The sequence below is a fragment of the Streptococcus sobrinus DSM 20742 = ATCC 33478 genome, assembly GCF_000686605.1.
Taxonomy (GTDB): domain Bacteria; phylum Bacillota; class Bacilli; order Lactobacillales; family Streptococcaceae; genus Streptococcus; species Streptococcus sobrinus.
Window position 1 is genome coordinate 57,672 of sequence record NZ_JMLC01000004.1, and the last position, 57,671, is coordinate 115,342.

46 protein-coding genes and 2 pseudogenes (2 of these 48 cut by a window edge) are annotated in these 57,671 nt (G+C 42.5%); 36 read left to right on the forward strand and 12 right to left on the reverse strand.

Annotation, left to right across the window (positions count from 1 at the left end; all coding sequences use genetic code 11):
• From pulA to nox, 11 genes are all read left to right on the forward strand, one after another.
• Nucleotides 1-256: the end of a type I pullulanase gene (gene pulA / locus BS63_RS0102960; RefSeq protein ID WP_080566238.1), read on the forward strand. Its footprint begins 1,943 nt before the window's first position; 256 of the gene's 2,199 nt are visible here — the last part of the coding sequence; its start codon lies off the left edge, out of view; it ends in the stop codon at nt 254-256.
• Between the two features lie 150 nt (nt 257-406).
• Nucleotides 407-2,290, forward strand: coding sequence for a 1,4-alpha-glucan branching protein GlgB (gene glgB, locus BS63_RS0102965; RefSeq protein ID WP_002960328.1), 1,884 nt, complete (start codon nt 407-409; stop codon nt 2,288-2,290).
• A gap of 58 nt (nt 2,291-2,348) precedes the next feature.
• Nucleotides 2,349-3,488 (forward strand): glucose-1-phosphate adenylyltransferase, encoded by a 1,140-nt coding sequence (locus tag BS63_RS0102970; protein WP_002960327.1) that lies wholly within the window; start codon nt 2,349-2,351, stop codon nt 3,486-3,488.
• A complete protein-coding gene (gene glgD, locus BS63_RS0102975; RefSeq protein WP_002960326.1) occupies nt 3,478-4,611 on the forward strand; it encodes a glucose-1-phosphate adenylyltransferase subunit GlgD in 1,134 nt (377 codons plus the stop codon). The genes BS63_RS0102970 and glgD overlap by 11 nt, the downstream gene beginning before the upstream one ends.
• Nucleotides 4,608-6,047, forward strand: a complete 1,440-nt coding sequence (gene glgA / locus BS63_RS0102980; protein WP_002960325.1) for a glycogen synthase GlgA — start codon at nt 4,608-4,610, stop codon at nt 6,045-6,047. Before glgD ends, glgA begins: the two co-directional genes overlap by 4 nt.
• 95 nt (nt 6,048-6,142) lie before the next feature.
• The gene (locus BS63_RS0102985; RefSeq protein ID WP_002960324.1) at nt 6,143-8,539 is read left to right on the forward strand and encodes a glycogen/starch/alpha-glucan phosphorylase; all 2,397 of its coding nucleotides are present in this window, start codon (nt 6,143-6,145) and stop codon (nt 8,537-8,539) included.
• A 1,528-nt stretch (nt 8,540-10,067) separates the two neighbouring features.
• The gene (locus BS63_RS0102990) at nt 10,068-11,219 is read left to right on the forward strand and encodes a betaine/proline/choline family ABC transporter ATP-binding protein (RefSeq protein WP_002960606.1); all 1,152 of its coding nucleotides are present in this window, start codon (nt 10,068-10,070) and stop codon (nt 11,217-11,219) included.
• Nucleotides 11,219-11,857, forward strand: a complete 639-nt coding sequence (locus BS63_RS0102995) for an ABC transporter permease (protein WP_002960609.1) — start codon at nt 11,219-11,221, stop codon at nt 11,855-11,857. The genes BS63_RS0102990 and BS63_RS0102995 overlap by 1 nt, the downstream gene beginning before the upstream one ends.
• Entirely contained in the window at nt 11,857-12,792 is a 936-nt protein-coding gene (locus BS63_RS0103000) for an osmoprotectant ABC transporter substrate-binding protein (RefSeq protein WP_002960611.1), read from the forward strand. The genes BS63_RS0102995 and BS63_RS0103000 overlap by 1 nt, the downstream gene beginning before the upstream one ends.
• Nucleotides 12,793-13,458 carry an ABC transporter permease gene (locus BS63_RS0103005; RefSeq protein WP_002997993.1) on the forward strand — a complete coding sequence of 222 codons (666 nt, stop codon included), beginning with the start codon at nt 12,793-12,795 and terminating at the stop codon, nt 13,456-13,458.
• Nucleotides 13,459-13,756: 298 nt separating this feature from the next.
• Nucleotides 13,757-15,127 carry a H2O-forming NADH oxidase gene (nox, locus tag BS63_RS0103010; RefSeq protein WP_028798424.1) on the forward strand — a complete coding sequence of 457 codons (1,371 nt, stop codon included), beginning with the start codon at nt 13,757-13,759 and terminating at the stop codon, nt 15,125-15,127.
• A 340-nt stretch (nt 15,128-15,467) separates the two neighbouring features.
• Here nox and BS63_RS0103015 read toward each other — a convergent pair whose 3' ends face one another.
• Nucleotides 15,468-16,457, reverse strand: coding sequence for an L-lactate dehydrogenase (locus tag BS63_RS0103015; protein ID WP_019768616.1), 990 nt, complete (start codon nt 16,455-16,457; stop codon nt 15,468-15,470).
• Between the two features lie 205 nt (nt 16,458-16,662).
• Between BS63_RS0103015 and gyrA the strand changes: the two genes are divergently transcribed.
• Together gyrA and BS63_RS0103025 are read left to right on the forward strand one after the other, a co-directional pair.
• Nucleotides 16,663-19,131: a DNA gyrase subunit A gene (gene gyrA / locus BS63_RS0103020; protein WP_002960625.1), complete on the forward strand. Its 2,469-nt coding sequence runs from the start codon at nt 16,663-16,665 to the stop codon at nt 19,129-19,131.
• Nucleotides 19,118-19,894: a class A sortase gene (locus BS63_RS0103025; protein ID WP_002960628.1), complete on the forward strand. Its 777-nt coding sequence runs from the start codon at nt 19,118-19,120 to the stop codon at nt 19,892-19,894. Before gyrA ends, BS63_RS0103025 begins: the two co-directional genes overlap by 14 nt.
• 63 nt (nt 19,895-19,957) lie before the next feature.
• On the opposite strand, the gene BS63_RS1000000111505 is transcribed toward BS63_RS0103025, so the two are convergent.
• From BS63_RS1000000111505 to BS63_RS0103050, 6 genes are all read right to left on the reverse strand, one after another.
• A complete protein-coding gene (locus BS63_RS1000000111505; protein WP_231910496.1) occupies nt 19,958-20,308 on the reverse strand; it encodes a CPBP family intramembrane glutamic endopeptidase in 351 nt (116 codons plus the stop codon).
• A gap of 8 nt (nt 20,309-20,316) precedes the next feature.
• Complete coding sequence (locus BS63_RS1000000111675; protein ID WP_019768612.1) at nt 20,317-20,694, reverse strand: hypothetical protein; 378 nt, start codon at nt 20,692-20,694, stop codon at nt 20,317-20,319.
• A gap of 76 nt (nt 20,695-20,770) precedes the next feature.
• Complete coding sequence (locus BS63_RS0103035; protein ID WP_002960630.1) at nt 20,771-22,489, reverse strand: phospho-sugar mutase; 1,719 nt, start codon at nt 22,487-22,489, stop codon at nt 20,771-20,773.
• 682 nt (nt 22,490-23,171) lie between these two features.
• Nucleotides 23,172-23,744 carry an ECF transporter S component gene (locus BS63_RS0103040; RefSeq protein ID WP_002960631.1) on the reverse strand — a complete coding sequence of 191 codons (573 nt, stop codon included), beginning with the start codon at nt 23,742-23,744 and terminating at the stop codon, nt 23,172-23,174.
• The gene (coaC, locus tag BS63_RS0103045) at nt 23,728-24,282 is read right to left on the reverse strand and encodes a phosphopantothenoylcysteine decarboxylase (RefSeq protein WP_002960632.1); all 555 of its coding nucleotides are present in this window, start codon (nt 24,280-24,282) and stop codon (nt 23,728-23,730) included. The genes BS63_RS0103040 and coaC overlap by 17 nt, the downstream gene beginning before the upstream one ends.
• Entirely contained in the window at nt 24,275-24,961 is a 687-nt protein-coding gene (locus BS63_RS0103050; protein ID WP_002960633.1) for a phosphopantothenate--cysteine ligase, read from the reverse strand. Before BS63_RS0103050 ends, coaC begins: the two co-directional genes overlap by 8 nt.
• A 177-nt stretch (nt 24,962-25,138) precedes the next feature.
• Here BS63_RS0103050 and BS63_RS0103055 point away from each other — a divergent pair, with 177 nt between their 5' ends.
• The 3 genes from BS63_RS0103055 (at nt 25,139) to cls (ending at nt 30,693) form a co-directional block, all read left to right on the forward strand.
• A complete protein-coding gene (locus BS63_RS0103055; RefSeq protein WP_002960634.1) occupies nt 25,139-26,809 on the forward strand; it encodes a formate--tetrahydrofolate ligase in 1,671 nt (556 codons plus the stop codon).
• Nucleotides 26,810-27,613: 804 nt separating this feature from the next.
• Nucleotides 27,614-28,933 (forward strand): FAD-containing oxidoreductase, encoded by a 1,320-nt coding sequence (locus BS63_RS0103060; protein ID WP_002963218.1) that lies wholly within the window; start codon nt 27,614-27,616, stop codon nt 28,931-28,933.
• A gap of 239 nt (nt 28,934-29,172) precedes the next feature.
• On the forward strand, nt 29,173-30,693 hold the full coding sequence (gene cls / locus BS63_RS0103065; RefSeq protein ID WP_002963217.1) for a cardiolipin synthase: 1,521 nt from the start codon (nt 29,173-29,175) through the stop codon (nt 30,691-30,693).
• A gap of 319 nt (nt 30,694-31,012) precedes the next feature.
• Here cls and BS63_RS0103070 read toward each other — a convergent pair whose 3' ends face one another.
• On the reverse strand, nt 31,013-31,747 hold the full coding sequence (locus tag BS63_RS0103070; protein ID WP_019768604.1) for a LysR family transcriptional regulator: 735 nt from the start codon (nt 31,745-31,747) through the stop codon (nt 31,013-31,015).
• Between the two features lie 107 nt (nt 31,748-31,854).
• On the opposite strand from BS63_RS0103070, the gene BS63_RS0103075 reads away from it, so the two are divergent.
• The 4 genes from BS63_RS0103075 (at nt 31,855) to BS63_RS0103090 (ending at nt 35,539) form a co-directional block, all read left to right on the forward strand.
• Nucleotides 31,855-32,379, forward strand: a complete 525-nt coding sequence (locus BS63_RS0103075; protein ID WP_002963214.1) for a DUF4865 family protein — start codon at nt 31,855-31,857, stop codon at nt 32,377-32,379.
• A gap of 258 nt (nt 32,380-32,637) precedes the next feature.
• Complete coding sequence (locus BS63_RS0103080; protein ID WP_002963213.1) at nt 32,638-33,714, forward strand: aspartate-semialdehyde dehydrogenase; 1,077 nt, start codon at nt 32,638-32,640, stop codon at nt 33,712-33,714.
• A 351-nt stretch (nt 33,715-34,065) separates the two neighbouring features.
• Nucleotides 34,066-35,013: a 4-hydroxy-tetrahydrodipicolinate synthase gene (gene dapA / locus BS63_RS0103085; protein WP_002962302.1), complete on the forward strand. Its 948-nt coding sequence runs from the start codon at nt 34,066-34,068 to the stop codon at nt 35,011-35,013.
• A gap of 187 nt (nt 35,014-35,200) precedes the next feature.
• Nucleotides 35,201-35,539: an ATP cone domain-containing protein gene (locus BS63_RS0103090; protein ID WP_002962304.1), complete on the forward strand. Its 339-nt coding sequence runs from the start codon at nt 35,201-35,203 to the stop codon at nt 35,537-35,539.
• A 319-nt stretch (nt 35,540-35,858) separates the two neighbouring features.
• Here BS63_RS0103090 and BS63_RS0103095 read toward each other — a convergent pair whose 3' ends face one another.
• The gene (locus BS63_RS0103095) at nt 35,859-37,139 is read right to left on the reverse strand and encodes an aminotransferase-like domain-containing protein (protein ID WP_002962307.1); all 1,281 of its coding nucleotides are present in this window, start codon (nt 37,137-37,139) and stop codon (nt 35,859-35,861) included.
• Nucleotides 37,140-37,254: 115 nt separating this feature from the next.
• On the opposite strand from BS63_RS0103095, the gene BS63_RS0103100 reads away from it, so the two are divergent.
• From BS63_RS0103100 to dprA, 6 genes are all read left to right on the forward strand, one after another.
• Complete coding sequence (locus BS63_RS0103100) at nt 37,255-37,761, forward strand: ECF transporter S component (protein WP_002962309.1); 507 nt, start codon at nt 37,255-37,257, stop codon at nt 37,759-37,761.
• A gap of 131 nt (nt 37,762-37,892) precedes the next feature.
• Nucleotides 37,893-38,744: a ribosome biogenesis GTPase YlqF gene (gene ylqF / locus BS63_RS0103105; RefSeq protein WP_002962311.1), complete on the forward strand. Its 852-nt coding sequence runs from the start codon at nt 37,893-37,895 to the stop codon at nt 38,742-38,744.
• Nucleotides 38,731-39,498 carry a ribonuclease HII gene (locus BS63_RS0103110; RefSeq protein WP_019769339.1) on the forward strand — a complete coding sequence of 256 codons (768 nt, stop codon included), beginning with the start codon at nt 38,731-38,733 and terminating at the stop codon, nt 39,496-39,498. Before ylqF ends, BS63_RS0103110 begins: the two co-directional genes overlap by 14 nt.
• A gap of 36 nt (nt 39,499-39,534) precedes the next feature.
• Nucleotides 39,535-40,116, forward strand: a complete 582-nt coding sequence (locus BS63_RS0103115; protein ID WP_002962315.1) for a DapH/DapD/GlmU-related protein — start codon at nt 39,535-39,537, stop codon at nt 40,114-40,116.
• Nucleotides 40,117-40,156: 40 nt separating this feature from the next.
• Nucleotides 40,157-41,644: an ROK family protein gene (locus BS63_RS0103120; protein WP_002962317.1), complete on the forward strand. Its 1,488-nt coding sequence runs from the start codon at nt 40,157-40,159 to the stop codon at nt 41,642-41,644.
• Nucleotides 41,645-41,852: 208 nt separating this feature from the next.
• The gene (dprA, locus tag BS63_RS0103125; RefSeq protein WP_002962319.1) at nt 41,853-42,692 is read left to right on the forward strand and encodes a DNA-processing protein DprA; all 840 of its coding nucleotides are present in this window, start codon (nt 41,853-41,855) and stop codon (nt 42,690-42,692) included.
• A 650-nt stretch (nt 42,693-43,342) separates the two neighbouring features.
• Here dprA and BS63_RS1000000111285 read toward each other — a convergent pair.
• Nucleotides 43,343-43,631, reverse strand: a pseudogene (locus BS63_RS1000000111285) (hypothetical protein).
• Between the two features lie 38 nt (nt 43,632-43,669).
• Between BS63_RS1000000111285 and topA the strand changes: the two are divergent.
• From topA to BS63_RS0103185, 10 genes and pseudogenes are all read left to right on the forward strand, one after another.
• Nucleotides 43,670-45,814, forward strand: a complete 2,145-nt coding sequence (gene topA / locus BS63_RS0103135) for a type I DNA topoisomerase (RefSeq protein ID WP_028798425.1) — start codon at nt 43,670-43,672, stop codon at nt 45,812-45,814.
• A gap of 163 nt (nt 45,815-45,977) precedes the next feature.
• The gene (locus tag BS63_RS0103140) at nt 45,978-47,357 is read left to right on the forward strand and encodes a DMT family transporter (protein ID WP_002959755.1); all 1,380 of its coding nucleotides are present in this window, start codon (nt 45,978-45,980) and stop codon (nt 47,355-47,357) included.
• A gap of 190 nt (nt 47,358-47,547) precedes the next feature.
• Nucleotides 47,548-48,162, forward strand: a complete 615-nt coding sequence (locus tag BS63_RS0103145; RefSeq protein WP_002959758.1) for an SGNH/GDSL hydrolase family protein — start codon at nt 47,548-47,550, stop codon at nt 48,160-48,162.
• 141 nt (nt 48,163-48,303) lie between these two features.
• Entirely contained in the window at nt 48,304-48,540 is a 237-nt protein-coding gene (locus BS63_RS1000000112240; RefSeq protein WP_080567358.1) for a DUF2809 domain-containing protein, read from the forward strand.
• A 926-nt stretch (nt 48,541-49,466) separates the two neighbouring features.
• Entirely contained in the window at nt 49,467-50,306 is an 840-nt protein-coding gene (locus BS63_RS0103160; RefSeq protein ID WP_002963413.1) for a patatin-like phospholipase family protein, read from the forward strand.
• Nucleotides 50,307-50,510: 204 nt separating this feature from the next.
• Nucleotides 50,511-51,446, forward strand: a complete 936-nt coding sequence (locus BS63_RS0103165) for an amidohydrolase family protein (RefSeq protein ID WP_002963422.1) — start codon at nt 50,511-50,513, stop codon at nt 51,444-51,446.
• 116 nt (nt 51,447-51,562) lie between these two features.
• Nucleotides 51,563-52,092: pseudogene (locus BS63_RS1000000111290) on the forward strand (YbaK/EbsC family protein).
• A 705-nt stretch (nt 52,093-52,797) separates the two neighbouring features.
• Complete coding sequence (locus tag BS63_RS0103175; RefSeq protein WP_002961281.1) at nt 52,798-53,301, forward strand: phosphatase PAP2 family protein; 504 nt, start codon at nt 52,798-52,800, stop codon at nt 53,299-53,301.
• Nucleotides 53,302-53,414: 113 nt separating this feature from the next.
• Nucleotides 53,415-54,158, forward strand: a complete 744-nt coding sequence (locus BS63_RS0103180; RefSeq protein WP_002961283.1) for a response regulator transcription factor — start codon at nt 53,415-53,417, stop codon at nt 54,156-54,158.
• Nucleotides 54,159-54,160: 2 nt separating this feature from the next.
• Nucleotides 54,161-55,507, forward strand: coding sequence for a sensor histidine kinase (locus BS63_RS0103185; RefSeq protein ID WP_002961285.1), 1,347 nt, complete (start codon nt 54,161-54,163; stop codon nt 55,505-55,507).
• Nucleotides 55,508-55,624: 117 nt separating this feature from the next.
• On the opposite strand, the gene BS63_RS0103190 is transcribed toward BS63_RS0103185, so the two are convergent.
• Together BS63_RS0103190 and BS63_RS0103195 are read right to left on the reverse strand one after the other, a co-directional pair.
• Complete coding sequence (locus tag BS63_RS0103190; protein WP_002961287.1) at nt 55,625-56,398, reverse strand: HlyD family efflux transporter periplasmic adaptor subunit; 774 nt, start codon at nt 56,396-56,398, stop codon at nt 55,625-55,627.
• Between the two features lie 12 nt (nt 56,399-56,410).
• Nucleotides 56,411-57,671 carry the 3' portion of a peptide cleavage/export ABC transporter gene (locus BS63_RS0103195; RefSeq protein WP_002961290.1) on the reverse strand. It continues 887 nt past the right edge of the window, so 1,261 of the gene's 2,148 nt are visible here — the last part of the coding sequence; its start codon lies beyond the right edge, outside the window; the stop codon is at nt 56,411-56,413.

The following is a 57,671-nucleotide window of genomic DNA, read 5'->3' on the forward strand; positions in this document are numbered from 1 at the left end:
TGCTCCAGATGGCGTCAATGCTGTCAATTGGGACCTAGTGACGGAACACCAAGATCTAATTGAAAAAATAAGGAAACTTGTTAATTTTAAAAAAAACGGACGAGAGCTTTCTGAAACTAAATATGATAGGATAAATTCCAATGAAGTAATTGAAGAAAACGGATATTGTTCGGGAATTGTTAAAGTTACGATAAAGAATACTGAAAATAAGACCTTTATCTTTAATAACCATGAAAAATCTTTTAATTTATACTGACAAAGTTAATTATTTATGTTAAAATTAAACCAATAAATGGAATGCTAATAACTCTTTTGTTCGTTAGTTTTTGGTCGTTGACAACTCAAGCAACCTTTTTATAAGGTTACTTGAGTTTTTTACTTAGAGATAGGAAAGGCGGGTGATAGGATGACAAAAGATTTAGAACTTTATACATTCGGAACTGGTGAAAATTTTCACCTTCAAAACTATTTAGGTGTTCACAAAACAGATGATGGCAGTTACAGCTTTCGGGTATGGGCTCCACATGCTGAACATGTACAGGTGATTGGGGATTTCACTAGTTGGTTTGATGCTCCCCTAGATATGGTTATGAATCAAGCTGGTGTTTGGGAGGTTAAAACCGACAAGGCCCAGGAAGGTCAAATTTACAAATATTTGGTTAAACGCCGTGGCGGTCAGGCCGTTGAAAAAATAGATCCTTGTGCTTTGTATTTAGAAGAGCGTCCAGGTACGGGAGCAATCATTAAAACTTTTGCGGAAAAAAAGTGGAAAGACGCTCTCTGGATGGGGCGTCGTAAACGATTTGGTTTCAAGGAGCGTCCGGTAAATATCTATGAAGTCCATTCCAGTTCTTGGAAATTAGGACCAGAGGGTCAACTTCTGACCTTTAAAGATTTGACTAAGGAATTGATTCCTTATTTGGTCGAAATGAATTATACCCATGTTGAGTTTATGCCTTTGATGGCTCACCCTTTAGGTATGTCTTGGGGCTATCAACTGATGGGATATTTTGCCTTTGAACATACCTATGGCAAGCCTGAAGAGTTTCAAGAATTTGTTGAAACCTGCCATTTGAATAATATTGGGGTTATTGTTGACTGGGTGCCTGGTCACTTTACGCAAAACGATGATGCCCTTGCCTATTTCGATGGCACACCGACTTTTGAATATGCTGACAATGACCGTGCTCATAATCGTCGCTGGGGAGCTCTTAACTTTGATTTGGGTAAAAATCAGGTTCAGTCTTTCTTGATTTCAAGTGCTATGTATTGGATCGAACAGTACCATATTGATGGTATTCGTGTAGATGCTGTCAGCAATATGCTCTATCGTGACTACGATGATGGCCCATGGACCCCAAACGTTTTCGGAGGTAATCGGGACCTTGAAGGGTTTAACTTCTTACAAAAATTAAATGGCGTCATTCATTACAATCATCCTAACGTTATGATGATTGCAGAAGAGTCTACAGCTGCAACACCAATAACAGCCTCTATTGAGTCAGGTGGCCTGTCTTTTGACTACAAATGGAATATGGGCTGGATGAATGATACCCTCAAGTTCTTTGAAGAGGATCCTATCTATCGTCGATATGATTTTAATCTGATTACTTTTAGCTTTATGTATGCTTTTTCTGAGAACTTCATTTTGCCATTCTCTCATGATGAAGTTGTCCATGGTAAGAAGAGTCTGATGCACAAGATGTGGGGAGATCGTTATAATCAATTTGCTGGTCTCCGTTGTCTCTACGCTTATCAGATGTGTCACCCTGGTAAGAAATTACTCTTCATGGGTTCTGAATTCGGTCAGTTCCTAGAGTGGAAATATGATTATCAACTAGAATGGACAAACCTAGAAGATAAGCTCAACCATCAAATGTGGCATTACACTTCTGAACTCAATCAGTTTTACAAGGACCATAAGGCACTTTGGCAAATTGATGAGTCTTACGATGGTATTGAAATTATTGATGCGGATAATACAGCAGAATCAATTCTATCTTTTGTCCGCCGGGATAAGAAAGGTGACCTGCTTGTTTGTGTCTTCAATATGGCTCCAGTTGAACGGCAGTCCTTTACCATTGGAGTTCCGGTGGCTGGGCTTTACGAAGAAGTCTTTAATACTGAACTGGAAGAATTCGGCGGTGTCTGGAAGAAGACTAACCCCGAAACAAAGACAAATCCTGGCCTTTGGAAAGACTATCAACAAACCCTAACCTTCACTATGCCAGCTCTAGGGGCAAGTATTTGGAGAGTTAAACGACATCAACGAACAAAAACGAATAAATAAGTGAGAGAAAGGATCTCTCATCACTTTAACTCATATTTCTCTTTGAAAGGAGTCTTTTATGAAAAATGAAATGTTAGCACTAATCTTGGCAGGTGGTCAAGGTACACGTTTGGGTAAACTAACTCAATCTATTGCTAAGCCAGCTGTTCAATTTGGGGGTCGCTATCGGATTATTGATTTCGCCCTTTCCAACTGTGCTAATTCCGGCATCAATAACGTTGGTGTCATCACCCAGTACCAGCCTTTAGCCCTTAATAATCATATTGGGAATGGTTCAGCTTGGGGTCTTGATGGAATCGATAGTGGTGCAACTATCCTTCAGCCATACTCAGCAACGGAAGGTAATCGCTGGTTCCAAGGAACTAGCCATGCTATCTATCAAAATATTGATTACATTGACAGCATGAATCCCGAATATGTCTTAATTTTGTCGGGTGATCATATCTATAAGATGGATTATGATGACATGTTGCAAACCCATAAAGATAATTTAGCTAGTTTGACTGTTGCTGTCATTGATGTTCCGCTTAAGGAAGCAAGCCGTTTTGGTATTATGAATACTGATACCAATGATCGTATTGTTGAATTTGAAGAGAAACCTGAGCATCCTAAATCAACCAAAGCTTCCATGGGGATTTACATTTTTGACTGGAAGAAGTTACGGGCTATGTTGATGGATGCTCAAAAGAATGATATTGATATGTCTGACTTTGGTAAAAATGTCATTCCTGCCTATCTTGAACAAGGTGAGCCTGTCTATACCTATAATTTTACCGGCTACTGGAAAGATGTTGGTACCATCGAATCACTTTGGGAAGCCAATATGGAATACATTGGTGAAGATAATGAACTCCATAGCCGTGACCGTAACTGGAAGATTTATTCTAAGAATGTGATTGCGCCCCCAAACTTTATTACAGAAGAAGCTCAAGTGGCAGATTCCTTAATTGTTGACGGTTGTGTTGTTTCCGGAAGGGTTGACCATTCAATTCTTTCAACCAGCGTTAAGGTTGAAGAAGGGGCTGAAATTAAGGATAGCTTTATTATGAGTGGTGCTACGATTAGAAAAGGGGCCAAGGTTACTCGAGCTATTGTTGGTGAAGGAGCTGTTATTGGTGAAAATGTTGTCATTGATGGCAGTGATGAAGTTGAAGTTGTTGGTTATAATGAAGTAGTGGGGGTTCCAAATGAAGATTGATAAATATTCTGCCATCTTAGGAAATGCAGTCGGCTACCATGATATGGGGAAATTGACCGAAAATCGGCCTTTAGCAAGTTTGCCCTTTGACGGAAAATATCGTCTGTTAGATTTCCAGTTGTCTAGTTTAGCCAATGCAGGTATTCGGAGCGTCTATGGTATTTTCCGCGGCCAAAATATTCGGTCTGTCTTTGATCATATTCGCTCTGGACGCGAATGGGGGCTCAACACTCTCTTGAGTCATTACTTCCTCGGTTTCTATGAAAATGACAATCTGACCCATATTACAGATTCTGATTATTACCGACAAATTTTAACCTATCTCAAGCGGGCAGACACAGATCAAACTGTTTATATGTCCAGTGATATTCTCTGCAATATTAACCTACAGCAAGTGATTCATCTGCATAATGTTAACAATCACAATATTACGGTTGTCTATAAGAAGGTTTCTAAGGACCATATTTCAGATTCTAATGAGATTCTGCAGATTGACGAAACGGATCATGTCACTGGGAAACTTGATTTGCAAAGTGTTGAAGAGCCTGTTCCAATGTCTGCTGATATATTTGTTGTCAATACGCCATGGCTGATTGAGCGGCTGGAAGAAGAAGCTAAGCAAGAAAATCCGAGGAAAATTCGGTACCTCTTACGTGATCTTTTGGTTGAGGCTGGAGCTTTGGCTTTTGAACATACAGGCTATCTTTCCAATATCAGTTCAGTCAAGTCTTACTATGATGCCAATATGGATATGCTGGATTCGCAAAAATTCTACGCTCTCTTCTATAGCAATCAAAGGGTTTATACTAAGGTTAAAAATGAAGAAGCTAGTTATTTTGCACCGAGTTCGGATGTGAAGCGATCACAATTTGCATCTGGTTCAATTATAAAGGGTAGTGTCAATCATTCCATCGTTTCACGGACTTGTTACATTGATGAAAATGCTAATGTATCAGATTCGGTCATTTTTCCTAAAGTTACCATTGGCCAAGGTTCGGTCCTTGAACACGTTATCGTTGATAAAACAGTTACCGTTCCAGCTGGCGTGACCTTGCGAGGCAGTGCAGAAAATCCTTTAGTTATTGGTAAAGGACAAGAAATTACTGGAGATATTATTCAATGAAAATCATGTTTGTAGCAGCGGAAGGGGCTCCTTTTGCTAAAACTGGCGGTCTGGGCGATGTTATTGGCGCCCTGCCCAAATCACTCGTTAAAAAGGGACATGAAGTTGCTGTAGTTTTACCTTACTATGATGTTGTAGACAGTAAGTTTGGTGATCAGGTCGAAGATGTCATGTATTATTTCACCAATGTCGGCTGGCGCCACCAGTATGTTGGTGTCAAGAAGTTAGTTCAGGATGGTGTCAGTTTCTATTTTCTAGACAATCAATCTTATTTCTTCCGCGGTCATATTTATGGTGATTGGGATGATGGTGAACGCTTTGCCTTCTTCCAATTGGCAGCCCTTGAACTGATGGAAAAGATTGACTTTATCCCTGATATCCTCCATGTCCATGACTACCATACGGCGATGATTCCTTTTCTACTTAAGGAAAAGTATCATTGGATTAATGCTTATAAGAATATTCGCACTGTCTTCACCATTCATAATATTGAATTCCAAGGCCAATTTGATGCTGGTATGCTCTGGGAACTCTTTGGAGTTGGCTTTGAGCGTTATGCTGATGGTACCTTGCGCTGGAATGACTGTCTTAACTGGATGAAGGCTGCCGTGCTTTATGCCGACCGAGTGACAACAGTTTCGCCATCTTATGCCCAAGAAATTATGACGCCTGAGTTTGGTAAGGGACTGGATCAAATCATGCGAATGGAATCTGGCAAGATTTCTGGTATTGTCAATGGAATTGATGCGGACCTCTTTAATCCAGAGACCGACCAGTATTTGGCTACCCCTTTCTCTGTTGATGATTTATCTGGAAAAGCAGTTAATAAGGCCAAGTTGCAGGAACACCTAGGACTACCCGTGAGAGATGATGTCCCTCTGATTGGGATTGTTTCTCGTTTGACTGACCAAAAGGGTTTCTCACTGGTTGTTAGCGAGCTCCAGCATATCCTTCAATTTGATTTGCAGATTGTTGTTTTGGGAACTGGCTATGCTGACTATGAAAATAGCTTCTCATGGTTTGCTAGCCAATACCCTGACAAGTTGTCGGCCAATATTACATTTGATTTGGGCCTGGCTCAACAGATTTATGGGGCAAGTGACCTCTTCCTCATGCCATCAGCCTTTGAGCCTTGTGGTCTGTCACAAATGATGGCCATGAGATATGGTAGCCTACCTCTGGTTCACGAAGTTGGCGGCCTGAAAGATACGGTCATTCCTTACAACGAATTTGACCAAAGCGGAACTGGTTTTTCTTTCCATGGTTTTTCAGGTTATTTAATGACCAAGACCTTAAAATATGCCTTAGAGACATACTTTGATCGTCAAGATGACTGGAAGTTGCTCCAAGAACATGCTATGTCACAAGATTTTTCATGGGATACAGCTAGTCAGGCTTATGTTGACCTCTACCATGAATTAGATTCCGACACATAGTTAGGACAGTCAATATTACTGGACTAACTAAGAGCTGGTAATCTCTATAAAGATTGCCGGCTCCCTAGTAATTTTAGATAAGAAGGCATTTAATAATGACACTAAGTAAAGACCAATTTATTCGCGATTTTAAAGATACTCTTCACGAAGAGCAATTGATTAAGGTTCCTGATGCAACACCAAGAGAGCTCTTTGCCGTCTTGGCTAAAGTCATCCGTAAGTATTATACTCCTCTTTGGTTGGAGCGTAATCGTGCTTTAACCGCCAATAAGGAGAAAATAGCCTATTATTTCTCTATTGAATTTCTACCAGGTCGTATGTTGGAGACCAACCTGCTCAACCTTGGAATTCTTGATGTCGTAAAAGAGGGCTTTGCTGAACTAGGTGTCGATTTTGAAAATGTAAAAAATGCAGAGCACGACATGGCCCTCGGTAACGGTGGCCTTGGTCGCTTGGCTGCTGCCTTTATGGATTCTCTTGCAACGACTGGTTATCCTGGTTTTGGTAACGGTCTACGTTATCGTTACGGGCTTTTTAAGCAAAAAATTATTGATGGTTATCAGGTCGAATTGCCGGATGATTGGTTTGGCAGCTTAGGGAATGTCTGGGAAATCCGTAAGGACCATGATGCTGTTGATGTTCGTCTCTTTGGGGATGTCTACCTAGAGCAAAATCAAGAAGGAAATCTAGTGCCAACCTATCAAAATAGTCAGGTCCTTCGGGCGGTTCCCTATGATGTCCCTCAAATTGGTTTCCAAAATGATGTCGTTAATAATCTGCGCCTCTGGGATGTGGAAATTCCTGAAGATCAAGAAAGCCTCTATCCAAGTTTAGAGTCTCGCCGAGCTATCCAAGATATCACTGCTATCCTTTATCCTGATGATTCGACTCTTGAAGGAAAGCAATTGCGCTTGATTCAAGAATACTTCATGACCAGCGCTGGCCTGCAAACTATCATTAAGCATTACCTCAAGCAGGGAACTCCTCTGGAAGATATTTACAAGAAAGTATCAGTCCATATTAATGATACCCATCCTGCCGTGGCACCTGCTGAGTTCATGCGCCTCTTAGTTGATGACTATGGACTTGAGTGGGACCAGGCCTGGAAGGCAACCGTTAACACCATGAGCTACACTAACCATACCATCATGTCAGAGGCCTTAGAAAAATGGGATGCTGAGCTCTTTAAGAAGGTTCTTCCACGGGTTTACCAAATTATCCTAGAAATTGATAACCGTTTTGTTGCGGAACTAGGTAAAGCTGGCTATGATGCCGATGTTGTCAACAATACTCGTATTGTCAAGGATGACCAAATTCACATGGCTAACCTCGCCATCATTGGCGGTCATTCTGTCAATGGTGTCGCCAAATTACACACGGAACTTCTGAAAGAAGATACCCTCAAGAGTTTTTATAAGCTTTATCCAGAAAAATTCAATAATAAGACAAACGGTATTGTAACCCGTCGGTGGACGCAGATTGCAGCACCTGAACTGTCCAGCGCCATTGACCAGTTTATTGGCAATGGTTGGCGGACTGATATTCACGAATTAGAGGGTCTTTCAACCTATTTAGATGATCAAGAAGCGCTGGGAACCTTCTATCAGGTAAAGAAGGACGCTAAGGAACGTCTGGCAAATTATATTAAGGAAACGACAGGTTTTCAAGTTTCAACGGATGCAATTTTTGATGTTCAAGTCAAAAGGCTCCATGCTTATAAACGGCAGCTACTCAACGTCCTCCATATTATTAAACTCTATTTGGATTTGAAAGACAATCCTGATAAGGATATGGTACCGCGTGTCTTTATTTTTGGTGCTAAGGCAGCTCCCGGTTATCATTTTGCCAAGTCGGTTATTAAGATTATCAATGAACTGGCTAGTCTCATCAATAATGATGAAGGCCTAGAAGGTAAGCTCCATGTCTTCTTCTTAGAAAACTATAATGTTAGTCTGGCTGAATTGATTATTCCAGCAGCAGATGTATCTGAGCAAATCTCCTTGGCTTCTAAGGAAGCATCGGGTACATCAAACATGAAGTTTATGATGACTGGTGCCATCACTCTAGCAACACTGGATGGTGCTAACATTGAAATTAAGGATGAAGTCGGTGATGACAATATTGTAATCTTTGGTATGGATAAGGATGCTGTTTATAACCATTACCGATTAAATGACTACCATTCACGTGATTTGTATGATAATGATCCGCTGATTCACCGAGTGATTGATAGTTTTGTTAATGGTACGATACCCAATATTCAAAGTGAGGGTATGGAGATTTATGAGGCTCTTATCCAACACAATGATGAATACTTCCTATTAGAAGATTTCCATTCTTATATTGAAGCTCAGGAAAAAATTGATCGACTTTATCGTAATAAGGCAGAGTGGGCTCAAATTACACTGAAAAATATTGCCAAATCTCATAAGTTTACGGCTGATGATACCATTGTGCAGTATGCCAAGGAAATTTGGGAACTAAAAAAGTAGTGGGTTGAAAAGCTTAGCATTTGAAGAGTTGGAGACAATGGGGATGACAAGATTGTCATTTTTACGGTCTTATTTCTGTACGGTTAATTTTGTCACTTTTCCTAACAGTCCGGAAGACTGTTGGAACTGTCACTTACAGTACTGGGAGTTCAACTTTGTTTCCACTTTTTATGGTGGTTGGTAAGCGCAATGTTAAAGCGTCAATCCCATCATTACAAATTTTACTTATATATGGAAAGGTAAGATTATTAAGACTTTATACAAAGACTAAACATTTGAAGGGCTTTTTCATAGTATAGCGGGGATGAAAACACATTGGCTCTTTGTAAGCTACACAGTGGGTGATAAGAGAATATAGTTGAGAGAATCGGATGGATTCTCTCTTTTTTAGTGTTCAAGGCAGGCAGTATCTTGATTTCAAAAGTGCCAAAGTTTTTTGAAATCTGTATTTACAAACCATTTATACTTAACCAAATTCAAAATTTGATAGTTCCTAACGTAGCAAGTTTATCAGTGATTTTTAATCACTGATACGCTACGGTAAGCACTAGGGAGACTTACCTAACTGCCTGACTCTTCCATTTTCAAATAGAGCATCGTTTTTGAAAACACCATGGCGTTAGTCGTGCGGACGCAAGAACAAACCGTTTGAGGAAGGGGTTGTTAAATCCAAAGGCGTTTCATGGCGACACGAAGTTAGGACAGCCAATTTTACTGGCCTAATTGAGTTAGTGAGGGAGGGAGCTAGCCCATCGTTATAGAGATTGGCGTTAGGGAGTCAGACAGAAAAAGCTTTGACAGTCGTCAAAACCTTCATGGTCCCTCACTTTCCAATTTCAAGGTGTCGGGCTAAAATAGTCCACCGAACTATTTGATTACCCCAGCAAGGGCGACTAGCTTGTTTCGCTGCACCTTGAAGTGGTGTCAAGACAGCAGTCAACTACTGCGACATTTGCTGCTTTAGTAGCTGATGTCTTTGCTCCCTTGCTGATGATGAGCCCCTTAATAGGGGCTCGAAAATTCCGTGATTAGCAACCGCACAGTGATTGCTAATCGTATCCCTACGGCGAAACTATCACTTCAAGCTTACTTTCGTTCGCTCCCCCTCTAAAATGTCTAGCAAACTGGTAATTATAGACTATCTGATTTTTGAATAATATTACAATTCGAACCAATCCTGACGGCTATCTTCTCGAATACTTTGAAGCTTCAAGTAAAAGACGATTGACCGTCCTTACTATAATTTTATGGTGGCGTTTAAAGTTTTACTCCTACAGCGTCTTCATAATCTTTCAGACGATAGGATAGCAGCTATTATATTGTTTGTCTTTACCAATTTCGTGGGACTTTTACACGGTTAGCAAATCATATAGAAGTTTACATAACAGAAAGATATAGAAGCAGTGTATCGTCTGTGTTACAAAGATGATACATTTTTTTAATGATGACATTTTGACGCAATGAAGAAATGTTAATATAAAATATATGCATATTGCAAGTTTTCAATTTTCAAGCATGAGGAGAAGCTATGGACAATACACCTATTATTGAGTTTCAAAATGTTAGTAAAGTCTACAGTGGAAATACAGCTGTAGATAATGTCAGTCTAAAAGTTATGCCGGGTGATTTTATCTGCTTTATTGGTACAAGTGGTTCAGGGAAGACGACCTTGATGAGAATGATTAACCGTATGTTAAGACCCACTAATGGAACTATCTTCTTTAAAGGAGAAGACATTAGCCACTTCAATCCCGTTGAATTAAGACGCAAGATTGGTTATGTCATTCAAAATATTGGCCTCATGCCTCATATGACAATCTACGAAAATATTACACTGGTCCCCAAACTTTTAAAGTGGTCCGAAAAAGCTAAAAGGGCTAAAGCTAAAGAACTTCTTGAACTGGTAGAGTTGCCTGAAGAATTTTTAGAACGCTATCCGTCTGAATTGTCTGGAGGGCAGCAGCAGCGTATCGGGGTAATCAGGGCCCTTGCTGCTGATCAGGATATTATTTTAATGGATGAACCTTTTGGTGCTCTTGATCCGATCACTCGTGAAGGGATTCAGGATTTAGTGAAATCGCTTCAGGAAAAAATGGGGAAAACAATTGTCCTAGTGACGCACGATATGGATGAAGCCTTAAAATTGGCTACCAGAATAGTTGTCATGAATGAAGGGAAAATGATCCAAAAAGATACTCCAACTGGCTTATTGCGTCATCCAGCTACATCATTTGTCGAGAAAATGATTGGTGAGGAGCGACTGATGCATGCTCAAGCAGATATCACTCCTGTGAAATCCGTGATGCTAAAAAATCCTGTTTCTATTACACCTGATAAGACATTTGCTGAAGCAATTGCATTGATGAGGCGAAAGCGTGTAGACTCACTATTGGTCACTGAAGATGACAAGTTGGTGGGGTGGATTGATATTGAAACATTAGGGCAGCATTATCAGAAAAACTTACTTATTTCCGATGTCATTTCTACAATCAATTTTTATGTTAAGGAAGATGATCTTCTTCGTGATACGGCTGAGAAAATCTTGAAACGTGGACATGATTACGCTCCGGTTGTTGATTCAGAAAATCATTTAAAAGGGATTGTCACACGATCATCTCTGGTAGATATGCTGTATGACATTATTTGGGGAACTCAGGAAGAAGAGACGGAGGTGGAATGATGAATGACTTTTTTGCGCAATACGGTCATCAATTACTGGTGAAAACTTGGGAGCAGATTTATATTTCTGCCTTAGCGCTTGCCTTTGGGATTCTTATTGCCATTCCCTTAGGAACAGTTCTGACACGATTTCCGAAAACAGCCAAAATAGTTATCGGTATCACTGGAATGTTGCAAACAATTCCTAGCTTAGCACTTTTGGCTATGATGATTCCTCTTTTTGGAGTCGGAAAAGCTCCTGCTGTTGCCGCTTTATTTATCTATTCTTTATTACCTATTTTGAGAAACACCTATGTCGGCCTTCAGAATGTTGATCCTAGTTTGACGGACAGTGCCAAAGGAATGGGGATGGCTCCGCTTCAATCTATCCTTCAAGTTGAATTGCCCTTGGCTATGCCGGTTATCATGACAGGGATTAGACTGTCAGCGATTTATGTTATTGCTTGGGCAACTTTGGCTTCTTATATAGGTGCTGGAGGTTTAGGAGATTTGATTTTCAGCGGTTTAAATCTCTTTCAGCCTAAACTGATTATTGGTGGGACAATACCAGTTATCCTATTATCTCTTGTTTCAGATTATTTATTGGGATTGTTAGAGAAATATATTGTTCCCAGACAAGAAAGGAAGGCATTGCAGTGATGAAAAGAAAAAAGACGTTTTGGCGACTGATTGGCCTAGTCCTTATCATCTTAGTTCCTTTGCTGTCTTTTGTTGGCTACAAGACAATGAGAAAATCTCAAGGGGTTGATATAAAAATAACCTCTATGACATCAACGGAATCTAGTATCATGGCTAATATGATTTCTGAGTTAATTAATCATGAATTAGGCTATCAGACTACCTTGATTACAAACTTGGGTTCTGCCAATGTTCAGCATCAAGCTCTCTTGAGAGGAGATGCAGATATCGCTTCTATACGCTATACAGGGACAGATTTAACAGGAACTTTATCATTGCCGGCGGAAAAGGATCCGCAAAAAGCTTCTAGGACAGTCAAAAAAGAGTTTCAAAAGCGATTTGATCAAACTTGGTTCCCGACTTATGGTTTTTCTGATACCTATGCCTTTATGGTAACATCGGATTACGCAAAAAAATATAATCTCCAGACTGTTTCTGATTTAAAAAAAGTTCAATCAAGTGCAAAAGTAGGAGTGGACAGCACTTGGATGAACCGTGAGGGCGATGGCTACCGTGATTTTGCTAAAGCCTATGGTTTTAATTTTAAAAGCATCTATCCTATGCAAATTGGTCTGGTTTATGACGCAGTGGAAAGCGATAAAATGCAGACAGTTCTGGGGTATTCAACTGATGGGCGCATTTCTAGCTATGACTTAACGATATTGGAGGATGATAAACGTTTCTTCCCTCCTTATGAAGCTTCAATGGTTGTTAACAATAATCTCTTGAGAAAATACCCCAAGTTAAAGAAGGTCTTACACCGTCTAGATGGCAAGATTAACTTGAAAATGATGCAGCAATTAAACTATCAGGTAGATGATAAATTATTGGAACCTTCTGTTGTGGCCCATAACTTTTTAAGGGAACATAATTATTTTAGGGAGGCAGGTGATTAAATGAAAGATATGACTATGTGGGAGCAGTTTTTCTATTATTTCAGTCACAATGGCGATTACGTCTTTACTCAATTTATTAGACATTTTCTAATTTCCATATATGGTGTCCTGTTAGCAGCAATTGTCGGTATTCCTTTGGGAATTTTGATCGCACGAAGAAGCAGATTAAGAAGTGTTGTTATGGGAATAGCCAATGTTCTGCAGACCATTCCGTCCTTGGCTATGATTTCAATTCTTATGTTGGGATTGGGCTTGGGTATGAAAACCGTTGTTGCAACTGTATTCTTATACTCTTTACTGCCTATCATTGGCAATACTTATTCTGGTATCAGGAGTGTTAACGATGATCTCGTTGATGCAGCGAGAGGTATGGGAATGACAAAGTTACAAAGATTATTCATGGTAGAAATCCCATTATCGCTTTCCGTTATTATGGCAGGTATCCGAAATGCACTGGTTATTGCAGTAGGCATAACTGCTATTGGTGCCTTTGTAGGCGGTGGCGGTTTGGGAGATATTATTGTTCGAGGAACAAATGCCACAAATGGCGGAGCGATCATTTTAGCAGGGTCTTTGCCAACGGCTTTGATGGCTGTCGTTTCAGATTTAGCTTTGGGATTTATTCAAAGATTGTTAGAACCTAAAGGAGCTTCTGTCCATACTTAGCTGGATAAACAGCTCTTGGCTTGCTTCTTGGCGTTGTCTCTCTATTGTAACTTGTAGTAGGGAAGCCTGTGAAATAGGGGAAGGGTTATTTGGTTTATACCTGTCTGGATTAGTCCAGTTGTAAAAGATTGGGGAAGCAAGTCGTAAAAATATCGGATGTCATTAACTTATTTATCTATAAGATCTATTTTTTAAACTTTTTTCATTACTTTGTGTAAGGCTTTGAGCAAATATTTTGTAATCGTTTGCACTTTGTGATAGACTCCAAGTGTAACACTAATAGAAAGTTGGATAAGCTATGTCAAAAGTTGTTGTTGTCGGAACCAATCATGCTGGTACAGCAGCTGTTAAAACGATTCTGAGTCATTATGGTTCTGAAAATGAAGTTGTTACTTTTGATCAGAACTCAAATATTTCATTCTTGGGCTGCGGTATGGCCCTGTGGATTGGTAACCAAATCTCAACTGGTGATGGTCTATTTTATTCAAGCAAGGAAGAACTCGAAAGCCTTGGTGCTAAGGTTTATATGAATTCACCTGTGACTCATATTGACTATGACAAAAAGGTTGTCACTGCCATTGTTGATGGCAAGGAACATCAGGAGTCCTATGATAAATTGATTTTGGCTACTGGGTCTCAGCCTATTCTTCCTCCTATCAAAGGGGCTGCTATTAAAGAGGGCTCAAGAGAGTTTGAATCAACTCTGGATAATCTTCAATTTATAAAGCTTTATCAAAATGCTAAGGATATTATTGAAAGACTTAAAGATAAAAATATTAATCGCGTAGCTGTTGTGGGAGCTGGTTATATAGGGGTTGAATTAGCTGAAGCCTTCCAACGTAAAGGGAAAGAGGTTGTCCTTATTGATGTAGCTGATACCTGTATGGCAGGCTATTATGATAAGGATCTAACGGACTTGATGTCTAGAAATCTTTCAGAACATGGTATTGAATTAGCCTTTGGCCAGACAGTTAAGGAAATTTCCGGTCAGAGTAAGGTTGAAAAAATTATTACTGATAAGGCCGAATTTGATGTGGATATGGTTCTTATGGCAGTTGGTTTTCGGCCTAATACAGCCTTGGGTGAAGGCAAACTCAAAACTTTTCGCAATGGGGCCTGGATTGTTGACAAGAAACAAGAGACCAATATAAAAGATGTCTATGCTATCGGTGATTGTTCGACTATCTATGATAATGCTACTGGAGAGACGAATTATATTGCTTTGGCCTCTAACGCTCTTCGGACCGGTATTGTTGCAGCTCATAATGCCGCTGGTCATGAATTAGAAGGAATTGGGGTACAGGGTTCTAATGGCATTTCTATTTATGGACTTAATATGGTTTCGACAGGATTGACTTTGGAAAAAGCACGGCGCTTGGGCTTTAATGCCGATGTGACAGAAATTACCGATTTGCAAAAACCTGAATTTATGGAGACACAGAATGAGCCTGTAACACTTAAGGTTGTCTATGATAAGGACAATCGTCGAGTTCTGGGAGCTCAGATGGCATCTAAAGAAAATATCTCTATGGGAATTCACATGTTTTCCTTAGCTATTCAAGAAGGTGTTACTATTGATAGATTAGCCTTGATGGATATCTTCTTCCTGCCTCATTTTAATAAACCCTACAATTACATTACCATGGCAGCTCTTGGAGCAGAGAAATAAAAAGTACAAAAGCAGCTAATAAATGTGTTAGCTGCTTTTGGGAGTTTGCTCTTTCCTTAATAGAACCGAGAGGATGAAATGGAAGTAAAGCATTAATACTCAATGAAATCCCCTTTATCAGTGATTTTAATCACTGATAAACTACGGTAATCGGTAGGGCGAAACTATTAGATCAAGCTCACTTCGTTCGCTATTTCTCTAAAATGTCAAGCAAACTGGTAACTATGAAATTTTCTGATTTAAGGGGGATGAGTTTCTGTGAGAAACGAAAAGAGGCTGGGACAGCCATCATGGATGTCTGTCCCAGTCTCTTTTAACTAGTTTATCGGTGGCTTGTGGCTTAGTTTTTAGAAGCAGCTTGGAATTCAGGGTTCTTGAAGGCTTCGTCAATGATTCCCTTCAATTCAGTTGCAGAAGCCTGCATCTTTTGCAATTCCGCATCATTCAAAGGAATGTTAACAGGACGAACAATACCATGAGCACCGACAATGGCAGGTTGACCGATGTAGCAATCTGTCACGCCTTCGTATTGACCTTCTTGGAATACTGACAATGGCAGAACAGCATTTTCATCATCCAAGATTGCCTTAGTGATACGAGCAAGGGCAGCAGCGATACCATAGAAGGTAGCACCCTTCTTGTTGATGATGGTGTAAGCAGCGTCACGAACACCTTCAAACAAGCTAACCAATTCGTCACCTTGGAGGCCTTGGTTTTCTTCCAAGTATTGTTCAAGGTTAACACCAGCTACGTTAGCGTGTGACCAAACAGCAAATTCTGAGTCACCGTGTTCACCCATGATGTAGGCGTGGACAGAACGAGCATCGACATCAAGTTTTTCAGCCAGGGCTTGACGGAAACGAGCTGAGTCCAGAGAAGTACCGGAACCGATAACACGTTCTTTAGGGAAGCCTGAGAATTTCCAAGTAGCGTAAGTCAAGACATCAACTGGGTTAGCCGCAACCAAGAAGATACCATTGAAGCCAGATTTAATAACTTCAGTGACGATTGATTTGTTGATGGCAAGGTTTTTACCAACCAAGTCCAAACGAGTTTCACCTGGTTTTTGAGGAGCACCAGCAGTGATAACAACGAGGTCAGCATCCGCACAGTCTTCGTATTTAGCGGCATAAATCTTCTTAGGAGAAGTGAATGCAAGGGCGTGGCTGAGGTCAAGAGCATCACCGACAGCCTTTTCAAATAATTGTGGAATTTCAATAATACCAAGTTCTTGAGCGATTCCTTGGTTAACAAGTGAGAATGCGTAAGATGAACCTACGGCACCGTCACCAACGAGGATGACTTTCTTATGTTGTTTAGTTGCAGTCATGTCTAAACATCTCCTTAATTTTTTTAGGCCTAAGCCCATACAGTATTATCTTACCACCTTTTGATAGAATTGTCACTAATAAATCAAGGGAAAAGCAAGATTTGCAAATCAATGAAAGCTTGGTTTCACGGGCGAATATGCTGAAAAACCCCCGTCAATATGCTATAATAATAAGGTATATTTAAACAAGAAAGAGATAGATTTAATGCAAGACAGAAATCTCGTAAATGTGAATCTGACTAGTGAAATGAAGACCAGCTTCATTGACTATGCCATGAGTGTCATTGTCGCTCGGGCCCTACCAGACGTCAGAGACGGTCTCAAACCAGTTCACCGTCGTATTCTCTATGGTATGAATGAATTGGGGGTAACGCCAGACAAGCCTCACAAGAAGTCGGCGCGGATTACAGGGGATGTCATGGGTAAGTATCACCCCCATGGTGACTCCTCAATCTACGAAGCCATGGTTCGGATGGCTCAATGGTGGTCCTACCGTCATATGCTAGTTGATGGTCACGGAAATTTTGGTTCCATGGACGGTGATGGGGCAGCGGCACAACGTTATACCGAAGCCCGCATGTCCAAGATTGCCTTGGAGATGCTACGGGACATCAATAAAAATACGGTTGACTTCCAAGATAACTATGATGGAAGCGAGAAGGAACCCTTGGTACTCCCATCTCGCTTCCCCAATCTTTTGGTTAATGGGGCGACTGGGATTGCTGTTGGGATGGCGACCAACATCCCTCCTCATAATCTAGGCGAGGCCATTGACGCTGTCAAACTGGTGATGGATAAGCCAGAGGCAACCACCAAGGAAATTATGGAAGTCATGCCTGGGCCAGATTTTCCAACTGGGGCTTTAGTTATGGGGAAATCAGGTATTCACCGTGCTTATGAAACGGGGAAGGGCTCCATCGTTCTACGTTCCAGAACCGAGATTGAAACAACCAAGTCTGGTCGTGAACGCATTGTTGTGACGGAATTCCCATATGGGGTTAATAAGACTAAGGTTCATGAGCATATCGTTCGTCTGGCTCAAGAGAAGCGGGTAGAAGGTATTATCGCAGTTCGAGATGAGTCCAGTCGAGAAGGGGTTCGTTTTATCATCGAAGTTCGCAGAGATGCATCGGCTAATGTTATTCTCAACAACCTTTTCAAATTGACCAGCCTGCAAACTAATTTTAGTTTCAACATGCTGGCCATTGAAAAGGGTGTGCCAAAGATTCTGTCTCTGCGACAAATCATTGACAATTATATTGAGCACCAAAAGGAAGTCATTGTCCGTCGGACTCGTTTCGATAAAGAAAAGGCTGAGACTAGAGCTCACATTTTAGAAGGTTTGCTGATTGCCTTGGACCACTTGGATGAGGTTATTGCTATTATCCGTGGCAGTCAGACCGATGCAGAAGCTCAGACCCAACTCATGTCTCGCTTTGACCTGTCTGAACGTCAAAGTCAAGCTATCTTGGATATGCGTCTACGCCGTTTGACCGGTTTGGAACGCGATAAGATTCAAAATGAATATAATGATCTCTTAGCTCTGATTGCTGATTTGGCAGATATTTTGGCCAAGCCAGAAAGAGTTGTGGCAATCATCAAGGATGAGATGGACGAAATCAAACGCAAATACGCTGATCCTCGTCGAACTGAGCTTATGGTTGGTGAAGTGCTTTCCTTGGAAGATGAAGATCTGATTGAGGAAGAAAATGTTCTGATTACCCTTTCTAATAAGGGCTATATTAAGCGTTTGGATCAAGATGAGTTTCGGGCTCAAAAACGTGGTGGTCGTGGTGTACAAGGTACCGGGGTCAATGATGATGATTTTGTAAAGGACTTAGTTTCAACCAGTACCCATGATGTGGTTCTCTTCTTTACCAACCAAGGTCGAGTTTATCGTCTCAAGGGGTATGAGATTCCTGAATACGGTCGGACAGCCAAGGGACTGCCAGTTGTCAATCTCCTTAAGTTAACAGAAGGGGAAACTATTCAAACCATCATCAGCCTTAATCAAAAAGAAATTAATGAAAAGTCTCTCTTCTTTACCACCAGGCAAGGGGTAGTTAAACGCACCAGCATTTCTGAATTTGCCAACATTCGTCAAAATGGTTTGCGGGCTCTTAACCTCAAAGAAGGTGACGAGCTTATCAATGTCCTTCTGACGACGGGTCATGATGATATCATTATTGGTACTCAATTCGGTTATTCGATTCGTTTCAGGGAAGAAGTAGTTCGTAATATGGGCCGTGGTGCTACCGGTGTCAAGGGGATTACCTTACGTGATGGCGATCAAGTCATTGGTGCCTCTGTTATTACTGATGACCAAGAGGTGCTTGTCATTACCGAAAAAGGCTATGGTAAACGTACTTTAGCAAGTGAATATCCAACCAAGGGTCGCGGCGGTAAAGGGATTAAGACTGCGAATATCACTAGCAAGAATGGTCCGTTAGCTGGTCTTGTAACTGTTAATGGCCATGAAGATATTATGATTATGACTGATACTGGTGTTATTATCCGGACAGGTATCTCTAATATCTCACAAACAGGTCGTTCAACTATAGGTGTTAAAGTCATGCGCTTGGACGAAAATGCTAAAATTGTGACCCTTGCCCTTATTGAAACTGAAGAGAATGATGAAGAAGAGAAGGAGAAAGAGGTTAATGAAGAAAGCTAAATCTCGACAGTCGGATTTCCGTACGAGGAAAGATTCTTCAAAGAAAAAGCATCATTGGTTTAGAACGATTTTGGTTTTTCTGCTTTTGTTGGTCGGACTTGCTCTGGTCTTTAATCGCTCGATTCGTAATTCAGTGATTGCTTGGAACACCAATAAGTACCAAGTTTCAAAAGTTGATAAAAAGACCTTGACCAAAAACAAGAAGGCTAAGGTTAACTATGACTTTGATTCTGTTAAGTCGGTGTCAGCACAATCGGTTATCAGCTCCCAGATGGATGCTCAAGATTTACCGGTTATTGGCGGGATTGCCATTCCTGATTTGGAACTCAACCTGCCTATTTTTAAGGGATTAGGTAATACGGAGCTTTCTTATGGTGCTGGTACCATGAAAGAAAATCAAGTCATGGGAGGCACTAATAACTACGCCTTAGCCAGTCACCATGTTTTTGGGGTTAACGGCGCTTCTAAGATGCTCTTTTCTCCTTTGGACAATGCTAAAAATGGTATGGAAATTTACTTGACTGACAAAAATAAGATATATACTTATACCATTTCTGAAGTCAAGACTGTCAATCCTTCTGATGTTGCTGTAATTGATGATACACCTGGAGCTAAGACCCTAACTCTGGTTACCTGTGATGATGCGGAGGCCAGCCATCGGATTATCGTATCAGCCAACTACAAAGATGAGGTCTCCTATGATAAGGCTTCTCAGAAGATGATTGATGCCTTTAATCGCCCTTATAACCAATTGTCCTTATAGATTTAAAGAAGTGATAAAAAATCAGCTCCTCATGAAAGAGCTGATTTTTTTGGAGTTAAAAGTTCAATTGGATTTTAAAACTTTAAAAAGACTGAAGCAAAAGCACAGACCTAGAATCGTCAACCCAATTTTCCTAGCACTATAAGGTAAGTCGGGAAAGAAATTGGCAAGGTTAGCAGTTAGATGAATTGTGATGATAAATAGTAGTGAGTCCGTCTTTTGATAGAGGTAGGCCAGAAATAACCCCAGTGTAATTGCTGCCAAGCTTTGGCCTAGTCCAAATTGGAGATGGATGAGTCCAAAGCTCAAACTGGAAACTAGGAGAGCTGGAGTTAAGCCATAGATCTTATATAAATTTTTAAATATAAGATAACGAAAAAGGACTTCTTCAGTAATAGGTGAAATTATTAGCACTGATAATATCAGCAGAGGGAAACCGAATGAACCAAAAAAATTTGACTCTGGCTTAGTGCGACTTCTTGAATTGCCGATTGATTTGGACAAAGCTGGGTAAAGAGATAACTTCCTAAAAAACTGGTGAGACAAGTAGTTATCCAACCGATATTGCTAGAACTTCTTATATTTAAATTCTTTTCATTTTTAGAATGACTAGTAAGGTAGACCAAAAACAGAAAGGTGAGATTTGCTAGGGGGGATGAAATCAGGATGAGCCTTGTGCTCAGGTCAGCAAAGTCTCCTGAAGTCAATGTTAGATAAATAAAAGGTAGAAAAAGACTTGTTAATGCTTGAAGGAACAGGTAGCCCAGCAACCATGCTAAGCATTTGGCAACAACTTTCATAGATCCTCCATAATTTTGAATCGCCAGATAAAAACTCACCGATGAAGATTCAATCGGTGAGTTTTGTCAGACAAGATTATTTCACAAAATCGTTAATTTGGGCTTCAATGGTTGCGATCTTAGCCTTAGCATCGTCTTGGGATGAACCGACAGTTGCAATGTAGAACTTGATTTTTGGTTCGGTTCCAGAAGGGCGAACGGCAATCCAAGAGTCATCGCTGAGGTGATATTTGAGAACGTTGCTTGGCGGTGTCGTCAATTTCTCAATGCTGCCATCTTGGCTAGTTGCAGTTAATTCTAGGAAGTCTTCAGTTTTAACAGTAGCTGTATCGTTGAAATCCTTTGGACCATTGTTGCGGAACTTGTCCATAATCTTCTTGATTTCGGAAGCTCCATCAACACCAGACAGGGTGACAGAAATAGTCTTTTCAGCATAGTAGCCGTATTCCTTATAGATTTCAGCGATGCCATCGGCCAAGGTCATGCCGCGAGAGCGATAGTAGGCTGCAATTTCGGCAACAATTAGAACAGCTTGAACAGCATCCTTATCACGAACAAATGGTTTGATGAGGTAGCCAAAGCTTTCTTCAAAACCAAAGAGATAAGTGTGGTTGCCCTTGTCTTCAAATTCTTGAATCTTTTCAGCGATGAATTTGAAACCAGTCAGAACGTTGAACATGGTAGCCCCGTAACTTTGGGCAATCTTGGTTACCAATTCAGTTGAAACGATTGATTTACAAAGGGCAGCATTGCTAGGTAGGGTACCTGCTGTCTTGTGGGCTTCCAAGATATACTTGGCAATCAAGGCACCAATTTGGTTACCGGAAAGATTGAGGTAGGAACCATCTGGTTGGCGAATTTCAACACCAAGGCGGTCAGCATCAGGGTCGGTAGCCACCAGAACATCGGCATCGACTTGCCGTCCTAATTCTTCAGAAAGAGCAAAGGCTGACTGATTTTCTGGGTTTGGTGATTTGACGGTTGAGAAATCAGGGTCAGCAACAGCTTGAGCTTCTACGACTTGGACAGAATCAAAGCCAGCTTGAGCTAAAGCCCGACGGGCCAACATTTCACCGGTACCATGAAGAGGGGTATAGACAATCTTCATGTCCTTACCATAGTCATCAATTAATTTTTGGTTGATATTGACCTCTTTAACTTCTTTGAGGTATTCCTTATCAACGTCTTCACCGATGACAGTAATCAGACCAGAAGCTTTAGCTTGATCCAAATCAGCAAGAGCAATTTCAAATGGATTATCAATGGCACGGATAAATTCAGTCAGTGCATCAGCGTCGTGAGGTGGCATTTGTCCTCCATCTTCGCCGTAGACCTTATAACCATTAAATTGTTTAGGGTTATGGCTGGCGGTTACCATGATACCAGCAAAGGCCCCCAAGTGACGAACGGCAAAAGAAAGCTCAGGCGTTGGCCGCAGGCTTTCAAAGACATAAGATTTAATGCCGTGTTGGGCCAAGACTTGTGCCGATTCGAAGGCGAATTCAGATGAGAAGTGACGAGAGTCGTAGGCGATAGCAACCCCTCTGTCTTTGGTCGCTTGGTCTTTTGTTTCAAAGAGTTTTGCTAGGCCTTCGGTTGCTTGACGGACGACATAGATATTGATTCGGTTCGTACCAGCACCAATAATTCCCCGCATACCAGCGGTTCCGAATTCTAGATTAGTATAAAAAGCGTCTTCCTTAGTGGCTTCATCCATCTTGACAAGTTCATCGTGAAGATAGTCAGGAAGATCCTTATAATTGAGCCATTTTTGATAGTTTTCAGTATAAGTCATAGTTGCCTCCTCTATATTTTAACCGCTTTCATTATACCATATCATTAAGACAGCTTCAAGATTTGACCGAGGGTGAATAATCAATAAAAATCAAAAGTTGCATTTTGTTATTTTCTTCGCTTTTAAATTTCTAGGCTTGAGGGAAATCTACGGAAATTACAATTGCAAATTTCCTATTTTCCTCACTAACTTCACAAGTAAATTATTATCGAGTTTACTTGTTCTGTGTCGCAATCTAAAATAGTCTACTGGACTATTTAGTAGGCAGTGCGGAAGGATGAAGAAATTATCCAGTGGATGATGTCTTGAAATCCAAGGAGTTTCATTGCGACACGAAGTTAACGCAGTCGATTTTATTGGCCTAACTGAGTTAATCAGGGAGCTAGCTAATCTCAATGGAGAATAATGTTAGGTCCTCGCCTCTTTAGGAGCTGAGGCCTTTGCTCCGTGATAAGATTGAGCCTCAGTCTCAGTCACAATCTCAATCTTCCGTTATAAGCGACATCGGGACTGTCGCTTACAATACTACGGCGAGAATATCAGAATAAATGCCCTTTGATAAGTGATAGATTGGCTTATATAGGTTGATAGTTTTGATTTTAAATGAGTGTAAATTAGACAACAAGGAACCCTAAACTGCTAGAGTTCAGGGCTCCTTGTTCTTATAAAATAATTTTAGGGATTAATTTTTTATTCGCTCCAAGGCAGGGATGAGGGCTAGAATAACAATCCCGGAGATAATCATTTCTGCAATAGCATTATTAGTAAAGACTAGGGCTAGCAGGTGCTGGACATTCCCGGTGTAGACTCCTGAAAAGAGGAGGTAAATTCCCAAGAATACAAAGATAGTATTGGTGAGCGAACCGATAACTCCCGAAAGTATCAGACCTATTTTATTGGTCATAATTTTGTAGATGAAATAGGGGAAGACCCCGATCAAAATCCGAGGAATGAGGGCAATCAGGAGGGAACGCCAAGAACCGTTTGGAGCAAAGGGAGAGAAGAGGTAGCTGGTTGGCAGAAGGACAATCGTGTTCCTAATAATGCTCATGACTCCCATAAAGCCGCCGAGACCGGCCCCGATTTTGGGGCCATAGATGATGGAAGCTACTATAACTGGTATCATGGTCAGGGTCGGTTTGATGGGAAAGACAAAGATCGCAAAAATCATTTGGCTGACAAATTCGATAACGACCATGGTCGCTAGAAGCAAGGCAATTTGAGCTACCTGACGGGACTTATTTCTTTGATTCATTTAGGGTCTCCTCAATCGTTTGAATAATGGTGGGCAGGTCGGCTAGGGCACCGCGACCGATATCGCCACAAGCAAGCTTACTAGAGCGAGGTTCAATCTCTCTGAAGCCAACCTCTTTTAAGGCCTTTAAATTTCTCTGGGTCAGGGGATTATCGTACATCTTGGTGTTCATAGCAGGTGCCACAAGCTTGGGTGTCTCGCTTGGTAGGGCCAGGGCTGTGGCTGTCACCAGATTATCAGCCATACCATGGGCTAACTTAGCCAAGGTGTTGGCGGAAACAGGAGCGACCAAAAAGAGGTCAGCTTCCTTAGCTAAATCAATATGATTGATACGGCCCGGCTGGTCTTCCGTCATGACATCCAGATAGACGGGATTCTTGGATAGGACCTGGAGGGTTAGAGGAGTGATGAAGTCGGTTGCCGCTTGAGACATGATGACCTGAATCTTATAACCCAGCTTTTTCAATTGGCTGGTCAAGTCTGCAGCCTTGTAGGCCGAGATTGAACCGGTGACCGCAAGTAAAATAGTTTTAGTCATCTTTTGTGACCCTTTCATAAATTTTTTGAGCGATTTCAGTCTTAGTTTTGGCAAGCTCTTGGCTGCTTCCATCAACTAGATAGGCCAGATGTTGCTGGTCATGAATATCAGCCAAATCATTGGCCACAATCAGCTCAGCTTGATTATTTTTTAGGCTGGTCCTAGCAACCGCAAAAAGTTCTTCCTTGGGAACTTGGACTAGGAGCTTAAAGCCAATCAGGCGAATAGCTGGGTTCCATTGCTTAACCAGGCTGATAATCTTTGGGGTCTTCTTGAGAAAGAGGACCTGATTATCAGCAGCTGAGGAAATCTTTGCCTCGCTATTCTTCTTACTAAAGAATTGGGATACATCGTCACTTGCTTGGAGCTCCGCTAGGTCAGTCATGTAGACTGGCGTGTAGTCAGAAACCGCCATGGAGTGGAACAGCACTTGGTGAGTCTTGACCAGGGGCTCTAAAGTTTCTGCCAGACTAGCCACGTCAGTCACGATGTTAATGTCCAGACCTGCTTGGGCTTGAGGTTTGACTGCTGATTTGGTTGTTACCAGAGTGACCTGGTGGCCCTTTTGCAAAAAGAGCTCGGCAATGATTTTGCCAAGGTTTCCTGAAGCATGGTTGGTAATCGAGCGAACCTGATCAATTTTTTCGGATGTTCCGCCTGATGTAATTAGGATTTTCATAGGTTGATTATACTAAAAAGTTCAGTCTTAGTAAATGATTTGATAAGGAAGAATAAGGTGAAGAAAGAGCAAGGGAAACGAGTAAAATCCGAACAAATAAATTTAAAACAAAGAAAATATGCGTATTTTTATCATATCTGCTATAATGGATTTATCCTATTAAAAATGAGGTATGTCATGAAGTCTGATATTGAAATTGCACAAGAAGTTGAGCTTCAACCCATCAGCCAGATTGCCGAGAAGGTTGGCATCGAGGCAGAGGATTTGGAGCTCTATGGTAAGTATAAAGCTAAGATTTCCCTTGATAAAATCAAGGCAAGCAAGGCCAAAAAGACTGGGAAGCTTATTTTAGTGACCGCTATCAATCCGACACCAGCCGGTGAAGGTAAATCGACTGTCACCATCGGTTTGGCTGATGCCCTCAATCAGCTGGGCAAAAAGACCATGATTGCCCTGCGGGAACCTTCTCTAGGCCCTGTCATGGGAATCAAGGGTGGTGCAGCCGGTGGAGGTTATGCTCAAGTCCTGCCTATGGAAGACATCAACCTCCATTTTACTGGCGACATGCACGCTATCACAACGGCCAATAATGCCTTGTCAGCTTTGATTGATAACCACCTTCACCAAGGAAATGAGCTGGGGATTGATCAACGCCGGATTATCTGGAAGCGGGTCCTTGATCTCAATGACCGGGCTTTGCGGCATGTGACCATTGGTCTGGGTAGCCCTGTCAATGGGATTCCGCGCGAAGATGGCTTTGACATCACCGTTGCTTCAGAAATTATGGCGATTCTCTGTCTGGCAACAGATCTCAAGGACCTTAAGGAACGTCTGGCTTCAATTGTTATTGGCTATCACTATGATAGAAGTCCCGTTTATGTGCGTGACCTCAAGGTTGAAGGTGCCCTGACTCTAATTCTCAAGGATGCCATTAAGCCAAATTTGGTTCAGACTATCTACGGTACGCCGGCCCTGGTTCATGGTGGTCCTTTCGCTAATATTGCCCATGGCTGTAATTCGGTTCTAGCGACGGCGACGGCTCTTGGTTTAGCGGATTATACTGTTACCGAGGCTGGATTCGGAGCGGATCTGGGAGCAGAGAAATTCCTTGACATCAAGACCCCAAATCTGCCCAAGGCACCGGATGCAGTAGTTATTGTAGCAACCTTGCGGGCCCTCAAGATGCACGGTGGGGTTGCCAAGTCAGACCTGACTGAAGAAAATGTTCAGGCAGTCAAGGACGGCTTTGCCAACCTCAAACGCCATGTGGAAAACGTTCGGAAATTTGGTCTTCCCGCTATCGTGGCTATCAATGAGTTTGTCTCAGATACACCAGCAGAAATTCAAGCCCTCAAGGAACTCTGTGCTGACATTGATGTGCCAGTTGAACTAGCAAGTGTCTGGGCCCATGGAGCCGACGGTGGTCAAGACCTAGCTAAAAGCTTGGTCAACTTGGTTGAAGGCCAAGATAGCCATTATACTCGTCTCTATGATAATGAAGCAAGTTTGGAAGATAAGATTAGGACCATTGTCACAGGAATTTACGGTGGTAAGGGTGTCGAGTTTGCAGCCAAAGCCAAGACGCAAATCAAGCAGTTCCAGGCCAATGGCTGGGATAAGCTACCGGTCTGCATGGCCAAGACCCAGTATTCTTTTTCAGACAACCAAAACTTGCTGGGGGCTCCAGAAGATTTCACCATTACCATCCGTGAATTAGTTCCTAAGACAGGGGCTGGCTTCATCGTTGCCCTGACTGGCAATGTCATGACCATGCCTGGCCTGCCCAAGCAGCCGGCCGCCCTCAAGATGGATGTTGCTGAAGACGGTACGGCTCTTGGATTGTTCTAATCTTCAAAAGTGCGTTATACTACATCATCACTTAAAAAGCCAACTTTGATTGGCTTTTTATAATGTCATGAAATTATGCCTGAGTATCTTCTGTTCTGGTTTATCCCACGCAGCTATGCAGGAAAGAAGTCTAATATCCAATGAGCACACTTTGCTGACTTTAGCCTAGTTATCCAAGCGCTGTTTATGCTCTTTCGGCTCGGCGATACTGAATAAAGTTGGTCGATTTCACTAACGTTGTGAAGGTAGTAAGGGAGCTAGGGAGTGAGACAATCGTGATTTCGTCAAATCGATTTTCCTCACTCTCTGATTTTTTAGATTCGATAAGAAATAGTCTATTCCCAGACTATTTCTTTCTCACCCCCGCACAGTTGATTAGGATGACCGCTATCACTGGTTTAACAAGGGAGATAAGGACCTTACCGCCGTTTCACTGGCATGTGAGTGACTAAACACTGAAGTATCAAGTCACTCATTACAAATCGACCACTGGGTCAAAGTGGTTGATGTTGAAAAAGTAATGAAGTGAGGACTTTTGTCCCAGCCTCGTTAGAGCACTGCCACTTTAGTGGTTGCGGTCTTTGCTCCTTTCTATTTTTGATTTTCATCGAGTATAATACCGAAATGGGAAAATGAAATTCCCGACAAGATTGATGAATGGGCAACACCTAAAAAGCTATTGATACAGGTAGAGGAGTGCTAGTTATCATTATCCATTGGCCAGAGAAGTGGCTTCATAGCAATTAATTGACGCAACTATTGATCCTTTGATACAATTGGAACATCAATAAAAAGGGGATTCTTATGGAACTATATGATATTATTGTTATCGGTTTTGGCAAGGCTGGAAAAACTTTCGCAGCAAAATCTGCAGCGCAGGGTAAAAAGGTGGCCATGATTGAGAAAGATGCTAATATGTACGGTGGAACTTGTATAAATGTTGGCTGTATTCCTACAAAAGTCTTGATACATTCAGCCGAAACTGGTCATAACTTTTCAGAAGCAATGGCCGAGCGTAAAAAAGTAACGGAGCGCCTGCGTGCTAAAAACTTTGCTATGCTAGACAAGGCTCCAACGGCTGATGTATACAATGCTACTGCCAGATTTGTTTCCAATAAAGTAGTTGAAATTACTTCGAACGGTGAGAGCAAACAGTTATCAGCCCAAGTTATTATCATCAATACTGGTGCAGTTTCAAATAGATTGCCAATCCTTGGATTGAAAGACAGCAAGCATGTCTACGATAGCACAGAGATTCAAAATTTGGAGCAACAGCCAAAACGTCTGGGCATTATTGGCGGTGGTAATATTGGTTTAGAATTTGCTAGTCTCTACGCAAAACTCGGTTCAGAGGTGACTGTCTTTGATCCTATGTCTCGGATTTTTGTACGTGAAGAAGAGGAAATCTCCTTACTTGCCAAAGAATACATGGAAGAAGCAGGGGTGGCTTTTGAGCTTAACTCTAATATCTCTCGAATATCTAATAAGGATGACTCTGTTATTATCACCACACAGAATGGCGATTATTCGTTTGATGCAGTACTTCATGCGACTGGACGGCGAGCAAATACAGATAGTCTTGGTCTTGAAAATACTGACATTGCACTTACTGACCGCGGTGCTATAAAGGTAGATGATTTTTGTCAAACCAGCGTTGAAAATATCTTTGCCGTTGGTGATGTTAATGGCGGTCTTCAATTTACCTATGTCTCATTGGATGACTTCCGTATTGTCTGGAATTACCTTAATGGCGATCGATCTTATTCTGCAGCTAATCGCCACCATGTTCCAAACACGACATTTATCAATCCGCCGCTGGCGCGTGTAGGAATTGATGAAGCAACTGCCAAGAAACAGGGACTCAATTACAAGGCCAATAGCCTACCGGTTGCTGGTATGCCAAGAGGACATGTCAATGGAGACTTACGCGGTATTTTTAAGGTGGTTATTGATGTAGACAGTCAGCAGATTTTAGGGGCAACTCTCTTTGGTCAAGAGGCGCATGAACTGATTAATCTCATTACTTTGGCTATGGATAATGGTATTCCTTATACTTACTTTCAACAGCAAATTTTTACACATCCGACCATGGCTGAGAATCTTAATGATATTTTTAATTTTTAAAAAAGATGAGTTTGAAACAAAGCTAGTTTCAGCTCAAAAAATAGAGGTTCACTTTTTGGTGAGTCTCTATTTTTAGTTTTGAGCCATTTTTTTATTGAGGGAAAAAATATTTTTCTCCGTCTTTTTTTGTCACGATTCTATGTTATAATTAGGAGCATATATTTAACCTGAGAGGGGAGATTATCATAGACGAAGAAACAAAAACAAGGCGGCTCTTAAAAAGAGGGCGGCGGAGCTTATTGCGGGGAATTTTTAGTCGGACGACGGTTATCGTCTTGCTGTTGATCCTGCAGCTTTATGTGATTGCGGCTGGTTATATCTGGTTTCAACAATACCAAATTCATATTCAAATTGTTGGTTTAATTATCGCAATTGCCTCGGTCCTTTATTTGATTAATAGTGATATGGATAGTACCGCCAAATTGACTTGGATGTTGGTGGTTCTTCCCATGCCTATCTTGGGAGGTCTCTTCTTACTTTACACTAAAATTGACTGGGGCTACAATGGGATGAAGCGGCAAACTATGGGCAATGTCGAAAAAACGTCACCTTTACTCCATCAAAATGATTCCGTTCTAGCCGAACTAAAGACTTCCCACAGCACAGCCTTTAATTTGGCCAAGTATCTTAGCTTTGGTGATAATCATTTTCCGGTCTATAAGAATAGTCAGGTTACCTATTTTCCATCTGGCGAAGCCAAGTTTGCCGAGCTTAAAAAGCAATTGCGTCAGGCCAAACACTATATTTTTATGGAATACTTCATCATTGATGAAGGCTTGATGTGGGGCGAAATTCTTAATATTTTAGAAGAAAAGGTGGCGCAAGGGCTTGAGGTTCGGGTCATGTATGATGGCATGATTGAGATGACAACCTTGAGTTTTGATTACAGCAAACGGCTGGAAAGATTGGGGATTAAGTCCAAGGCTTTCGCACCTCTGTCCCCCTTCCTATCAACCTATTATAACTATCGGGACCACCGTAAGATTGTGGTCATTGATGGTGAGGTGGCCTTTACTGGTGGTGTTAATCTGGCGGATGAATACATCAACGAGATTGAACGCTTTGGTCATTGGAAGGATACGGCCATCATGGTGCGTGGCCGGGCGGTCGATACCTTCTTGATTCTCTTCATGCAAATGTGGGGGACTATTAAGGATGAGCACAAGGAAGTTCAAGCCTACCTGAGTCACCATGAAAACAAATTGACAACTGACGGCTTTGTTATTCCTTACGGGGATTCTCCCTTGGATAATGAAAAGGTCGGAGAGAACGTCTACATTGATATTCTTAATCACGCCCGTGATTATGTCCATATCATGACCCCTTATTTGATTTTGGATAGTGAAATGGAGCACGCTCTCAGGTTTGCGGCTGAGCGGGGCGTGGATGTGAGAATCATTATGCCAGGAATTCCTGATAAGCAAGTTCCTTACTTCTTGGCCAAGACCTATTACAGGCCTCTCTTGGCATCTGGTGTCAAGATTTACGAATACAGTCCTGGCTTTGTTCATGCCAAGGTCTTTGTGGCTGATGATAGTCGGGCCGTTGTCGGTACTATCAATTTGGATTATCGCAGTCTTTATCACCATTTTGAATGTGCCACTTATCTCTATCATTCTTCGGAAATTCCTAAGATTGAGCGGGATTTCCAGGCGACCCTTGAAGAATGCCGTCAGGTTACTCCAGAAACCCTCAAGAAATTGCCTTTCTCAGAAAAAGCAATTGGAGCAGTAGTAAAGGCCGTCGCTCCTTTGCTTTAAATCTGATTATATGTTAGAATGATTGCATGCGATGAGTCGATTTGGTCTTTAAGACCATTTTCGCTGGGAGGTCATTAACGCAGGAGCGGACCTTGATAGTCTGTGTGAACCTTTCTATCACACTTTATAAGTGCCCTTGAGCCTAGGTGGAAACCTAGGCTTTTTAACATAGCTTCAAGAAAATTTTCTTCGTAAAAAAACAATAAAACTACTAACTGACTTAGTAGTTTTATTGTAGTTTTATTGTAGTTTTATTGTTTGACAACGATTTATAGATATTGATGAGGACGGTCAGACATACTGTTATTCATCTCTTGATTTAAAGTTTTTCGTAAAAATAAAAAGGGATTCCAATTATCTGGTCATTGAAACGCTTAAAATTCTTTGTCTGCCCCATCCATTCAGGAAGTAGAGCGAAACCACTCCCTTGCTCGACTAAGTTCATAATATTTTTAAAAGAGTCCAGTTCGATAATTTGTTTTGAGCTTGGATAGTCAATCAAAGATTTTTTCCTAAATGGACAGGACTTATCCTTACTGACAATCAGGGGTAATTCCTCTTGAGATCCTGGTTCTTCCAAGGATAGATAGGAGGCTACAATTTTATTTGATTGAACTCTATAATTTGTTAAATTAGTTAGGGCTTGATAGCAGAAAATTTTATCAAATTCTTTTTCTCGCAGTCTAGTAAAAATATCGGAACTCTTGCAAATATCAATATCATCATTGCCTATGTCCACTCTTTTTTTATAGTGAATATCCCAGTCCAGTAGAAGCTCTGAAATCAGCACAGATTTTTTGGTTGGCTGCATATTGGCTTGAAGAGCCTTCAAATTCGTGAGTGTTGCTGTAGCAAATCGATAAAATTCTCGACCATTTACTGTTGGCACGACACCGGTATACTTTCTTGAAAAAAGTTGTACGCCCATTTCCCTCTCGATAGCTTGTAGTCTGGCACTGATATTGGATTGCGCATATCCCAAGGCTTTAGCGCTTTGATTTAAAGAACCAGTCTCATAAATATTGATAAATATACTTAAGTCATTAAGATTCATGCGCCACCCCTTATCACTTTTTTTGATAAGTATATCATAAATTGGTACTATGCAAAATTCTTTCCAGAGGTTACTATGGGTATATCAAATTTTTAGGAGGACAACTGATGCAAGCGATGCAATATCACATCACTCTGCCATCTGATTATGATATGGTGATTATCAGGCAAAGGGTGGGTCAAACCGGCCATCTAATGGATAGCTTTCCCGGCCTGCTCTTTAAAGCTTTTTTAATCGGCGAAAAGGCACAAGGTGAGCAGCACAATAGTTACTGTCCCCTCTATGTCTGGCAAGATGATAAGGGGATGACTGATTTTATCTTTAATGGCTATTTCGACAATATCCTAAGAGACTTTGGTTGGCGACCTATCGAAATTGGTGTAACCGCCTCAGTCGTTTTAAAAGAAAATTTTGAAGCCAGCAAATTTGTAACTTTAGAAGTTATTGACATAGCATCCACAGAAAGTTTAGAGTCTTTTCCTCTTCATGAAAAAATCCAAGAAGAGGAGTTAGGAAAAGTCATTAGTTACAATCCCGATAAGTGGAAAAAGAACATTTTCACTTTCTATGCTGACAAACCTCAGAAACAAGAAAATATACAACTATTTGAAATCTTACATATTTCAAGATGAAGATATTAAACTCGTAATAGATAAAGGAAAAATGATGATTCATTTCTTATGTATGCCATTCCGTAATGTGTAAAATAAAAATAGGATTTTGATTGGAAATCCGAATTCTCGAGACAGGGATCATCAAGCTGCTAGGGTATTCTTAAATATTAAAACTTTTCATTTCACCTTTTCATTCCTCTATAAAAAGTGTATAATGTACCTATTATAAATTTTTAGAAAATTTTGACGAACAATCTATTGAGGAAGGTCTAAACTATGGGATACACAGTAGCTGTTGTTGGTGCCACTGGTGCCGTCGGAACTCGCATGATTCAACAATTGGAACAGTCCAATCTACCGATTGACAAGATTCGCCTCTTGTCGTCCAGTCGGTCAGCTGGCAAGGTTCTTAAGTACAAGGGTCAGGATGTGACAGTTGAATTGACCACTGAGGACTCTTTTGCTGGCGTTGATATTGCCCTCTTTTCTGCAGGTAGTTCTGTCTCAGCTAAATTTGCCCCTTATGCGGTTAAGGCAGGAGCAGTTGTCGTGGATAATACCTCTTACTTCCGGCAAAATCCTGATGTGCCTTTGGTTGTTCCGGAGGTCAATGCCCATGCTTTAGAAGCTCACAATGGGATCGTCTCTTGTCCTAACTGTTCTACCATTCAGATGATGGTAGCTTTGGAACCTGTCCGCCAAAAATGGGGCTTGGAACGGATTATCGTTTCGACCTATCAAGCGGTCTCTGGTGCTGGTCAATCTGCCATCAATGAAACTGAGCGGGAACTCAAGGAAGTCCTCAATGATGGTAAGGATCCTAAGGATGTCAAGGCTGAAATTCTGCCAGCTGGTGGTGACAAGAAGCATTATCCAATTGCTTTCAATGCCTTGGCTCAAATTGATGTCTTCACCGATAACGATTATACCTATGAAGAAATGAAGATGACCAATGAGACCAAGAAAATCATGGAAGATGATGCCATTGCTGTCTCTGCAACCTGTGTACGGATTCCTGTTCTTTTAGCCCACTCTGAATCGGTCTATATCGAAACCAAGGAAGTTGCTCCAATTGAAGAAGTTAAGGCAGCCATTGCCAACTTCCCAGGTGCGGTTCTTGAGGACGATGTGGCCCACCAAGTTTACCCACAAGCTGTCAATGCTGTCGGTAAGCGGGAAACCTTCGTTGGTCGGATTCGCAAGGACTTGGATGCTGAAAAGGGAATTCACATGTGGGTCGTTTCAGACAACCTTCTCAAAGGTGCTGCTTGGAACTCTGTCCAAATCGCAGAAAGCCTTCATGAAAAAGGTCTGGTTCGTCCAACCAAAGGATTAAAATTTGAATTGAAATAAGGGATTACGACTAGGAGTCTGGGACAGGAGTCTCCAGACTTCTTTTTTGTCAGGGGCTAGCTTGCTCTCTGGCGTCAACATTTTATATTGAGTTAAAATCAAAACTACCGATTTATATAAGCAAAATAGATCACTCTTTTGTATTCGATTGTAAAAGAGGTGAGCTTAATCTGATATTTTCGCCGTAGTGGTATTATAAGTGACACAGTTGATGTCACTTATAACGGAATGTTTGAGACTTTAGGCTCAAATATTAGGAATGAAACTCCCTCAGGAGTTTGCTTCCGTCCGCACTACCCAAGAAAATATCAAAATTTACTTTTGATATATATTGAGTATTAGGAGGTTATTATGACTGCTCAAGAATCTATCCAACAACTACGTCAGGCTAAAATTATCACAGCCATGATTACGCCCTTCAAGCCTGATGGCTCTATCAATTTTGATGCTCTGCCTGATTTAGTGGAACATCTCTTAAGTCACCACACCCAGGGTCTGCTTCTGGCTGGTACGACGGCAGAAAGTCCAACTCTGACCCATGACGAGGAATTGGAGCTCTTCAAAGCTGTTCAGAAGATTGTCAAAGGTCGGGTACCCTTGATTGCTGGTGTGGGTACCAATGATACTAGGGACTCGGTTGACTTTGCTAAGGAAGTCGCTGCCTTTGGTGGTTTTGCGGCTGGTTTGGCGATTGTGCCTTACTACAATAAACCTTCCCAAGAAGGCATGTATCAACATTTCAAGGCTATTGCCGATGCTAGTGACCTGCCAATTATTATTTATAATATTCCTGGTCGGGTCGTGGTTGAAATGGCTCCCGATACCCTCTTGCGTTTGGCCGAACATCCTAACATCATCGGGGTCAAGGAATGTACCAGCCTAGACAATATGGCCTATTTGATTGAGCACAAACCGAATGATTTCTTGGTTTATACGGGTGAGGATGGGGAAGCCTTCCATGCCATGAATATCGGGGCTGACGGGGTGATTTCTGTTGCCAGTCATTCCAACGGGGAAGAGATGCATCAGATGTTGCAGGCCATTGAAGACAGCGACATCAAGAAGGCAGCCAGCATCCAACGCAAGTTCATTCCTAAGGTTAATGCCCTCTTCTCTGTTCCAAGTCCAGCTCCAGTCAAGGCTGTTCTCAACCACCTTGGCTTTGAAGTCGGCCCTCTGCGTCTGCCATTGGTTGCCTGCACGCCAGAAGAAGAAAAGCGCATTATCAAGGTGGTTTTGGAAGAAGATATCGAAGCTACACGTCAAACCGTGACCGGTGTTGTGCGGCCAGACTATTAAGTTATTAACTCGGCGATTGGCAGACACTTGGCTTGACAAAAGTCTGACAGCCAAGGATAATGAAGATAGAAATTACAAATATTTGTCTAAGTCACGTTGACTGGAGAGAAGTGGAACCGGTTGTTTGCTTCATTAGATTTCTTTAGTCAATTAAACTTAGCTAGCAATAGAGAAAAGAGGCGGTTTCATGCAAATTACCAAACGTAGTGGTCAGGTTGTTGAATTTGATCCCGATAAAATTTATCAGGCCATTCTCAAGGCGGCCCAGTCTGTCTTTGTTCTTGATGACAAGCTTCGTCAGGAACTAGCAGAAGTCACTAAGAAGGTCGTTATTGACCTTGAGGAAGCCCATGCTGATCGGCCAACCATTTCCATGGTTCAGTCTCAGGTTGAAAATCGTCTCATGGATGCGGGTTATATCAACATTGCTGAGCACTATATTGCCTACCGTTTGCAAAGGGATTTGGAACGCAATGGCTATGGGGACCAGATTGCTGTTCATCTGCGTTTTGAAAAATTGAAATAAGTTAAAGACCAGCGATTGCTCTCGCTGGTCTTTTTAGGTCTATGCCGTGTCAAAATGACCCGGGGAGTGGACAGGATTATCAGGCATCGGCCCGCTTTGGATCTAGGTGGTATTTACTTAGTTTAGCTTAGCTTAGCTTTTTCTCAATGTCTAGTCACTTGAGCCATCTCAAACAAGGGCACAGGAAGGAGGCTAGCTGCATACGATTTCTTAGTCATTCGCTATTCTAAACTTTTTTCAGTATATCACTGGCGGGCTGGGCAACTTGGGTCTTCCTTACCCATGATGTCAGTGTGCAGAAGTAGCATCTGAGGTTTTTCTACTTATAACCCTTAGCGATTTTTGTCACTTTCTTTAGCGTTTTTGCTAGAGTCTGGTCATTGGCTAGGTAGAGGTAAGCTGATTCTTTTTGGTCCATCCTAGTAGCCGGATCCAGGCTAGTTAGCCCTCTTTCTTTGAAGGGGCCTAGTTTAAGGTCACTTGGTAGTTTAATACTAATTTGCTTAGGCCCGCTTTGATAGACCAACTGTTTGGGAAGCCTATAACAGAGCTCTTTAGCACTTTCTTGACGTTGGTTGAAGAAGTGCTTGAGTTGGGTAAGGTTCTTCTTGAACATGCCATTATCCAAATACAAAGATAGGGCCTGCTGCATAATCAGGCTAGTATCGTAATCCATCATTTTTTTATAGGTCAAAAAAGCCGAAACCAAGGTCTGGGGAAGCAGGGAGAGGCCTAGTCTGAGAGCGGGGAAGAGGGTGGTGGAGAAGGATTTAAGGTAGATAACTCTTTCCTGAGTATCATAATAGTGCAGGGGGAGGTTGTCTGAGCTGGCGAAATCCCCCATGTAGTCATCCTCAATGATATAGACATCGTATTGCTGAGCTAAATCAACTAGGGCCTGTTTTTCCTGGGAGTTGTAAGAAAGTCCCAAGGGGTTAGAAATTCTAGGAATGGTATAGAAAAACTTGATAGGCTGTTTCTTAAAGAGCTCTTCAAGCTGGTCTAAGTCAAGTCCAGTAAAGTCCCTTTCGATGGTTAGGTAGGAAAGCCCTTGCTGGCTGACCAGACTATTCATCCTGTGGTAGGTGGGCTGCTCCAGCAGGATGGTCGATTTTCCGTTGGGAAAAGCCATCTGGGAGAGAATATAGAGGGCCTGCTGGGTTCCTGAAGTGACCACCAAATTTTCCACCTTGCTGTAGATATTTTGGTCAAAGAGATGGCTCTGCAGAGAGTCCAGGAGTTTGGCCAAGCCTTCTTGTTGCTGGTAGTAGTTGAAGAGGTAGTTTTCCCGTCCCACCAGGGTTTCTGATAGGCAGGTTTTGAAATCATCATAGGCCAGTCTGTTGTAGGCTTCTAGACTGATGGCCAGATTCTCCTTTTCCTGTTCCTGGCCCTCTAGAACGTAATAGCCACTCTTGGGCACGGCGTAAATTAGATTTTGATATTTGAGCTCAAGCAGGGCTCGCTGGGCCGTATCCTTGCTACAATTGTAATCTTGACTGAGCTGGCGGACGGAAGGGACCTTATCTCCCTTTTTGAGTTGACCGCTTCGGATGGCCTTAGTCAGGCTCTGACTTATGGTCTGAAATTTACTAGGCATAATCTGTCCCCATACAGTTTATTGATAAAACTATTGTAACTTAATTGGGCTTGGCATACAATGGGAAGCATCAAAAGGTCCCAACGAGGAACCTTTACTTAATGAGGTGATGCTGATGTCAACGAAAAGAATTACACTTGCAGCTCTCTTTATGGCCTTGGTCATTATTTTGAGCTCCTCCTATCTGTCCGTGCCTGTCCCTGGTGGCCATTTTTATGTCAATGGTATTCTCATTTGCTTGGTCGGTCTGCTTTTTCCACCAACCGAGAGTGTCATTGTGGCAGGGATTGGTTCCTTCATTGGGGATTTTCTCTTTTATCCAGCTCCCATGTTTGTTACCCTAGTTAGTCATAGCCTGCAGGTCTTGGCCATTAGTCTTTTGGTAAAGCAGGCCTATGAGAGCCTGTCTAAAAGCCGATTTTTTACGGCTCTGGTCTTGGGTGCCATCCTTAATCTCATCGGTTACTTTCTGGGGCGGTCTTTCCTCTATGCCAATCTGCCAACGGCTCTGATGAAATTGCCCTTTGATACCTTCGCAGCGGTGCTTTCCATCGTGATTGTTTACTTTATTTACTACCATACCCGCTTTGTTGCCATGTTTAAAAAGGCTTGGGAGAATTGAGAAAATCTAGTAGAAGTGATTGTTTCAGAAATCACTTCTTTTTTTAACAGGATTTTAAAGTTGTCGCTCAGGCTTTTTGCAGGAATTCCATGGTATAATATTACTACTATTTGAAATTTTTAAGGAGTGTCATGGCAAGTATTCAATGGTTTCCTGGCCACATGTCCAAGGCTAGACGGCAGGTGCAGGAAAATCTCAAGTTTGTAGATTTTGTGACGGTTCTGGTGGATGCCCGTCTGCCCTTGTCCAGTCAAAATCCCATGCTTAATAAGATTGTGGGTGACAAGCCCAAGCTTTTGATTTTAAACAAGGCGGACTTGGCCGATCCACAAATTGTCAAGGAATGGCAGGCCTATTTCCAAGGTCAGGGCATTAAGACCTTGCTGATCAATGCCAAGGAACAGGCGACAGTCAAGAAATTGACCGAGGCAGCCAAGAGCTTGATGGCAGATAAATTAGCTCGCTTGCGAGAAAAGGGCATTAAAAAAGAGACCCTACGAACCATGATTATCGGTATTCCTAATGCTGGTAAGTCAACTCTTATGAATCGGTTGGCGGGTAAGAAAATCGCTGTGGTCGGCAATAAGCCGGGCGTGACCAAGGGGCAGCAGTGGCTTAAATCTAACAAGGACTTGGAAATCTTAGATACGCCTGGGATTCTCTGGCCCAAGTTTGAGGACCAGCTGGTCGGCTTGAAATTAGCCCTGACTGGTGCCATTAAGGACAATTTGTTGCCTATGGATGAAGTTACCATTTTTGGCCTCAACTATTTTAAGGAAAATTATCCAGAGCGTCTGCAGGAGCGTTTCCAGGGCCTTGATTTGCGGCAAGAAGCTCCTGAGATGATTATGGATTTGACTCAGAAATTGGGCTTTCGTGATGACTACGACCGTTTTTACAGTCTTTTTGTCAAGGAGGTTCGCGATGGCAAGCTGGGTCGCTATACGCTAGATAAGGTCAGTGACTTAGATGGCGACGATTAAGGAAATCAAGGACCTCTTGGCTGGAGTGACAGACCTAGCAAGCCCAATTTTTAAGGAATTGGCGGCTGATGAACGTTCAGGCGTCCAAGCTGCTATCAAGAAACGCCAGAGAGAAATTCAGGCTGATTTGGCAGAGGACAAGCGGCTGGAAACCATGCTAACCTATGAAAGGGAACTCTACGCCACTGGTCTGGAGTTGATTGCTGGCATTGATGAGGTTGGGCGTGGCCCCTTAGCAGGACCTGTGGTAGCTGCAGCTGTCATTCTCCCCAAGAATTGTAAAATCAAAGGTCTCAATGATAGCAAGAAAATTCCCAAGAAAAAGCACGGGCAGATTTACCAGCAAGTCATGGAGCAAGCCACGGCTGTCGGTCTTGGCTTTCAGTCCAATGAGATCATCGACCAGGTCAATATCTACCAGGCGACCAAGCTGGCCATGAAAGAAGCAGTTGCCAAGTTGGATCAGCAACCCCAGCATCTCTTGATTGATGCCATGGAGCTGGACTTGGAGATTTCTCAGACGTCAATCATCAAGGGAGATGCCAATAGTCTCTCCATCGCAGCGGCTTCAATTGTGGCCAAGGTGACTAGGGACCGTCTGATGGCGGATTACGATAAGCAATATCCTGGTTATGATCTTGCCCACAATGCTGGCTATGGTACCAAGTCTCATCTTGAGGGCCTGAAAAAATTGGGTGTCTGCCCTATCCACCGTCGCAGTTTTGAACCGGTCAAGTCTATGGTCGAGTTATAAATTTGGCAGATGGTTCTTAGATTTTGGAGGAAGCACATGGTCATGAAGATAGAAGACTTTCGTCGGGCCTTAAATGCCAGTTCAGTCATCCCAGCAGGGTCTGAACTAGCCCAAGAATTTCATGCCTACAGTCAGAGGGCTCTGAAAATTACCAGCCAAATCAATGGCTCCTATAAAAGTCCGGAAGAAATTGTCCAGCTGATGCGGGAATTGACTGGCCAAGAAGTTTCAGATAATTTGCGGATTTTTCCGCCCTTTTCGACCGATTGTGGGATCAATATCAAGTTTGGCCAGGCTGTTTTTATCAATTCTGGTTGCCGCTTTCAGGACCAGGCGGGTGTTAGCATTGGCGACAATTGTTTGATTGGGCACAATGTGGTCTTGGCCACGCTAAACCATGACTTGCAACCAAATCGGCGGGGGGATCTCTATCTGGCTCCCATCACAATCGGCAAGGATGTTTGGATTGGCTCCAATGTGACCGTGACCCAAGGGGTTACTATCGGCCAGGGAGCGGTGATTGCTTCAGGAGCGGTCGTCAATCGCGATGTTCCAGCTAATACCGTTGTTGGCGGTGTGCCAGATCGAATGATTAAAAGAATTGAAGTCGAAGATTAAAGTAATGGGGCAAGTAGCCCCATAATAGAATGGAAGTGCTATGGGAAAAGTAACAGAACGTGAAAAAATGTTGGCAGGCCGTCTCTATGATGCCTCTGACTCAGAATTAGTCGATCTTCGCCAGCAGGCTAGGGTCATTACGCGGATGTTCAATGCCGAAGAAGACGAGGATCAGGCTCAGGCCCTCCTCAAGACCTTCTTTGGTAAGACAGGACAGAATATTACTGTTCATCCTCGCTTTGTCTGCGATTACGGTAGCAATATCTATGTTGGTGAAAATTTCTATGCCAACTATGACTGTACTTTCTTGGATGTCTGTGAGATTCGGATTGGTGATAATGCCATGTTCGGTCCTAATTGTCAGCTCTTGACAGCCCTCCATCCCCTGGATGCTGAGGAGAGAATCAGGGGCAAGGAGTATGGCAGTCCTATTACCATTGGCGATAATGTTTGGTGTGGTGCTGGTGCAACTATTTTGCCTGGGGTAAATCTGGGCGACAATGTGGTTGTCGGTGCTGGCTCGGTGGTTACCAAGTCCTTTGGCGACAATGTCGTTCTGGCTGGAAATCCGGCTCGCATGATTAAGGACCTGACGGAAACCAGTTGTCTGACCATTGATATTGGCGGGAGTGCCATTAAGTATGGTCTGATTGATGAACGCTTGGTCGTGACCGAGGAAAATCAAGTGCCGACTCCAGCCAGTCTGGAAGAATTCTGGTCTAGTTTGACAGCCATTGTTGAGGAATACCAGGAGAAAATCAAAGCTATTGCGATTTCTTGTCCAGGTGAAATCAGCAAAAACGGTCGGGTCTTTCGTGGCGGCCTCATCCCTTATTTGAAGAATGTTCCCCTAGCGAAGCAATTGTCCGAACAATTTTCCATGCCGGTCTCTGTTCTCAATGATGCCAACGCTGCGGCCCTGGCTGAGACCAAGTCGGGCGTGCTCAAGGACAGCCATTGCGGTGCTATTCTGGTCTTGGGAACTGGCGTTGGTCTAGGAGTGGTCTCAGAAAATCGTCTGGTTACTTTCCCTTCGAGAGATTTGCGACCAAGTCTCCAAGATTTAAGGACTAATGATGAATCTGTCTGGCGACAAATTAGCCACAGCCTGGAGCTCAACCGTATCGGGATTGAGAGTCTCTTCTCTAATGCCGGCTCTGCCGTTAAATTTATTGCTGATGCCAGTCAGCTTCTGAACCTAAAAGAAGCTGATGGTCAGAAGGTCTTCCAAGCTCTAGAAAATGAGCCTTCAGAAGAATTGCAAGAGCTCTTTGAGACCTACTGTCGAGACATTGCCTTTCTGATTCTCAATCTTCAGACCTTCCTTAAGGTGGAAAATTTGGCTATCGGTGGTGGTATTTCCGCCCAGCCCCTTTTGGTCAAAGCTATCGGAGAGCAGTATGACAAGCTCTTCGCCAGCGTTCTGGCCTTCCAGCATTTTGAACAATTGGAAATTGAGGGAGCTAAAAATGGTAATAAGGCCAACCTCATCGGGGCCTACCTCTACTTGATGACTAGTCGGAAGTAATGGTCTTGACCGCTGGGATTCAGCTTCCAAGATAAACGCTGCCCTGGTATTTTCTATGATCAAGCTTGTCCGAGTTCAGCTAGGCCGCTGCTCCATTTCCCCAAGTCGCATTTGCTCGGGGTCGCACGTCATTCGTTAATCCAAGATTATATTGAATTAGCCCTGCATTTTTGCGGGGCTTTTCGGATAGATAGGTAGAGGTGATTCTATGAATAATTTTGAACTCTTCAAGCTCAAACAGGCGGGCTTGACCAACCTGCAGATTCTTAATATCTTGGACTACCGGAAGGAGATTGGTAAGTCCCTGTCCCTGCGGGATATGGCCGTAGTTTCCCAGACCAGCAAGGCCGGTCATTTTATGGAGACTTACAAGCACCTGGATCTCAAGGACTTGCGTCAGCAATTTAATCGTTTTCCTTCTCTTTCTATTTTGGATAAGGAATATCCCGAGGATTTAGCTCAAATCTACAATCCTCCCGTTCTCCTCTTTTATCAGGGGGATTTAACGCTTCTGGATGCCCCAAAACTTTCCCTAGTAGGTTCCAGAAATTGTACACAAATGGGAACCAAGTCAGTTCAGAAAATTATCCGCAACCTAGAAAATCGCTTTGTCATCGTTTCTGGACTGGCAAGAGGAATTGATACTGCAGCCCACATTGCCTGTCTAAAAAATGGCGGTAAAACCATTGCTGTTGTCGGGACCGGTTTGGATGTTTACTACCCAAAAGAAAACCGCGATCTGCAGGATTATTTGGCCAAGCACCACCTAGTTTTGTCTGAATACGAGCCAGGACAAGACCCGCTCAAATTTCATTTTCCCGAACGCAATCGCATCATCGCGGGTCTCTCAAGAGGAACAGTCGTGGTCCAAGCCAAGCAACGCTCGGGCAGTCTGATTACCTGCGAGCGGGCTATGGAGGAAGGACGGGATGTCTTTGCGGTTCCCGGAAACATCATTGACGGTCAATCAGACGGCTGTCATCATCTCATTCAAGAGGGAGCCAAGTGCATCATGACGGGCCAGGATATTCTGGCAGAATATGAGTAAGAGTCGGGTTGAGACCTGATTTTTTTTGAATTGCGACAGTCAGATAAGTGGGCCGATAATGCTCAATTATCTAACTTAGTGAGAAGTTTAAGGAGTGGGACCAAAATCGTGATTTCATCAAATCGATTCACCTCACTCTCCCGTTTTTAGGTTTAAGGGAGGCTTACGACAAGTACTAGTTTACATTTCTAGGTTCAGGATAAAAAGGTACACTGCACCCTTTTATTTCCCACCTCCGCACAGTTGACTTGGTTTTCTTCAACAGTCTCCTGGACTGTTGAACCTATCACTTGTGTAACAAGGGATAAGGACTTTACCGCCGTTTCACTGGCATGTCTTGGACACAACGCAGAGACAAAACTATCGACCATATAGTTTTGTCGTAGCTAGTGAGGTGGCTAAGCAAGCACGATGGTGCTTGCTGTTAGTCATCAGCTACTTTGAGTAGCTAGATGATTTTGTCACATTGCAAATCAACCACTGCGTCAAAGGTTGATGTTGAAAAAGTAATGAGGTGAGGACTTTTGTCCCAGCCTCATAGGAAATAGAGACATTTGAACGACTTATTTCCTTAACTTACTGAAAGCTGGAAAGATTGCTCTTCTTAAACTTGAAGGCCTACCAAGCTTGCTCGACTTGCCTAAAGAATTTTATACTTGGACCTCTGACGATTGTGATAAATGAGTTCCGAAAATTTTCTCTTCTTTAGAAACCTGACAATCTTTAGCAATCGTCTTCGAGAAATTCTCGTCTTTAACAATGAACCTGACAGATTCAGCGGGTCTTAGAAATTTTTCAAATACAGAATAAATCATTTAGCAAATCCTCTAAAATACCTAAGATAAAGACTTCTAAGCGGATTTTTAAAACTTTTATATTTTTGCTTTTTCCTATAGGAGAAAGTTTTTTATTGACAGTCCAAAAAAAGTAGGTTATCATGCTAGAAGTTTATTTCAAAGATTGAGGGAGTGATGCTAATGGCAGTAGCAACCAAGGCTAAAACTAGCAAGAAAACAAGCACTAAAAAGACCACAACCAAGGGTAAGAAGCGAGCAACCCTCAAGAAAAACTTGGTCATCGTTGAGTCGCCAGCCAAGGCCAAAACGATTGAAAAATATTTAGGACGGAGTTATAAGGTTGTTGCCTCAGTTGGGCATATTCGTGATTTGAAGAAGTCCTCCATGTCCATTGATTTTGACAATAATTATGAGCCCCAGTACATCAACATTCGTGGTAAGGGTCCGCTCATTAATGACTTGAAAAAAGAAGCCAAGAAGGCCAAGCAAGTCTACCTAGCGAGTGACCCGGACCGGGAAGGAGAAGCCATTTCCTGGCATCTGTCCCATATTCTCGACTTGGACGAAAAGGGCAAGAATCGGGTCGTTTTCAATGAAATCACCAAGGATGCCGTTAAAAACGCCTTTGTCGAACCCAGAGCCATTGATATGGATCTGGTTGATGCTCAACAGGCTCGTCGGGTCTTGGACCGTATTGTCGGTTATTCAATCTCTCCTCTTCTCTGGAAGAAGGTCAAAAAGGGCCTGTCCGCTGGTCGGGTTCAATCGGTTGCTCTCAAGCTGATTATTGACCGTGAAAATGAAATCAAGGCCTTTAAACCTCAAGAATACTGGACTATTGACGGTGCCTTCAAGAAGGGAAATAAGAAGTTCCAGGCCAGCTTTTATGGCCTAGATGGCAAGAAGCTTAAGCTGGAAACCAACGATGATGTCAAGAAGGTTCTGGCTAAGATTACTAGCGATGACTTCAATGTTGATAAGGTAGAAAAGAAGGAACGGCGTCGCAATGCTCCCCTTCCTTATACGACTTCATCCATGCAACAGGATGCGGCTAATAAAATCAATTTTAGAACCCGCAAGACCATGATGGTGGCCCAACAGCTCTATGAAGGAATCAGTCTGGGGCGGGGAGGCCAACAGGGTCTCATCACCTATATGCGGACCGACTCGACACGGATTAGTCCCGTTGCCCAAAATGATGCGGCTAACTTTATCACCGACCGCTTTGGAGCCAAGTATTCTAAGCATGGTAGCAAGGTTCGTAATAGCTCCAGTGCCCAGGATGCCCACGAAGCTATCCGCCCTTCCAGCGTTTTCAATACACCTGAGTCCATTGCTAAATACCTCAACAAGGACCAGCTCAAGCTCTATACCCTGATTTGGAACCGTTTTGTGGCTAGTCAGATGACCGCAGCTGTCTTTGACACCATGAAGGTGACTCTTGGTCAAAATGGTGTCATCTTCACGGCTAACGGCAGTCAGGTCAAGTTTGATGGTTATCTGGCCGTTTACAATGACTCTGACAAGAACAAGATGCTACCCGATATGGTTCAAGGAGACACGGTTAAGAAGGTTTCCGCCAATCCTGAACAGCACTTTACCCAACCACCTGCTCGCTATTCTGAAGCGACCTTGATTAAAACTCTGGAAGAAAATGGTGTTGGTCGACCGTCAACCTATGCCCCAACTCTGGAAACCATCCAAAAACGTTACTATGTCCGACTGGTGGCCAAACGCTTTGAACCGACTGAACTGGGAGAAATTGTCAACAATCTGATTGTCGAATTCTTCCCTGACATCGTCGATGTGGCCTTTACGGCTGAGATGGAAGACAAACTGGATGCTGTCGAAATCGGGAAAGAGCAGTGGCAGAAGGTTATCGACCAATTCTACAAACCATTCGAGAAGGAATTGGAGAAGGCCGAAGAAGGTATTGAGAAGATTCAAATTAAAGATGAGCCCGCTGGCTTTGATTGTGACCTCTGTGGCCATCCTATGGTCATCAAACTGGGGCGTTACGGTAAGTTCTATGCCTGCAGTAATTTTCCAGAATGCCGCAATACTAAGGCTATCACCAAGGAAATTGGCGTGACCTGTCCAACCTGTGGTAAGGGCCAAGTTATTGAACGCAAGACTAAACGCAATCGAATTTTCTACGGCTGTGACCGTTATCCTGACTGCGAATTTACCTCTTGGGATCTGCCAGTTGGCCGCAACTGTCCTAAATGCGACCACTATCTGGTCGAAAAGAAGGTTCGTGGTGGTGGCAAACAGGTCATCTGTAGCAACAGCGATTGTGACTACCAGGAAGAAAAAGTGAAATAAGTAAAAAGGGGGACATGACCTCTTTTTTTCTAATAAAAAACTTGAGGTACCAGTTCTAACAAAAAGGTTTGAAAAATTTGCCATCAAGCCTTTACATAAGCTTAAATTATGCTAAAATAGACAAGTGACCAACTATGGTACTATAAATCAAAAGGAGTCCATCATGAATAATAATGAAGAATGGGTCAAGCAGTTTGAAGCTCTGACTGGTCGTAAACCGACTGCAAACGAGTTTGTTAAGGGAAAGAAAGATAATTTTGACCTTAATAAATTAGCGGAAATGGTTGGTGCTAATCAGGCAAATTCTGTCCCTCAAGTTAATCCAGCTAAGCCTGTAAATCCAGCTCCTCAAGCCAATCAGGGCCAACCTGAAGTTAACCAGGTAGCTGGCCAAGAAGGTAACCAACCAAAGGCTCAGGCAGGAGTTGCGGGTCCAGCCCAAGGAGCATCTGTAGGCGGCCAAGGTCAAATGCCATTGCCAGGACAAGCTTCTCAGCAAGGTCAGGCCTCTCAGCAACCAAATCCAAATATGCAATCGGCCTTCAATCAGCCCTTCCAACAGTCTGGTTTTCCAGGGGTGCCAACTCAAAAATCCAACACTTCTGAGTTGATTTTGGGACTGGTTTTACCGATTATTTCTTTGGTACTTTCTGTTTTGTTCGCAGGTTTATCATTTACACCAGCAGCAGTTGTTTTTCTGATTTTGGCTGTCCTTGGCTTAATCTTTGCTGGAGTGCTTTTATTGCTCAACCTCAAGGGCAAGAAATTACTGTCCATTATTGCAAGTGGTGTTGCTCTGCTTGCAGTTATTGTTAGTGTTGGTGGTCTGCTTGTCAATAACTCGCGTCAATCATCTGGCAAATCCGATAATTCTTCAACTGTAAGCAGCAGTAAGAAGAAGGATAACGGTACTAAGGTTAAGGATAACAGTACCGATGTCAGCGACTACACAGATAAAAATTATAAATTTGAGTGGAAACAAGGTGATCTCTCCGACATGAAGATTGATAGTGACAAGGTGTCTGATGTTATTAAGGAACATGGTAAGGCATCTGAAGCTGAAATTTCCGGTGATAATTTGACACTTACCTACAAAGATAGTTCAAAATCTGATGATGGCGGTACCCAACAACAAGTTAGGGTTGCTTTTAAAAAGCAATACGATGGAACCTGGGTTCTTTCTTATGTTAGTGGTGATTTCAAGGCTGACGACATCACAACCGATTCTTCCTACAAGGCAGACTGGAGCAAGTCCGATTTTGATGCCTTAAAGGTCGGGGATGATGAGACTGGTAGTGGCGGAACTAGCTGGAGTGATGTCAAGAGTAAACACTCTAAACCAAGTGAAGCCTATTACTCAGTTTCTATGTTCACTAAAGGTGAAGTTGAAAAATCTTTAAATATTGTATACTCAGATTATGACGCTGATGACTCGCATGCCAGATCAGTTCGGCTTGAGTTCAAGTCTAGTGACGATGGTAAAACCTACAATCTTAGTAGTAAATATGGTTATGGTGCTGGCATCAAAAATGATGACAAGTAATTAGCCAATAGCCCCTATCGGCTTTAACAGAAAAGAGGTCTGGATATTGTTTCCGGCCTCTTTTTGGTGGAATGTAGGTGCATGAAAGAAATGTTTTAAATTCTGCAGTGATAGCTGGTTTTGACGGAATTAAGCATCTTTGTTGTTTTGACCGATAGCATTTTCCTTTAATTTTCGCTAGACTAAGGCTATGCAAGCAGAACCTAGAAAAGACCCAAGCTTCCTTAGTCATCAAGAAGAGCGCTGCCAATTTTTTGCGTCGGAGTCAACTAAACCAGCTTCAATCCTTTTTATGGGGGATTCAATTGTGGAATTTTTCTCGCTCAAGAAATTCTTGGGTTATGACCTGAACCTTGTCAATCATGGGATAGCTGGGACCTCTGCCCACTGGATGTGTGACCATGTTGACCAGGTCTTGGCTGGAGCTCAGCCAGAGCAAATTTTCCTCCTGATCGGCACCAATGATATTGGAATGGGCTATGAGACCGAGGAAATCGTTACTTGTATAGAGGCTATTTCTAATCGTTTACGCAGTTTCAGTTATGGTAGTCGCTTGACTCTGATTTCAGTTCTGCCGGTTAATGAGGCTCCTAAGTATCAGGCCAAGGTAAAAATCAGGCGAAATAACAAGATTGAAGAATTAAATCGGCAATTAGAGGCTCTGCCAGGCATAGAGTTTGCGGATGTTTTCACTGCCTTGCTAGATAAACAGGGTCAATTAGCAGAAGAATACACTCAGGAGGGTTTGCATCTGACTCAGGCTGGCTATGCCAAATTGGCTCAAGCTCTCAAGCTTTATTTGTAAGGAAGAAAGAAATGGAAAAGAGATTTAGGATTGGCATAGTTTTACTGTTAGTAGGACTTTTGGGGCTTTTATCGAGAAAAGTCGCAGGCTTTCCTCTTTGGATCGGAGGACAGTCTCTGGGCTGCCGTCCTCTATTTAGCTCTGCGATTTTGCTGGCCTAAGACAGCCCTCAAGAAAATCGCCCTCTTAGCTTTAGTCGTCAGTCTTCTGGATGAATTTTCCCAGTTAATCCGATGGCACTGGCTGGTCAGCTTTCGCTTAACCACCCTTGGCTACCTGCTCTTGGGCCAAGGTTTCCAATGGGCAGACCTGCTAGCCTACGCTTTTGGTATTGCTTGCCTTTTTCTAATAGATAGTTATTTGTCTAAGAAGGGTTGAGAGAATGCCTCAGCCTTTTTCTTTTGCTTAGCGACAGCCAGATAAGAGAATCGATAATGTTCGAATATCTGGCTTAGTAAGAAGTTTAGGGAGTGAGACCAAAATCGTGATTTCAAGGAAATCGATTTACCTCCCTTACTATCTCTTTTTGGCTAGTATTATCGATTCACTGGCATGTCCAAGCTAGTGAGGTGGCTAGGCAAGCAGGATGGTTCTTGCCGTTAGTCATCAGCTACATAACTTTGTCACCCCACAAATCAACCACTGCGTCAAACTGTTTGATGTTGAAAAAGTAACGAGGTGAGGACTTTTGCCCCAGACTCGTAGGAAATAGAGCCATTTTCTGGCCGATTTCCTTAACGATTGCGACAGTTGGATAAGAGAGCCGATAATGGTCGCTTATCCAACTTAGTAAGAAGTTTAGGCAATCCACCATAGTGGTTGCCGTAGGGAATAGAGGCATTTTAATGCCCCATTCCCTTAACTTATTGAATTGAACACGCCTACAACTCTGTGAATTTAGATGAAATCAACTGGGTGTAAGCACCTTCGTTGATTTCCCTAATTTTGTGAGTTGTTTAACGGCTTGGCGATACGAAAACCAGCCAGTTGAAAATACTGGCTGGTTGAAGTTAATCAGGGAGCTAGTCAATCAGACTAGTGATTTCCCTTAGCCAGCTCTTGTATGAACAAGAAGGTGGCTTTGCTCCGTGGTATCTTATTGAAAGGAGAATAATAGTTTTCCACAAAAAAGTCCGACAGATAAGCCTATCTAAGATTTGAGAAGTCTTGATTGCAAGGTTAGCCGCAGTTGCAGTTCACCTATACCTCCTACTAATTTTTACCTACCATTTGAAAACAAGCGGGAGAAGTGCTTGCTTGCCAGGAATTCTGCTATAATAATACTTATTAAGGAGGCGACAGTCATGCGTATAGGACTAGTTTTGGAAGGTGGAGGCATGCGAGGGCTCTACAGTCAGGGTGTCATCGATGCCTTTTTAGATGCCGGTATCAAGGTGGATGGACTCGTTGGGGTCTCCGCTGGCGCTCTTTTCGGTGTCAATCTCCTTTCCAAGCAGAGGGGGCGTGGCCTTCGCTACAATAAACGCTTTATCGGTCAGAAAAATTATATGAGCCTTTGGTCCTGGTTGACGACGGGGAATTTTGTCAATAAGGATTTCACCTACTACAAGGTGCCTCTGGAGTTGGATGTATTTGATGAGCAGACTTTTGAGGAATCTGGTGCTGATTTCTACGCTGTGGCAACTAATGTTGAAACCGGCAAGCCCGATTACCTGCCGGTCAAGAATGTTTTCAAAGAAATGGAAATCTTTCGAGCCAGCTCAGCCCTGCCTCTTGCTTCTAAAATCGTTGAATGGCAGGGGAAGAAGTATTTGGATGGCGGTCTTTCGGATTCCATTCCTGTTGAATTTGCTAGAAGTCTGGGCTTTGATAAATTGATTGTCGTCCTGACTCGTCCCAAGGATTATCGCAAGCAGCCTTCCAAGGGCCGGATTTATCAGCTTTTTTACCGTAAGTACCCTAACTTTGTCAAGGTGGCTAGTCAACGCTGGAAGACTTATAATCGTCAGGTAGAAGAGGTCATCAAGCTAGAGAAGGCAGGAGAAATCTTTGTCGTTCGTCCAGAAAAGGATTTGGACATTGGGCGACTGGAAACCAATCCCGAAAAATTTGATGAGATTTACAATATAGGCCTGACGGATACCCAAAAAATCATGCCCAAATTAAAGGCTTATTTAAAATGAACTCGCCTACACCACTGTGGAAAAAGAAGAAGTTTCCTGTGTGGTGTTTAACGGCTCTGCGACGCGGAGATAAAGCAGTCAGACTACTGCTTTATCGAAAGTTAATGAGAGAGCTAAGCAACTGCCAGGGCAGTTGCTGTTAGTCATCAGTTACTTTAGTAACTAGATGACTTTGCTCTGTCGTATCTTATGAAGAAGATAGTTATGACTAAAATAGATGTCTTTGCCCATGTGCTCCTACCAGATTTTTATCGGAAGATGCTGGAAATTGACGGAGACCTGCCTAAGAAGATGCCCTTTATCAAGAACCCAGTCTTGATGAATATGGCGGAACGGCGACGGACCATGCCAGCCGACACCAAGCAAATCATCAGTTATGTCAACCCCAATCCTGAAGACTATCTGGAAGCAGAAGTGGCTGCTCAATTGGTCAGGGAAGCTAACGCCGAGCTGCTGTCGACAGTTAGGGAAAATTCGGATATTTTTGCTGGTGGGGTGGCCATGTTACCCATGAATAATATTCCAGAAGCTCTGGATATCATTGAAAATTTTGTGCAGGCCAATTCGGAGATTCTTGGCGTTCAGCTGTTCACTCGCCGCTTGGGCAAGTCTCTGGCTGACCAAGAGTTCCGTCCTATTTTTGAAGCTTTGGCTAAATTTGATCTGCCGGTCTGGCTTCATCCGGTCTTTGACAGTCGCAAGCCCGATAATAATATTATTTTCTCCTGGGAATACGAGCAGACTCAGGCCATGTTGCAATTGGTACAGGCCGGTTATTTCCAAGACTTTCCTGACCTGAAGGTTATTGTCCATCACGCAGGTGTCATGGCTCCTTACTTTGCTGGACGAATTGAGCGGATTTTACCAGCGGACCAGGCTGCTGATTTCAAAAAGTTCTATGTGGCTACGGCTCTCTTGGGCAATACCAAGGCTTTAGAACTCTGTCTGGATTATTTTGGTCTGGACAAGGTCCTCTTTGGAACGGACGCCCCTCTGGGAATTTTACCGGCAGGTGCGACTGAAGAAATCAACCAGGCTATTGAGGCCTTGCCAATCAGTCCGGTTGATAAGGCAGATATTTTTTCAAACAATACCAAGGCCTTGCTCAATTTAGCGACAGTCAGAAAATTGAGCCGATAATGGTCGCTTATCTGACTTAGTGAGAAGTTTAGGCAAGCCACCATAGTGGTTGCCGTAGGAAATAGAGCCATTTTCTGGCCTATTTTCTTAACTTATTGAAAGGTTAGGGATAGCAAATGAATTTAGAATTTCAACCTCTTGAAGGGCGTGAATACTTAGTCGCTCCAACTGTTGCTGAATTCGTGCAAAAGCAAGGACTGAGCCAGACTGTTAAAGTTGCCCGAATTAATAATCCTGATTTTGCCGATGGTGAGTTACTCAGTAAGGAATACGACATTCCCTACAAATGGAAGTCAACTGCCTAGTCGTTGAAGGAAGTAGAGGAGAGGATAAAAAATACGCTGCCCTCTTAGTTCCCTATGGAAAGAGAGCCAAGACCAATGCGACCGTCAAGAGACCCTTAGATGCAAGCAAGATTCATTTTGTGGATTTAGAAGTTGTTTTGGAGGTGACAGGCATGGAGTTTGGCAGCATCACGCCCCTTGGACTTCCCGATGATTGGAAAATCTTAGTTGATAGCAGCCTGCTTGAACAAGAGAAGCTTGTCATTGGCGGAGGACTAGTCACTTCTAAACTGCTCCTGCCAGCAGAGGTCTTAGTCTCTTTGGCTCAGGCGGAAGTGATAGAAGGCTTAGCAAAAGATTAATATTCTTGGGAAAGCAAAAGAATATAATGGACAAAGCGAGTCTACAATTGTCAATCTGGACTTGCTATGAGTCTGAGACAATAATCGTTAGGTACTATACTTTGTATGCATAATAAATTTTGATGCGGTAGCCGATTGGTGACGGTGAGCTTGATGCTTCAACATTTAGTCCATCATATACCAGCGAAGCGACAGCATGGTGTGGCAAAGTCATCTGGCTAATAAAAGTAGCCGATGACTAGCTACAAGCACTGTTGTGCTTGTTTAGCCACACCTCAATTATTAGGGCAAAACTAGAAGGTCAATGGCTTTACCTCTGCTTCGTGTTAATTTTTAATGCAAAACAAGCCAATGAAGCGACGGTAAAGTCCTTATCCCTGTTATACAACGGATTGGTCAATAGTCTGGGAGACTGTTGGAGAAAACCGAGTTAACTGTGCGAGGTAGGAGTAGCGTTTCAATTTCTGGAGTAGAGTGGCCTGAGCTCAAAAGTAGAGAAGTAAGGGGAGTCTGGCGGACTGGACAGCCCGCGACAGGGATCTTGCAAACACGATGATAGCCTGAAAGGAAACCTTAGTAAGGAAGGGCAGTAGTTTGCAAGATAGTGACTGCTGAAATTCCTCTAGTAAAGCCTTAAAACTCAGAAAGCAAGGGAAAATTGACGACTTTCACTCCCAATGAAATGAGAAAGGAGCAGCAACAAGCATGAAGGACTATGCTGAATTTTATGAGCGTTTAACGGCCCCCTTGCGACGGCATCCTTGGTCTATCCAACTTTTAAAAGTCACCAATGGTTTTTTGACCAAAATTATGGCTGTCTTATACCCCATGCTTTTACTTTACCTACTTTGGCAAAAGCGTTTTACGGACTTAGGACTGACTATCTTTATTACAGCCTGTGCCTTTTTAGCTCTCAGTGCCTTCAGGAGAAGGTTAGATTACCCTAGGCCCTATGAAAGCTGGTCGATTGCCCCCTTGATTCATAAGACAGCCAAGGGAACTTCCTTTCCCAGTCGCCATGTCTTTTCAGCCAGTATGATTAGTCTTAGTCTTTGGCAGGTTAGTCCGGTGCTGGCAGTCTTCTGCTTGGTCTTGTCGGTTTTATTAGGCTTCTGTCGGATTTTGGGAGGCATGCATTACCCTAAGGATGTCATTGTAGGCTATCTGCTTGGACTTTTGGCTGGCTCTTTTTTGTTAATCCTCCTCTGAATGACCAGTTCACGACAAATTATGGCCATTTCATGACAAAGACAAGCTCTCGCTTGTCTTTTTTTGTATAATGATTTAAATTAGGGCTTTTGACGAAAAAAGGAGAGTTATCTTTGTTATATATCTATGCCTTAGAAGACGATTTTAAACAGCAAGCTAGGATTGAAAGTGCTATTCAGGCAATTGCGACAGCAGAAACTATGGACTACGAGCTCTCGGTTTCTGGAAGGCCTGATCAATTGATGGAAAGCCTAGAAGGCAAGGGTAGCCAGTATGTTTTCTTTCTTGATATTGATTTGAACGGTCAGAAGCAGAAAGGGTTTGAGGTTGCCAGAGAAATCCGAGCTAGGGATGCTCAGGCGCTGATTGTTTTTGTAACCCACCATTCCAATTTCATGCCTCTAACCTTCCAGTATCAGGTTTCTGCTCTGGATTTCATTGATAAGGAATTGCCAGAAGAAGAATTCAGGCAGAGATTGGCTAATATTTTACGGCATGCTCAGGATAATCTTGGCAAGAATCTAGCTGAGGATTCCTTTCTCTTTGAAAATGAGCAGTTTCGTATTCAGATGCCCTACAATGAAATTTATTTTATTGAGGCATCCTCCAGTCCCCACAAAATCATTTTGCATGGGCGCAAGGATTATATGGAATTTTACGGTACCCTAGCAGAGGTTGATAAAGCAACAGATCGCTTTATCCGGGTCCATCGATCAATCAGTCTTAATCCAGCTAATGTGGCTAAGGTTGATAAGAGCCAACGTCTGGCTTACTTTCCAAATGGTGAAACTTGCATTATCGCCAAAACCAAGATGCGCCCCTTAGCCAATGCTTTGAAGAAATTACATAGGAGGTAATCATGCTTTCTTTAGTCTATCTAAATCGGACCTTCCAGATGCTGCTCTGGTCCTTTGTTGAGTTATTCATTATTAGACGCTCACTGAAAATTCGCATACCTTGGGCCTATCAACTGGCCTTTCTAGTCGTCAGCAGTTTACCCTACCTCTGGCTGACCGAGTTCTTTTACACTAATCAGTTCTTTGAATTCGCTCTAATTTGTTTACTGATTTTTAAATTCAGTAAAAAGGTGACAAACACTTGGTTAAAACTCTTCTTTGCCTTCTATGTCAAATTAGGAGTTGATATCATAGCTAGGTTTACACTTTTTGTAATTGTCGTCCCTTTGTTTCCGCATTTTGCGGTACAAAAACTACCAATTGTTTCTATAATTTTGCAGGTTTTGCTGACCCTTTTTGGAAATGAAGTCATTATTCGCTATTTCAAAATGGATTTTCTGAGGGTAAATGAAGTCGTAGAGGATAAAAGTATTCAATCGGTTATCCTATTCCATAACATCTTTTTCTTGGCATATTTTCTAGTTCTCTGGTTGACTTATGTTCTCGTCACTCCTTTTGGTTTGATTAATGCAACAGAGGCAGCAAACTTCCGGATTAATACTAGTACGCTGTTTATGTTGGTCTTTTTATCCTTCATTTCGATGCTAAATTTTAAAGTTGCGACAATCTATGAGGAACGCTTAGTCTCTCAAAAAGAAAGTGAGCTCAAAAATATCACTGATTATAGCCACCAGATTGAAAATCTCTACGCTAAGATTCGCTCCTTCCGGCATGACTATAGTAATATCCTAACCAGCCTCCGTTATAGTGCTGACCATGATGACTTGGCTAGTGTTCGTCAGACTCTGGATGAGATTACTCGGGAATCCGACCAAATTCTGGGTACCAAGGAATTCGAGATTGCTAATCTGGCTAATCTCAAAGACGATGCTTTGAAGAGTATTTTTTCGTCCAAATTATCCAAGGCTATTGACTTGGGACTGGATATCAAAGTGGAAATTCTCAACCCCATTGGACTTCCCGTCAGTTTCTCCAGTCTAGACTTTATTCGGCTGGTTTCCAATCTCTTGGACAATGCTATCGAGGCGGCCAATGAATCCGAGGATGAGCAACTCTTGATTTCCTATTTTAAACATGACGATACCTATGTTTTTATCCTGGCCAATAGCACCAAAGAAAAAACTGACAATATCGCTCAGCTCTTCCAAACGGGCGTCTCTTCCAAGGGTAAAGACAGGGGCGTGGGTCTGGCTATCGTCAAGAAAATCCTCTCAACTTATCCCAATGTTAGACTCAACACTAGCAACCAGAACGGCCTCTTTACTCAACATTTGGAGGTGCAGGAATGAGACATCACTTTCCCAATAAGAGTCAAAAGTAGGAACTTGCCTCCTTTTGATTTCAAAGAGTAGTAAAAGACCAAAAGCTCCCAAATCTGCTGGATCTGGGAGCTTTTATGTCTCTTATTAGTTGAATGAGGCTAGGAGCTTTTCCTTATAGTAATCAAAGTAGGTCTTCCTAGCAACAATACTAGTCACCTTGCCCTGGAGGCCGAATTTGAGATATTTTTTCTCTTGCTTTTCGAGGTCTATTCTAGCCCTTACTTTAAAGACATTGCCCTCTTTTGTCATTGTTGCTGTTTTATCAATTGCAATCACTTTTCCCTTGAGAAGGAGATTTTTATTATTATCGCCTTTTAAGCTAACTCTAGCCAACTGTCCAGTCTTAATACTAGCAATATAGTTTGAGTTGACATAGTAAGTGAGATTGATAGCTTTCTCCTTTTGAAGATTAGGATAAATTTCCCCGATAGTCGTGTCGTTTGGGATAGCTTTTTGACCGCTATAATCTTTTTCTAAATGTAGGATGCCGTCTTGTGTCGCCTTGACTTCTGGAGCTTTTTCCTCTTGAATAGCCTGGCCAGTTTCTTCAAGGTAGAGCTGGGTTTGGCTATCTAATTTTGTTTTTTCGTATTTGAGTAAGGTGTCGCCTTTTTTGACGGTTTTATTGTTTCGTAAATTATTGGTTGTGATAGCATTATCACTGATAGATTGGATAGAAGTAACATTTGAAGCTGGTGTCAACTCACCCGTGCTGGTAACGACAATTTCTTTGGTCGCATACATCGAAAAGACAATAAGATAAATCACCAGTAAAGCTATTGGGATAACCGACAAGGTCGCAAAATTTTGGTAGCGCCTGCGGTAAAATTCAGAACTGCTCAGTAATTTTTTATCCATGGTAACCTCCGCTTATTTATTAAAAAGTTGGTAGTAGAAGCCTTGCTTTTTAAGCAAATCCTGATGGGGACCTGTTTCAATAATTCTTCTCTGGTCAAGAACAACAATTTTGTCAGTCCGCTCAGAAATGCTGAGTCGGTGGGCCACAAAAATAATGGTTTTCTCGGTCATCTTCATCAGGTTGTCAATGACCTTTTTTTCTGTTAAGACGTCTAGCCCGCTAGTCGCTTCGTCTAAGACCATAATCGGTGACTTTGTCAGGAGGGCACGTGCCAGAGCTATCCTTTGTTTTTGACCACCTGAGAGTCCCGCCCCATCGGATAGCTCAGTTTGATAACCCAGTGGCATTTGCTCGATATCTCTTCTGATTTCAGCCATCTCACAGGCTTTCATGATGTCCTCTTGACTGACAGACTCGTCGGCACCTAAAGTCAAATTTTCTAAGATGCTTCCGGAAAAGACATAAGGTTGCTGAGGTAGGTAGTTGATATATTTGCGAAGAAGCCTTTTATCCAAAAGGTTGGTATTTAGGCTCTTAATAGTGATTTCTCCCTTGTAGGGTTGGAAAAAGTTGACAATCAGTTTAGCCAGCGTCGTTTTCCCAGAGCCACTGATACCGACCAAGCTGATTTTCGAACCTTTGGCAATTTTAAGGTTAATGTCGGTCAGGGTATCTCGACCGAACCCGTATTTGTAGGAGACATCAGAAAAGACAATATCTCCAGGCAGAGCCTCCTGATTAACTTTCGTAGTTTTCTGGTCGAATTCCGAGGAAACAAGGTAAACTTCATTGAGCCGATTATTGGCTACTTTGGCCGATTGCAGCTTGGTTTGTAAGTTGATGATGTTTTCCAGCGGATTGGTAAAGTAGGTTAAGAGAGAATTATAGGCAACGAGTTGACCAATGGAGATCTTATTGACCATAACCAGTGTTGAGCCAAACCAGAGGATGGCGACATTTAAAATCAGCTGGGCTCCCTTTTTAAGGGAAGTTTGTAAAATTTCGTACTTGTGGCGTTTAAAGGACTTATCTAGATAATCAACAAACTCATTATCAACATTGCGGTAGCGAGTATCCTCACTAGTCAGCGACTTGATGGTTTCCATCCCGTTGATATCTTCAATGATAGCAGAGCTAACCATACTGTTGGCTTCCATGACATCTTGGTTCATTTTTTCAAAGGGTTTCATAAAGACAAGGATGATAATTGTGTAGATTGGGATAGACAGCAAAGTTAGGAGGAAGAGGTTGGCGTTTTGCAGAAGCAGAACA

What these genes read in the sequence shown, in the direction of transcription:
- BS63_RS0103075 (WP_002963214.1), top strand. Translation starts at nt 31,855, where the DNA reads ATGCAAGCGATGCAATATCACATCACTCTGCCATCTGATTATGATATG.
- BS63_RS0102985 (WP_002960324.1), top strand. Translation starts at nt 6,143, where the DNA reads ATGACACTAAGTAAAGACCAATTTATTCGCGATTTTAAAGATACTCTT.
- BS63_RS0103025 (WP_002960628.1), top strand. Translation starts at nt 19,118, where the DNA reads ATGAAGAAAGCTAAATCTCGACAGTCGGATTTCCGTACGAGGAAAGAT.
- glgA (WP_002960325.1), top strand. Translation starts at nt 4,608, where the DNA reads ATGAAAATCATGTTTGTAGCAGCGGAAGGGGCTCCTTTTGCTAAAACT.
- BS63_RS0103005 (WP_002997993.1), top strand. Translation starts at nt 12,793, where the DNA reads ATGAAAGATATGACTATGTGGGAGCAGTTTTTCTATTATTTCAGTCAC.
- BS63_RS0103055 (WP_002960634.1), top strand. Translation starts at nt 25,139, where the DNA reads ATGAAGTCTGATATTGAAATTGCACAAGAAGTTGAGCTTCAACCCATC.
- BS63_RS1000000111675 (WP_019768612.1), bottom strand. Translation starts at nt 20,694, where the DNA reads ATGAAAGTTGTTGCCAAATGCTTAGCATGGTTGCTGGGCTACCTGTTC.
- nox (WP_028798424.1), top strand. Translation starts at nt 13,757, where the DNA reads ATGTCAAAAGTTGTTGTTGTCGGAACCAATCATGCTGGTACAGCAGCT.
- dapA (WP_002962302.1), top strand. Translation starts at nt 34,066, where the DNA reads ATGACTGCTCAAGAATCTATCCAACAACTACGTCAGGCTAAAATTATC.
- BS63_RS0103185 (WP_002961285.1), top strand. Translation starts at nt 54,161, where the DNA reads ATGCTTTCTTTAGTCTATCTAAATCGGACCTTCCAGATGCTGCTCTGG.
- BS63_RS0103080 (WP_002963213.1), top strand. Translation starts at nt 32,638, where the DNA reads ATGGGATACACAGTAGCTGTTGTTGGTGCCACTGGTGCCGTCGGAACT.
- BS63_RS0102990 (WP_002960606.1), top strand. Translation starts at nt 10,068, where the DNA reads ATGGACAATACACCTATTATTGAGTTTCAAAATGTTAGTAAAGTCTAC.
- BS63_RS0103050 (WP_002960633.1), bottom strand. Translation starts at nt 24,961, where the DNA reads ATGAAAATCCTAATTACATCAGGCGGAACATCCGAAAAAATTGATCAG.
- dprA (WP_002962319.1), top strand. Translation starts at nt 41,853, where the DNA reads ATGAATAATTTTGAACTCTTCAAGCTCAAACAGGCGGGCTTGACCAAC.
- BS63_RS0103090 (WP_002962304.1), top strand. Translation starts at nt 35,201, where the DNA reads ATGCAAATTACCAAACGTAGTGGTCAGGTTGTTGAATTTGATCCCGAT.
- BS63_RS0103100 (WP_002962309.1), top strand. Translation starts at nt 37,255, where the DNA reads ATGTCAACGAAAAGAATTACACTTGCAGCTCTCTTTATGGCCTTGGTC.
- BS63_RS0103015 (WP_019768616.1), bottom strand. Translation starts at nt 16,457, where the DNA reads ATGACTGCAACTAAACAACATAAGAAAGTCATCCTCGTTGGTGACGGT.
- BS63_RS0103120 (WP_002962317.1), top strand. Translation starts at nt 40,157, where the DNA reads ATGGGAAAAGTAACAGAACGTGAAAAAATGTTGGCAGGCCGTCTCTAT.
- BS63_RS0102970 (WP_002960327.1), top strand. Translation starts at nt 2,349, where the DNA reads ATGAAAAATGAAATGTTAGCACTAATCTTGGCAGGTGGTCAAGGTACA.
- BS63_RS0103060 (WP_002963218.1), top strand. Translation starts at nt 27,614, where the DNA reads ATGGAACTATATGATATTATTGTTATCGGTTTTGGCAAGGCTGGAAAA.
- ylqF (WP_002962311.1), top strand. Translation starts at nt 37,893, where the DNA reads ATGGCAAGTATTCAATGGTTTCCTGGCCACATGTCCAAGGCTAGACGG.
- BS63_RS0103095 (WP_002962307.1), bottom strand. Translation starts at nt 37,139, where the DNA reads ATGCCTAGTAAATTTCAGACCATAAGTCAGAGCCTGACTAAGGCCATC.
- glgB (WP_002960328.1), top strand. Translation starts at nt 407, where the DNA reads ATGACAAAAGATTTAGAACTTTATACATTCGGAACTGGTGAAAATTTT.
- BS63_RS0103070 (WP_019768604.1), bottom strand. Translation starts at nt 31,747, where the DNA reads ATGAATCTTAATGACTTAAGTATATTTATCAATATTTATGAGACTGGT.
- BS63_RS0103040 (WP_002960631.1), bottom strand. Translation starts at nt 23,744, where the DNA reads ATGAATCAAAGAAATAAGTCCCGTCAGGTAGCTCAAATTGCCTTGCTT.
- gyrA (WP_002960625.1), top strand. Translation starts at nt 16,663, where the DNA reads ATGCAAGACAGAAATCTCGTAAATGTGAATCTGACTAGTGAAATGAAG.
- BS63_RS0102995 (WP_002960609.1), top strand. Translation starts at nt 11,219, where the DNA reads ATGAATGACTTTTTTGCGCAATACGGTCATCAATTACTGGTGAAAACT.
- BS63_RS0103175 (WP_002961281.1), top strand. Translation starts at nt 52,798, where the DNA reads ATGAAGGACTATGCTGAATTTTATGAGCGTTTAACGGCCCCCTTGCGA.
- BS63_RS0103145 (WP_002959758.1), top strand. Translation starts at nt 47,548, where the DNA reads ATGCAAGCAGAACCTAGAAAAGACCCAAGCTTCCTTAGTCATCAAGAA.
- BS63_RS0103190 (WP_002961287.1), bottom strand. Translation starts at nt 56,398, where the DNA reads ATGGATAAAAAATTACTGAGCAGTTCTGAATTTTACCGCAGGCGCTAC.
- BS63_RS0103160 (WP_002963413.1), top strand. Translation starts at nt 49,467, where the DNA reads ATGCGTATAGGACTAGTTTTGGAAGGTGGAGGCATGCGAGGGCTCTAC.
- BS63_RS0103140 (WP_002959755.1), top strand. Translation starts at nt 45,978, where the DNA reads ATGAATAATAATGAAGAATGGGTCAAGCAGTTTGAAGCTCTGACTGGT.
- glgD (WP_002960326.1), top strand. Translation starts at nt 3,478, where the DNA reads ATGAAGATTGATAAATATTCTGCCATCTTAGGAAATGCAGTCGGCTAC.
- BS63_RS0103115 (WP_002962315.1), top strand. Translation starts at nt 39,535, where the DNA reads ATGGTCATGAAGATAGAAGACTTTCGTCGGGCCTTAAATGCCAGTTCA.
- BS63_RS0103000 (WP_002960611.1), top strand. Translation starts at nt 11,857, where the DNA reads ATGAAAAGAAAAAAGACGTTTTGGCGACTGATTGGCCTAGTCCTTATC.
- BS63_RS0103035 (WP_002960630.1), bottom strand. Translation starts at nt 22,489, where the DNA reads ATGACTTATACTGAAAACTATCAAAAATGGCTCAATTATAAGGATCTT.
- BS63_RS0103110 (WP_019769339.1), top strand. Translation starts at nt 38,731, where the DNA reads ATGGCGACGATTAAGGAAATCAAGGACCTCTTGGCTGGAGTGACAGAC.
- topA (WP_028798425.1), top strand. Translation starts at nt 43,670, where the DNA reads ATGGCAGTAGCAACCAAGGCTAAAACTAGCAAGAAAACAAGCACTAAA.
- coaC (WP_002960632.1), bottom strand. Translation starts at nt 24,282, where the DNA reads ATGACTAAAACTATTTTACTTGCGGTCACCGGTTCAATCTCGGCCTAC.
- BS63_RS0103165 (WP_002963422.1), top strand. Translation starts at nt 50,511, where the DNA reads ATGACTAAAATAGATGTCTTTGCCCATGTGCTCCTACCAGATTTTTAT.